The organism is Enterovirga rhinocerotis (genome assembly GCF_004363955.1).
Taxonomy (GTDB): Bacteria; Pseudomonadota; Alphaproteobacteria; order Rhizobiales; family Beijerinckiaceae; genus Enterovirga; species Enterovirga rhinocerotis.
The window spans coordinates 223,862-279,313 of sequence record NZ_SNZR01000015.1 but is presented as its reverse complement, the minus strand read 5'-3'; the positions used below and the strand labels follow the sequence as shown (position 1 = coordinate 279,313).

The following is a 55,452-nucleotide window of genomic DNA, read 5'->3' as shown; positions in this document are numbered from 1 at the left end:
GACCTCGGGCCCCGTCATCGCCAAGGCCGGAGACCTCGCGGCCCAGCTCACCAATCTCGACGAGCGCGACGTCCTCTTCATCGACGAGATCCACCGGCTGAACCCCGCCGTGGAGGAGATCCTCTACCCGGCCATGGAGGATCGCCAGCTCGACCTCGTGATCGGCGAGGGACCGGCGGCGCGCTCGGTCAAGATCGATCTGCCGGCCTTCACCCTCGTCGGCGCGACGACGCGGGCCGGACTTCTCACCACGCCGCTCCGCGACCGTTTCGGCATCCCGATCCGGCTCGAATTCTACGACACGGACGAGCTCGAACTCATCGTCAAGCGCGGGGCGCGCGTGCTCGGCATCGGCATGTCGGACGAAGGTGCAAACGAGATCGCGAAGCGCTCCCGGGGGACGCCGCGCATCGCCGGGCGGCTGCTCCGGCGCGTGCGCGACTTCGCCCTCGTCGACGGGGTCGAGACGGTCTCCCGCGCCCTCGCGGACCGCTCGCTGCGGCTGCTCGACGTCGACCCGATCGGGCTCGACCTGATGGACCGCAAGTACCTCATGGTCATCGCCCAGCATTACGGGGGCGGCCCGGTCGGGATCGAAACCATCGCCGCCGCCCTCTCGGAGCCGCGCGACGCGCTCGAGGAGATCATCGAGCCCTTCCTGATCCAGCGCGGCCTCCTCGCCCGCACGCCGCGCGGTCGCGTCCTCACCTCGCACGCCTTCCGCCATCTCGGCCTCGCCGAGCCGAAGCGCGATCCGTCCGTGCAGTTCGGCCTGTTCAACGCCGACGCGGACGATTGAGGCGCCGCCACCACGGTCGCTCGCGCCGCGGGGTTTACCCGTGGCAAAGATGAAACAGACGCACCGGCCAGAACGGACCCTCCGCGCAAGGTCCTGATCAGTGTGTCCACCCGCACGTTTTTCTTCTCCTCGTCCGATCTAAAGCAAGATCGAACAAGCCGGACGATCCGGCCCAGATGACGATCAGAAGAGCATGTTTTCTGTCTTTTTTCGGACGCGTCCAGACGCACCCTATTCTGCCCCGTCCGGCCGGCGTTCCGCGCTTCGCGTGGCTGCGTCCTTGCTGTTGGCCTTGACCGTGAGCGGCTGCATCCATGCGGGCGTCGATCGCGAGGTTCCGCCGCCGGTGATCCGCAACGCCGCCTTCGCGCCCCTCTACGACGCGCGGCCGGACGAGCGCTTCGCCATCCCCGCGACCGACGTCTCCCATCTGGATCCGGATTATCTCCGCCAGGAGGTCGCCTATCCGCGGGCCGAGGAGCCCGGAACGGTCGTCGTCGATACCGGGAGCCGCCATCTCTATCTCGTGCAGGAGGGAGGGAGGGCCATCCGGTACGGCATCGGCGTCGGCAAGGCCGGGCTCTCCTGGGCGGGCCGGGCGCGGGTGGGGCGGAAGGCCGAATGGCCCCGCTGGACGCCGACGGCCGCCATGATCGCGCGGGAACCGGAGCGGAACGGTCCCTGGCGCGGCGGCATGGCCGCGGGCCTGTCGAACCCGCTCGGCGCCCGTGCGCTCTACCTCTACCAGGGCGACCGCGACACGCTGTATCGGATCCACGGCACGAACGAGCCCGATACGATCGGCCTCGCGGTCTCCTCGGGCTGCATCCGGATGTTCAACCAGGACATCATCCACCTGTATCAGCGCGTGCCGGTGGGGGCGAAGGTCGTCGTCCTGTCGCCCGCCGATTCCATCATGCCCGAGCCCCCGATGGAGGTCGCCGCCGGCGACTTCGTGCCGAACGAGCATCTCTGATTCTGTCGGGGCCAAGCGTTGCCCCGCATCGTTTCACGGAGCGATCCCATGACGGATTCGACGTCGATTGCGACGACCACCCGCCGCCTCTCCCTCCTCGCCGTCACGATGCTCGCGCTCGGCGCCTGCGCCAAGGACCAACTGGCGGATCAGAACAGGGGAGCCGCTTCCCCGGGCAGCGCCCGCGACTTCGCGGTCAATGTGGGCGATCGCGTCTTCTTCGAGACCGATTCCTCGGACTTCACCTCGAGCGCGATCCAGACCCTCGACAGCCAGGCGGCCTGGCTGCAGCGCTATCCGAACCATCTCGTCGCCATCGAGGGCCATGCCGACGAGCGCGGCACGCGCGAATACAACTATTCCCTCGGCGCCCGCCGCGCCCAGGCCGTGAACGACTATCTCGTCTCGCGCGGGGTCTCCTCGCGGCGCCTGCGCACCATCTCCTACGGAAAGGAAAGGCCGGTCGCGACCTGCAACGACATCTCCTGCTGGTCCCAGAACCGCCGTGCCGTCACGGTGCTGGAACAGCCGGGCGCGGGATTCTGAGCGCCTGTCACCCGGGGAGGTGCCGAGACACGTCCATGCGCCGATGCAGGATGCGGACGACCGCGATCCCGTCTCGCACGCTGCGGAAATAGACCGTGTGCGAACCGACGCTGCATGTAAGATAGCCGGGACGAATATTCGCCGGACGCCCGAACGTCTCTCCTGCCGCAAGCGCTTCCAAGGCTGCGATGATCCCGGCGTGATACCGCTCCGCCTGCTGTACCGACCAGGTGCGCTCTGTGTAGCGCCAGATGTCTTCGAGGTCGGCTTCCGCGAGCGGCGAGAGCCTGTAGACGGCAGCCGGCATCTCGGTCAGCCGGCCCGATCGTCCCGCATCCGCTTCAGGAAGGCCGCGTTGTCGAAGGGGCGTGGCTCGCCGGATTCCTCACCCGCGACGAGGGCCGCCCGCAAGGCCTTGACCTTCGCTTCGTGCTCTTCGAGCAGATGCAGGCCCGCGCGAACGACGTCGCTGACGTCGCTGTAGCGCCCCTCGTTCACCTGCGCGTCGACAAAGCCGGCGAAATGCCCGTCGAGCACGATGGACGTGGTCTTGGCCATGACCGCACTCCTTCGTCACCGATCGATGGCAACGTCTTAGCACAATCGAACACCGGCCGAAGGACGTCGAGCGGCGCCGTCGACGCGCGGCGCAACATCTCCCGCAAGGGGAGAAGCGGGCGCCATCTCACTCGAAATCCCGCGAAACCTGCTGAGCTTCTGCACGATACGGCCATTCTCTCTCCATGCCGGCCCGTCATGATCCACCTGCCATGACCGCCAGACGCCCCTCCCCTCGCCTCATCAGCCGCCGAGGCCTTCTGCGGGCCGCCGGCGTCGCGATCGCCTCCGGGGCCGCAGGGGCCGCCTGGGGTTTCGGCATCGAGCCGATGCTGACGACGGTCGCACGGCACGCGATCGAGCCGATCGCGGGGGCGGCCCCATGGCCGGCGGGCCTGCGGCTGCGCATCGCGGCGCTCTCGGACATCCATGTCAGCGAGCCCTATATGAGCGTCGATCGCGTGCGGCGGATCGTCGAGCGGACCAATGCGCTCGCGCCGGATCTCGTCGTGCTGCTCGGCGATTACGTCGCCGGAAGCCGGATCGTCTCGCGTTTCGTGCCGGCAGCCGAATGGGCGCCGGCGCTCGGCGGCCTCAAGGCGCCGCTGGGCGTCCATGCCGTGCTCGGCAACCACGATTGGTGGGAGGACAGGACCGCCCAGCGCACGGGCGCGATGCCGATCGCCGGGCGCGCCATGCAGGCCGCCGGAATCAGCGTCCTTCATAACGAAGCCCTGCCGCTCGAGACGCCGCAGGGGACGATCTGGCTCGCCGGGCTCGGGGACCAGCTCGCCTTCGGGCCGGCCCGGGCGCGCGGCTGGCGGCGCCGCGTCGGGGCGGACGATCTCGCCGCGACCCTCGCGCCGATTCCCGACGGCGCGCCCGCCATCCTCCTCGCCCACGAGCCCGACATCTTCCCGCGCGTGCCGCGCCGGATCGCGCTCACCCTCAGCGGCCATACCCATGGCGGGCAGGTGAGGCTCTTCGGCTATTCGCCGATCGTGCCCTCGCCGCGGCGCTACGCCTGGGGCCATATCCGCGAGCATACCGATCTCGTGGTCTCGGGCGGGCTCGGCTACAGCCTCATCCCCGTCCGCTTCGGCGTGCCGCCGGAGATCACCCTCGTCGAGATCGGCCCGAAGGCCCCGGTTCATCGCGGCGACGCGGCGGTGTAGAAGGCCGGAATGAGCTTCACCCACCGCCTGTCCATCCGTGTCTATTACGAGGACACCGACTTCTCCGGCGTCGTCTACCACGCGAGCTACCTGCGCTTCCTCGAGCGCGGGCGCACCGAGATTCTGCGCGCGGCCGGCGTCGACCAGTCGATGCTCCACGCCGAGGGCCAGGGCCTCTTCTTCGCCGTTCGGCGCCTGACGATCGACTATCTGCGGCCCGCCCGGATGGACGACGTCCTGACCGTCGAGACCCGGACCACGGAGGTCCGCGGCGCGACGCTCGACATCGAGCAGCGCATCCTGCGGGGCGAGGAGGTGCTGATCACCGCGAGCGTGCTCGTCGCGTCCCTGTCGGCCGGACGGCCCGTGCGCATTCCGGACGCGCTGCGGCTGCGCCTCACGGCCGAGGCGCCGGAGACGCTGCCGCCTTACGAAGCGAGCCTCGAAGACACCCGATCGATACCATCGTCCTGACATCTTGAGGCCTGATTCGCCGGGCAGGATTCTGTCGTGATGTCGCAGACCGTCTCACTCGATCCCAACGACCGGCGCCCGCCGAAGCGCGGGCCGGCCAAGCCGTCCCCGACGCAGAAGGCTGCGCCCAAGACGCGCCTTCGGACCGCGTCGGCCGAGCCGGCCTCGTCGTCCCCCGCGACGCGCCAACGCGCCGGCTGGCTTCTGCCCGCATCCTGCGCGGCCGTCGTCCTCTGTCTCGCGGGGACCACGGCCGGCTATCTCACCCTTCTCGCTGGACCGTCGGCGACTGCCGATCAGGCTCCCGCGCGCAAGGCGAGCGCGATCCGCATCGGGCCGATCGCCGACATGCCGGACATCCGCGACGGGGTCCCCGCCCTGATGCCGTCGAAGACCGCGAGCGCGCCGGCGGCTCCCGCTTCGGCCCCGCCATCGTCCTCGACGGCGGCGGGCGGCCTTTTCGCGCCGGGCTTCCTCGGCAGCCCCGCCGCATCTCCGATGGCGCCGGCTGCGGAGGCCCATGCCGCCAACGCGAAGGCCATGGCCTCGACGGTCGCGAGCGCCGCCTTGCTTCCCTCTCCCGTTCCCGCCGCCGAACTCGCACAGCCGGCGCCGGCTAGCCAGCCGACGGCTGTCCTCGACGCACGGAGGCCGGTCGACGCGACCCGCCCCGTCGAATCGCGGCCGGCCGAGGCGCCCCGATCCCTTGCCGCCGCGTCCGAGCCTGCCGAACGCCCCGCCCCGGCCGTCCGGAAGATCGACCTCTCGGGCTCCGGCCAGACCGCTCCCGCGGCGGCGATGCCGGCTGCACCGGGCGCCGATCGCCCGGGCGTCGTGGCATCCGAGCCCGGCACCGCCCCGGCACCGGAGCCGCGGGAGGTCGTCGCCGCCCCGGCCCCGGTTCCGCAAGCGGCCCCGAGCGTCGAAGTCGCTCCCCCTCCGCCGGCTCCTCCTGTCAGGACCGCTTCGGCCGCAGCCGATGTGCCCCTCCCGCCGGCGCGCCCCGTCTTCCGCGACGTCGTGCCCGAACGCGCGGCAGAGGCCTCGCAGGGCGAGCGCCCCGCCGCGCAGCCGAGAGCGCGCGCCGTCGCCGCCGCCAATCCGACCCGGCCGGCCGAGCGGTCGATGGCGGCCACGCGCGCTCCCGCCCCGGTTCCGGCTCCTCCCTCGGAACAGCGCCCCGCTCAGGCCCAGGAGCCGGAGGATCGCTCGATCCTCGGTGTCCCGGTCCCGCGCTTCGTGCCGACGGGACGGGACTTCCGCGACGCGGCGAACTCGATCGCCGACGCGGTCACGAGCCTGCCGAGCCGGTTTTAAACCTCGCCGTCTTCGGGGCGACTATCCGCCCCGACCTTCAAGCCGCCCGATATACTCCCGCAACAGGGCGACCCGTTTCGGCCGGAAGCTGTGGCTGCCCCGTTCGACGCGCTGCAGCCGCTCCAAGCGGAACATCCTGTAATCCGCGCGCAGGCAGCACCAGGCGAGCATGGTCAGGGCGCGATCGGTGTAGACGAGCGCGAGCGGGTGGACGGTGCGCTGGCTCGTCGTCCCGTCCTTGTCGGCATAGACGATGTCCAGCGCGTGTTCGGACCAGCACGCGTCGCGCACGACGTCCAGGAACGGCGACGTCTGCATGCGCCGGTGGGGCCGATAGACATGCGAGATGGCATGCAGCAACTGCTGCTCGCGATCGTCGGGTAGCGTCGCGGCGACCTTCGACAGCACCGCCTCCGCGGCGGCGACCATGGCGGGGTCTCCCATCGCCCTCACCTCGCCGAGGCCGAGCACGATGGCCTCGATCTCGCTCCGCGTGAAGGCCTGGGGCGGAAGCGAGCCGTCCTCGACCAGCCGGTAGCCGTAGCCGCGCTCGCCCTCGATACGCGCCCCGGCCGCCCGCAGGCTGTCGATATCGCGGTAGAGCGAGCGCAGCGACACCTCCGTCGCTTCCGCCAAACGAGCAGCGGTCACGGGCGGCCGCATCTGCCGCATCAATTGGAGCAGCCGAAAAAGACGATCGGATCGCGCCATGTTTCTAACTGCCGGAAACTGTCAGGACAGGGCGTCTATAGCCCGGCCTCGAGATCACCGACAGGAACCCGGGACATGACCATCGCGACCGTCGCCCACATCAATTTCCGAGGCCAGGCGCGCGATGCGCTGTCGTTCTACCGGGACGTGTTCGGCGGAGAGATCGCGATCGTGACCCACGCGCAGGCCTATGGCACGCAGGATCCCGCCGAGGCGGAGCTGGTGAGCTGGGGGCAGGTCAGGTCGGACGCGGGCTTTGCCGTGATGGCATCCGACATCCCGTCGCAGAGGCCGTGGGATGCCGGCGTGATCCCGTATTTCATCTCGGTCCGCAGCGCGGATACGGACGAAATTGCCGGCTATTGGGAGAAGCTCGCCGACGGCGCCACCATCCTCCAGCCGCTCGCCGCTTCGGGATGGGCGAGGTTGTACGGCATGCTCGAAGATCGCTTTGGCATCAGCTGGGTCCTCGACGTTCCGACCCAGCCGGCCGGATAGCGGGCGGTGATCCAACCCATCGCCTTCCGCGACATCCTGGACCTGGAGCGCTGGCTGGAGGCCCATCATTCCGGAGCGGCCGAACTCTGGCTGCGCATCTTCCGCAAGGCGAGCGGGGTCCCCTCGATCGACTGGAACGACTGCGTCCTGGCCTGTCTCGCCTGGGGCTGGATCGACAGCCATAAGCGGGCCTGGGATGACCAATCCTATGTCCAGCGGATCACGCCCCGCCGGCCGAACTCGAACTGGTCGCAGCGCAACATCCGCCTGGCCGAAGAGCTCATCGCCTCGGGGCGCATGCATCCGCCGGGACTGGCCAGGATCGAACACGCCCGCTCGACCGGCCGCTGGCGGAGCTGACGCCCAGATGCGTGGCGTCCGGAGGGTCCGACGCCACGGATCGGTCTTCGCGCGACCGCTCTTGCCGCTCCCGGGCCGCTCTGTAGAGTGACGATCCGCAAGGGAGGCAGAGGGATGACGGACGCGAGCGGCGGAGACGGCAGCGTGAGCGTTCAGGCTCGACGCGTGGCCGCGTTCCGCGCCCTGCACGAGAGCGGCTGCTTCGTCCTGCCCAATCCCTGGGACATCGGAACCGCCCGCTATCTGAGCCATCTCGGCTTTCCGGCCCTCGCGACGACCTCCTCCGGCTTCGCCTTCGGGCGCGGCCTCCCCGATACCGACTGGGCGGTGCCTCGCGACGCGATGCTCGGGCACATCGCCGAGATCGCCGCAGCGACCGACCTGCCGGTGAACGCCGATTTCGAATCCGGCTATGCCCGCGATCCCGAGGGTGTCGCCGAGAGCGTCCGGCTCTGCTGCGGGACGGGAATTGCCGGCCTCTCGATCGAGGATTCGACGGGGGACCCCGCCGCACCGCTCTTCGAGAACGGCCTCGCGACGGATCGCATCCGGGCCGCCCGCGCGGCGATCGACGAGAGCGGCAGCGGCGTCCTTCTCACGGGCCGGGCCGAATGCTTCCTCGTCGGCCATTCCGATCCGCTCACCGAATCGTTGCGTCGCATCCGCGCCTATGCCGAGGCCGGGGCGGAAGTCCTCTACGTCCCTGGGGTCCGCAAGCCCGACGACATCCGGGCGGTCGTCGAGGCCGCCGAAGGCAGGCCCGTGAACCTTCTCGTGAGCGGCGCGGGCGGCCTCTCGGTGGCGGAGGCCGCGGCGCTCGGTATCCGGCGGATCAGCCTCGGCTCGGGCCTTGCGAGGGCCGCCTGGGGCGCCTTCATCCGTGGCGCGACGACCCTCGCGCAGAGCGGCGAATTCGGTGACCTCGCCGGCGCCGTCCCGTTCGACGAGATCAATGGCTTCTTCCGGCGCGACCTCGCCGAACGAAGCGGAGCGAAAGACACTGCATGAATGCGTCCCTCTGGGCGGTCCCGGACCCGATGACGAAGCTTCCCATCGGGCCAGAGGTCGATCCGGCGCCCGCCCGCCGGCCGGAGCCGGGCACCGTGCTCGAAGGCCGCCATGTCGACCTCGTGCCGGTCGATCCCGCCGCCCATGCCGGCCCGCTTTACGCGGCCTCGCACGGGGCGGGGCACGAGGCCCTGTGGCAATATCTCTTCCCGCCGCCCTTCCCCGACGAGGCCTCCTTCCGCGCCTATCTCGATAAGGCCGCCGCGGCCGCCGATCCGTTCATGTTCACGATCCTCGACAAGGCCTCGGGGGACGCTGTCGGCCATGCGACGCTGATGCGGATCGAGCCCGGGCACCGGGTCATCGAAGTCGGCAACATCCTCTACACGCCGCGCCTGCAACGCGGGGTCGGCGCGACCGAGGCGATGTATCTGATGGCGCGCCACGCCTTCGACGAGCTCGGCTACCGCCGCTACGAATGGAAGTGCAACGCGCTGAACGCCCCCTCGCGCCGGGCGGCCCTGCGGCTCGGCTTCACCTATGAGGGCACCTTCCGGCAGCACATGATCGTCAAGGGCCGAAACCGCGACACCGCCTGGTACGCGATGCTCGACCACGATTGGCCGGCGCGGAAGCTCGCCTTCGAGCGCTGGCTCGCTGCGGAGAATTTCGACGAGGAGGGCAAGCAGCGCCTCGCCCTCTCGGCCCTGAACGCGACCTCGATCCCCGGCACGACGCTCCGGCGCGCGAGCCGGGAGGACGTCGCCGCCTTCGACGCCGTGCACCGCGCGGCCTATGTCTGGAACCGGGAGATGCTGGGCATGGAGCCGGTGCCGCTCCTGACGCCGCCCGAGGAGGTCGTCTCGCGCTACGAGACCTGGCTCGCCGAGGACGCCCAGGGCCTCGCCGGCGCCATAGCCCTCGCCCCGCAGCCGGACCACCTCGAGGTCTGGAGCGTCTCGGTCGATCCGGGCCGTCAGAATACCGGCCTCGGCCGCCGCCTCCTCGACGCCGCGGAGGCGCGGGCCCGCATCCTCGGGCTCTCGGAGCTGCGGCTCTTCACCGGCAAGCCGCTGACCAAGAACATCGAATGGTACCACCGGCGCGGCTACGCGACGACGCGGGAGGAAGACCTGCCGGACGGGCGCCGGCTGGTCCACATGACGAAGACGATCTGAGAAACAGACAACACCAGGGAGAGACGCGATGGCAGGACGGCTCGCCGGCAAGACGGCGCTCGTGACGGCGGCGGCCGCCGGGATCGGTCGCGCGATGGCCGAGGCCTTCGTCCGCGAGGGCGCGACGGTCTGGGCGACCGATATCGACCCCGGCAAGCTGGAGGGGATCGGCGCGGCGCAGGCGCGCCGGCTCGACGTGCTGAAGGCGGAGGAGGTCGAGGCGCTGGCACGCGAGACCGGGCCGATCGACATCCTCGCCAACGCCGCCGGCTACGTCCATGCCGGAACGATCTTCGAGACCTCCGACCGCGACTGGGACTTCTCTTTCGACCTGAACGTCAAGTCGATGCACCGGACGATCTCGGCCTGGCTGCCGGGGATGCTGGATCGCGGCGGCGGCTCGATCATCAACATCGCCTCGGGCGCCTCCTCGGTGAAGGCGGCGGCGAACCGCTACGTCTACGGCGCCACCAAGGCCGCGGTGATCGGCCTGACCAAGGCGATGGCGATCGACTTCATCCGCCGCGGCATCCGCTGCAACGCCATCTGCCCCGGAACCGTCGAAAGCCCCTCGCTCGACCAGCGCATCGTCGTCCAGGCGCGCGAGACCGGGAAGAGCGAGGCCGAGACGCGCCAGATGTTCATCGACCGCCAGCCGATGGGCCGCCTCGGCACCCCGCAGGAGATCGCCGCGATGGCCGTCTACCTCGCGGGCGACGAATCCCGCTTCACCACGGGCCAGATCTTCCTCGTCGACGGCGGCTGGGCGATCTGAGCTGAGGCACGAGGTCCCTTCTCCCCTTGCGGGAGAAGGTGGCAGCGCGAAGCGCTGACGGATGAGGGGGGAACACCTCCCGTCGACGGCGAGTCTCCACCCCTCATCCGACCCTCGCTCACGCGAAGGCCACCTTCTCCCGCAAGGGGAGAAGGAAGACGCGACATCCCAAGGAGCACGCGATGAAGATTCTGGTTCTCGGGGCGGCCGGCATGATCGGGCGCAAGCTGGTCGAGCGGATCGTCAAAGATGGCGGCGTCGGCGGCAAGCCCGTCTCCGGGATGCTGCTCTTCGACGTCGTCGCGCCGAAGGCTCCCGCGGATGCCCCCTTCCCCGTCGAGGTGCAGGCGGGCGATCTCGGCGAGCCGGGCCGCTGCGAGGGGCTGGTCGCGGGCCGGCCGGACCTGATCGTCCACCTTGCGGCCATCGTCTCCGGCGAGGCGGAGGCGGATTTCGAGAAAGGCTACCGGGTCAACCTCGATTCCACCCGCAACCTCTTCGAGGCGATCCGGGCCATCGGCGGCGGCTACAAGCCCCGCGTCGTCTTCACCTCCTCGATCGCGGTCTTCGGCCAGCCCTTCCCGAAGGACGGCATCACCGACGAGTTCAACCTGACCCCGCTCACGAGCTACGGCACGCAGAAGGCGATCGGCGAGCTCCTCCTCGCCGATTACTCGCGCCGCGGCTTCCTCGACGGCGTCGGCATCCGCCTGCCGACGATCTGCGTGCGGCCGGGCCTGCCCAACAAGGCCGCATCCGGCTTCTTCTCCGGCATCATCCGCGAGCCGCTGAACGGGAAGGAGGCGATCCTGCCCGTCGCGGAGACGACCCGGCACTGGCACGCCTCGCCCCGCGCGGCGATCGGCTTCCTCCTCCATGCCGCGACCATGGACACCGCCCCGCTCGGCCAGCTCCGCAGCCTGACCATGCCCGGCCTCTCCGTCACGGTCGGCGAGCAGATCGAGGCGCTGCGCCGCGTCGCGGGCGACACGGTCGCCGCCCGCATCCGGCGCGAGCCCGATCCGGTCGTCCAGGGCATCGTCGCGGGCTGGGCCGAGCGCTGCCAGCCGGAGCGCGCGCAAAGCCTCGGCTTCAAGGCCGAGACCTCCTTCGACGAGATCATCCAGGTCTATATCGACGACGAACTCGGCGGCCGCGTACCCGGCTGACGGGGATTGCTGCGAGGGCGCCGTGCACACCCTCCCTCCCCCCTCTGGGGAGGGGGGACTCGGCCATAGGCCGAGCCGGGTGGGGGTGGTGCCGGTTCGCACGGCGGTGCCTTCTGCCGAGGCGCCCCCACCCCGGCTCGAAGCTCCGCTTCGACTCGGCCCTCCCCACAAGGGGGAGGGAAGGTGCGTGCGGTGCCCTCTCGGCAAGGCGAGTACGGTAGCTCCTTTTGCGGGACGGCAGATAACCGGTTCACGCCCGGCTGCTTGACCGCGTCGCCTCGTCGTTGAGGTGGCAGGCGGCGCGCTGGCCTGGGGCCACCTCGCGCAGGGCCGGGCGCTCGATGCGGCAGCGGTCGAAGGCGTGCGGGCAGCGCGGGTGGAAATGGCAACCCGGCGGCGGGGCGAGCGGCGAGGGCAATTCGCCCTTCAGCGCGGAGAAGCGGCGCTTCCGCGCCTCGAGCCGCGGCACCTCGGCGAGGAGCGCCTGGGTATAGGGATGGTTCGGCCGCGCGAAGAGCGCGTCGGTCGTCGCCTCCTCGACGATCCGCCCGAGATACATCACCGCGACCCGGTCCGAGATGTGCTCGACCACGCCGAGATCGTGGCTCACGAAAAGGAGCGTCAGACCGAGGCTCCTTCGGAGTTCGGCGAAGAGGTTCAGGACCTGCGCCTGGATCGAGACGTCGAGCGCGGCCGTCGCCTCGTCGCAGACGAGGATCGTCGGCTTCACCGCGAGCGCCCGCGCGATGCCGATCCGCGCGCGCTGGCCGCCGGAGAATTGATGCGGATAACGGTCGCGCAGGGCCGGATCGAGCCCGACGAGGCGCATCTGCCCGGCGACGTAATCGGCGAGTTCGCCCCGCCCGACGATCCCGTGGACGAGCGGCGCCTCGCCGATGATGTCGCCCGCCCGCATGCGCGGGTTGAGCGAGCCCATCGGGTCCTGGAAGACCATCTGCACGGCGAGATCGGCCCGCCGGCGCGCCTCGCGGCCGAGCCCGGCGCGGTTCGCGCCCTCGATCCGCACGGCGCCTTCGCTCGGCTCCATGATCCCCGAGGCGATGCGGGCGAGGGTCGATTTCCCGCAGCCCGATTCCCCGACGAGGCCCAGCACCTCGCCCGGGGCGACGTCGAGGCTGACGCCGTCGACCGCCCGCACCACCTGCGCCCTGCGGCCGGCGCCGAGGAGGTTCGCGGCCCTCTCGGCGAGGTCGAGCGGCTTCACGAAACGGCGGGAGACGCCGTCGAGCGCGAGGGCGGGCGCGCTCACGCGGCCTCCGGCAGGGCGAGCGGGTGGTGGCAGGCCGCCTCGTGCGCAGGACCATACGATGCGGCCGACGGCATCGTCCGTGCGCAGAGGGCGCTCGCCCGCTCGCAGCGCGGATGGAAGGGGCAGCCCGGCGGCATCTGGGCGAGAGCCGGAGCGTGGCCGCGGATCTGCGCCAGCGGCACGCCGCGGCGGTTGCGGCTCGGCACCGAGCCGATCAGTCCGGCCGTATAGGGATGGACCGGCCGCTCGATCACGGCCGCGACGGGGCCGGTCTCGACGATGCGCCCGCCATACATGACGGCCACCCTGTCGGCGAGGCCGGAGACGACCGAGAGGTCGTGCGTGATCCAGATCAGCGCGGTTCCGGTCTCGGCCTGGAGCGCCTGCATCTCGGCCAGGATCTGAGCCTGGATGGTGACGTCGAGCGCCGTCGTCGGCTCGTCGGCGACGAGGAGGGCGGGCCGGTTCAGGAGGGCCGTCGCGATGGCGACGCGCTGGCGCATCCCGCCGGAGAACTGGTGCGGATAGGCGGCGAGCCGCTCGGCCGCCGAGGGGATGCCGACCCGCTCGAGCGCCGCGAGCGCCCTCCCCCGCGCGACGGCCGGGGCCACGGATTCATGCGCCTCGATGGCCTCGATCATCTGCGTATCGATGCGCAGGACCGGGTGCAGCGTCGACATCGGGTCCTGGAAGATCATCGCGATTCGCGCGCCGCGCAGGCGCCGCATCTCGTGTTCGGAGCGGCCGACGAGGTCTTCGCCCTCGAACAGGATCGAGCCCCCCGCGATCCGGCCCGGCGGGTCGACGAGGCCGAGCAGCGCGAGCCCCGTCACCGACTTGCCGGAGCCGGATTCCCCGACGACGCCGAGCACCTCGCCGCGCCCGACCGACAGCGAGACGCCGTTCACGGCCGCGAGCGGCCCGGCATCGGTGTCGAAGACGACCGTGAGGTCGCGGACCTCGAGGACTGGAGCCATTCCAGATTTGTCCCGCAGGGACGGGGCGCGCGCAAGGGCGAGACGCCGGCGTCTCGCATTTTGGCGGATCGCGACGATCGACCCGATCCGATCGGCGCGACCCTCGCCGCACGAGCGAACGGCTTAGCGAGACGACATCCCTGCGCGTCCCGAGGCTCCGATCGTGGGCTCGGCGGCGAGCCTCGTGCGATGCCGATCGCCAGCCGCCGCCGGGATCGGGAACGATCTCGCGGCCGGCTCGTCCTCCACGTCGATGGGCCTCGCTAGTCCTTCGCTGTCTCCGGCACATAGATCATGCGCCCGTCCGGCAGCCGATACGTGATGCCGGCCCGCACGCCCTTCCCTTCGCCGATCTCGTCGCTGGGCTCGTAGCGGGTCATCTCCTTCCCGTCCTTCACCGTGATGCGCATGTCGGGACGGCCGGGATTCTCGACCAGCACGGCCTTGCTGTCGGAGAAGGGATTGAGCGGGTTCTGCACGATCACGATCATCAACATCGCGATCACGACCAGGAAGATGTCGACGAGGTTCACCACCGACAGCAGCGGATCCTCGCCCTCCTCGTCCAGGAACCTCATGACGCCAGCCCCCGCGTCCGCTCGACCTCGCGCAGATCCTCGAGGAGCCAGCGGCGCCGGATCGTAAGGATGAGGAAGGCGAGCGCGGCCGCGACGAGGGACAGGATCACGGCCGCGAAGGCGACGACGAGGTTGCCGCCGAGCGCCTTCGCATCGTTGTTCGACAGGGCGAGCAGGGCCGGGCCCATCGGGATCATCGTCGCGACGAGGCCGAGCATCGGCGCCGAGCGGGCCACGATGCGCAGCCATTCCAGCCGCCGCATGATGAGGAGTTCGAGGTCGTCGCTCGTCGCGGCGGGATCGCGCGCCCGGGCGAGGAGAGGCGAGCGGTAGGTCCTTCGCGCACGCTGGAGCGCCTCGATCGCGAAGCCGCCCAGAGCCGCGAAGGCATAGGCGAGCGCCACGACGATCAAGACGAGGACGGGCAGCAGGAAGAGCTGCGCGAGGGCGTAGAGCCCGGTTTCGAGAGAGATCATCGGGAAACTCCGAATTCCGATCGCCGGCCGGCGAAGACCTGGCGAAGCGCACCGGACAGGGTGCAGGCGGCCAAAGCGAGCCCCGTCAGGAGACCGGTCCACGGCATCGGGGGCGGCGGGGGCGAGGGCTCGACCTTCTTCATGACGCGGCCGACGACGGTCTCGCCCGCCGGCTCCGCCTGCGCGGCCTCGCCCTGGGGTGCGGCGGGACCGCCCGGACCTGCCGCCGAGCCGGGGCTCGCCAGTCCGAACCCCGCGGCCATCGCCGCCACATGGGCCCGCGTCGCCGGCGCGCCGGCCTCCGCGCCGAGCGCCGCGAGCTGGTTCCAGCGCTCGACGATCTCACGCCGCGTCTCGTCTGACGCGTCCCAATAGCCCTTGCGGATGGCCTCCACCATGCGGTCCAGCATCTGGGCCTGCGCCGTCGGATTGTGCGTCTCGAACCATGCGGCGAGGCCGAGCGCGCGGCTGTCCCGCACGAAGGTGTCGTGCACGGCCTGCCATTGGTCGGCCCGGACCATGGCCGGATCGGCGACCTGCCAGCCGAACAGGTTGTTGACCTGGTTGAGCACCTCCAGCGTGCCGGCATAGCCCTCGCGCTGCATGCCCGCGATCCAGCGCGGATTGAGCGTCCGCGCCCGCATCTCGTCCGCGAGGAAGGAGGCAGCGGGGGCGACGCGCGTCGTCGGCTGTCGCAGATCGGAGACGTAGAGCGCGGGGCTCGCGCCGCCGACACGCCGGACGGCGAGCGAGAGGCCGCCGAGATATTCGAAAGGATGGTCGGTCGACAGGATTCCGTGGAGGCTGGACGAGCGCGACAGGACGGCCCCGTCAGTCCCGCGGAGCTGCTCGGCGAAGAGGTTGGCCGCTCCCGCATCCACGCCCCAATCGCGCGCGCCGTAGCCGAACCGCATGCGGGCGAGGAAGGCGTCGGCGAGCGAGGCGTCCTTCTCCCAGGCCGTCGAATCCAGCACCGCGCCGGGCAGGCCCGTGGCGTAGTCGCCGGGCTCGTTCGAGAAGATCCGGAGGGCCGCGAGGCGCCGCGCCTCGGATTCCGGCCGGCCCGAGGCGACGAGCCGCGTCGTGACGGCGCGCGTATTGGCCGCGACGGGATTGTCCGGCTCGTCGAGCGCGGACAGCCGTTCGATCACCTCGGCGAGCAGCCGCATGAAGCCGTCGAACTGGTCGCGATAGAGGCTCGTCGCCTGGACGACGACGTCGATCCGCGGCCGGCCCAGTTCGGCGGCGGGGACGATGTCGAGCCCGACGAGGCGGCCGCCCGAATTCCAGACCGGCCGCAATCCGAGCGCATGGAGCACCTGTGCCTCGAGGATGCCGAGATGCCGCATCGTCTCGGACGACCACAGGCTGAAGGCGAGCTTCCGCGGCGCCGCCCCCCCATGCGATGCGCGATGCGCCTCGACGAGTTGCGCGAGGGCGACGCCGCCGGCCTCGAAGGCGGCGCGCGTCGGCACCTTGTCGGCTTCGAAGGGGAAGAGGTTGCGCCCGCTCGGGACGGTCGGGTTGCGGATGGGATCGCCGCCGGGGCCGGGCGTGACGAAAGCGCCCGCGAGCCCCTTCAACAGCGCCTCGATCTCCCCCGTCTCGGCGAGATGGCGGTCGAGAGCCGCGGCCCGCTCGACATCCGCCCGCAGGGCCTCATCCGCGATCGCGGAGAGGGGCTTGCCCTCCCGCAGATGCGCCGTGAGGAGATTCAGGGCCGGCGTGTCGCCGAGCCGCTTCGGATCGGCCGCGCGCAGGGCATCCCGGCCTCCGAGCTTGTCGAGGAACGACGGCCCGAGCTGCTGGACGACCGTGAGGAGCCGATCCTCGGGCGAGGCCGGCTCCCCGAACGTGTGCAGGCCATGGGGCATCGCATGGTCCGCGAGACCGTGCAGATGGTCGTGCAGGGCGGCGATGAAGGCGGAGAAATCCGCCTTCATCCGTTCTTCGTCCCATCCCATATCGGCGTGCAGCCGGGCCGCGATCACCGCCTCGCGCAGCCGGGTCGCCGTCGTCTCGCGGGCGGCTCCGTCTTCCATCTGGGCATGGTCGTGGATGAGGGCGTTCAGGTCGCGCAGCTCGTCATAGAGGCCGGCCGGCGCGAAAGGCGGGGTCTGGTGGCTGATCGTGACCGCGCGGCCGCGCCGCTTCGCCTGGACGGCCTCCCCGACATTGTCCTGGATGTAGGGATAGAAGACCGGCAGATCGCCGAGCGTGAGATACGGGAAATCCCGGACCGAGAGCCCGCGATCCTTGCCCGGGAGCCATTCCTGCGTGCCGTGCGTGCCGAAATGGATGAGCGCATCCGCCCCGGAGATCTCGCGGAGATAGAGATACTGCGCGAGATAGAGGTGATCCGGCGGCGCCTTGGCGTCGTGATAATCCTGCCCCGGCCTGCCCGAGCGCGGCATCTGCGGCATGATCTCGAGTTTGCCGAGACGGTGCGTGGGGAGTAGGAAGCCGCGTTCGCCGCCGATCGTCCGGAGCGCGGCATGACTCTCCGGCTCGCCCCAGCGCGCCGTGACGGCGCCGCGGACCTCGTCGGGCAGCGCCCCGAACCAGGCGAGATAGCGCGAGAGAGGCAGCACGGCTGCGCGCCCGCGCGCATGCAGGTCCGCCAGCCCTTCGGGCCTGTACACCGCCGCGAGCAGCGACTGCCCGGCCTCGATGAAGGCCGCTTCGGTGGCGGGGGGCACGTCATATCCCGCGCCGGCGAGGGCCGCGCTCAACCGCGCGAGGCTCCTCGGCAGGTTGAGGTTCGAGGCCGAGAGGTTCTTCTCGCCCGGAGGATAGTTCCAGAAGAGCAGCGCCAACCGCTTCTCGGGCGGCGCCTTGCGGCGGAGGGCGGCGAGCCTCTTCGCCTTGGCGACGAGAGCCGCGATCTGTCCCGGAAGCGGCGCCGGCTCGCCGTTCTCGGTCGCCTCGACGACCATCGGATCGCTCGCGCCCCAGCCTTCCGGCACGGACAGGAACGGCGCGACGAGGGGCTGCGCGATGCCGCTCGTCGCCCGCTCCCAGGCCTCCCGGCCGCCGTCGCGATAGGCGATCGTCTGGAGGATGGGGATGTCGAGGCGTCCGAACTCGGCCGCCCGGGTCGAGCCTCCCTGAAGATGCGTCGCGACGACGAGCAGATCGGCACGGACCCGGCGGACCATCGTCTCAAGCCCGGCAGGATCCTTCGGATCGGGCCAGAAGACGACGGGGACGAGGCCCTCCTCCTCGGCCCGCCCGACGATCGCGTCGATGGTCGCGGTCTCCATCCCCGAGACGATCCCGGGATGGATCACGACGGCGAGGCGCGGCGCGCCCGCCGTCCAGCGCGAGGCGCCCCAGCGCTCGTAGGCCTCGGGATCGGCGAAGGCCGCCGGCGCTTCCGGGTGATGGATGCCGGCCGGCGGCAGCGGCGCGGGGGGCGGGATGGCAGCGGGATCGCCGCGGCCACGGCTCGCCTTGAGGACGGCGAAGAAGGCACGGAGATTGGCGCTCCCCCCGCCGGACCAATAGGCGGCAAGGCGGCGCGCCTCGTCCGGCCGCAGGCCGCCGAATGCCGGGGGACCGCCGCCGACGCGGATCCAGGCAGGCGATCCGGCTCCGGCCAGAGCCGGGCCGATGGCCCGCTCGACGGCGGCGACGTCGACCGGACGCGGCGTGTCGAGAACGAGGAGGTCGGCCGCCTCGACGGCGGCATCCCGGCCGACGGTGCGATGCGTGACCTCGACGCCTTCGGCGGCGCCGATGCGGGCGATCTTGTCGAGTTTCCCGGACAGGACGAAATCCGTCGCGACGACGCGCACCGTCAGGGGCTGCCTGTCGGCCTGCGCCGCGGCGCCTGGGGGCCTGGCGAGAACGGCGAGGGCGAGCAGCAGGGCGACGGCGCCGGGGATGCGTCCCGGCCGCGAGGGATGTGACGGCATCAGAAGCGATGGGTCACGCCGGCATAGACCGCGCGGCCATCGCCCGGCCGCACCTGCGGAGTCGTGCGCGGGACGGCGCGCGGCCCCTGCTGCACGACGGGGATGCCCGGCGTCGCCGAGAACTCGGAGACGTATGGCTCGTCCAGCAGGTTCCGGCCCTCGACGAAGACGGACCACGACTTGTCCGGCGCGGTCCAGCCGGCCTTCGCGCCGAGGAGGGCATAGGCCGGAACGGTGAAGGCCTCCCCGCCCGCGCCATTGAAGGTCGTGCGACGGCTGCTGAGTCCCCGCACGTTCACCGAGACGAAATAGCCAAGCGGATGCCGGTAGCCGATCTCCGCGAAGACCTGATGCCGGGGAATGACCGGAAGACGCCGGTCTCCGAAGAGCGGGTCCTTGTCGAAGGCGAAGTCGTTCACGTTGTAGACCGCGTTCACGAAGACCTTGTCGTCGGGCGTGAAGACGTCGACGAAGGGCACCGCGCCGATCCCGATCTCGATGCCGCGATGGATCGTGCTCTTGGCGTTGAAGGCGACGGTCGTCGCGCAGGACGGATCGATCTCGGTCGCGCAGCGGGTCAGGATCTCCCGGTCGAGATGCATCTCGTAGAAGGTGACGTCGTAGGTGAAGCGCGCCCCGCCGCCCCGCACGCCGACCTCGCCCGTCCAGGCGCTCTGGGCCTGCAGGAGCGGCATCGTCCGGGAGGTTCTCGCCTGCACGCTCATCGCGTCGGACAGATCGGCGCCCGAGGGCACCTCATAGCTTCGGGCGATATTGCCGAAGAGGAAGTGGCCGCTGGTGTGCTCCCAGTTGAAGCCGATCTTCGGGTTCAGCGCCGAGAAGTCCCGATCGTATTCCTGCCGCGCCGCAGACCGTCCGGGCTGCGGACCGCCGGGGGATGTCGGCCCGAGGGCGGGCACGACACCGCCATGATAGTGATCGTCGAGGACACGGGTCGTGTAGACGCCCTGCAGGCCGAGGAATGCCTTCCAGCCCGGCATCACCTCGATCGCCGCCTCGCCGTAGCTCTCGATCAGCCAGGACGAGAAGCCGTTCCTGACGATCTGCCGCCCCTTGTCGCGGCCGTCGTTCCGGTGCTGGTAGCGGTTGAAATCGGCGTCCGTGTAGTTGGCGCGCACCCCTGCCACGATCTCGGTCGGAAGCCCGGCGAGTTCCGTCTTGTGCTCGACGCGGCCCGATACGCCCATGTCCCGCCAGCCGTAATCGATGATGCCGGCGAAGGGCGACGGCAGATGATCGAGGGTGGTGTTGAGAAAGTAGAAGCCGAGCTCGTAGGCGGTGGATCCGTCCCGGATCGTGGTCTTGTTGGCGATGCGCTGGTAGTCGAAGTTGATGCGTTCGTCGAAGAGGTAGGAATTCGCGGGAGCGGTCTTGCGGAGCGAGCGCAGCGAGGCGAGCGGCAGGGGCTCGGCCATGTCCTGGAGCGAGCGGCCGATCCCGAAGAAGGTCCGGTTCTCGACCCCCGGCGCGATCTCGACGCCGACATTCGCCGACAGGCGGTAATTCCGCTCGCGGGTATGCCGCTGGAAGCCGTCGACGCCGAGGCCGTTGGCCTGGACGTACCAGTCGACACCGCCCTTCGCTCCGCCCGTCTCCAGTTGCGATTGCAGCGTGCCGAAGCTGCCGCCCGAGATCGTGACGGCGTTGCCCGGCGCGGTCCGTCCCGTCTTCGAGACGAAATTGAGGGCGCCGCCCGTCGCGATGCTGCCGTAGCGTAGCGAGTTGGCGCCGCGATAGACCTCGATGAAATCGGCCGCGAGCGGGTCGATCAGGGTGTTCGTGAGACCGGCCTCGGTGCGGCCGAGCGGAAAGCCGTCGAGATAACCCCGGATGCCGCGCCCGTTGCGCGAGCCGTCGATCGAGATGTCGCTGCCGCGGATCGAGATGAAGCCGCTCGTGCCCGCGCCCCGCTCGGACATGAAGATGCCGGGCGTTCGCACGAGCGTATCGCCGATATTCGTGCGCCGCCCCGCCTCCGCATTGCGCAGGCCGACCACGGTCTCGGCGCCGGGCCGGCGAAGGAAGCGCGCTGTCTGCTGCGCGAACGGACTTTGGCCCGCGGCTCCCGCCCCCTCTACTGGCGGGGAGCCGGCGCGAGGATCGAGCTGAGCGGAGCCGGATGCTGGCATCGGGACGCGGCGGGCGGACGGCCGGGCCGCAGGGCGCCGGCTCGAGCGTTCGCCTGTAGCCGTCGAGGCAGGATTGGCAGTCCTCGCGGCCCGCGGCGGGGCAACCGAAATGGCTTCGAGCAGCGTACCGACCTCTTGAGAGCGAGCCTCGGTGGCAAATCCCGACACGGTCGCCATCAGCGCTACCGTCACAATTCCCCGAACCACGATCAGACCTCTATGCTATAACATACCATAACCGCTGCACCGGCAGGCTATCGGGCGCGGATTTCGGGCTCGGAAATCCGTGCCCTCCAAAAGCGCCGCCCTGCGGGGATCGGTACTTTATGTTACAACATTACATACCGGATTGTCACCACGAACGGCAAGCCTGCTGCCGGCCATTCATCGAGCCACGTTCGCCGGTGGCTCTTCAGCGACAGCCGTGCGGCCTTGATCAGCGCCGGTTTGACGGTGGTGGGGCAGCGACTCCCATCCGGACGGCGGGGGTCGCGCAACCGCCTCGCAGCGGCGGATGACGATGCCGACATAGAGCGGATCGAGTTCGCCCCGCGGCAGATCCGGCCTGCCTGCTCCGCCGACATCGGCGTCGAGGCAGGGATCGGGACGATCCCGCCGAATGGGTTGATCGCGGAACATCCTCCAGCATCGTCGGCGGCGTGACGTTCGGATGCGAGGGCAGGCCCTCCCGGGGCGTCCGAGCCGATCGAGGACGCGCCCGAAGGTCAGCGCCCGTGCCGGCCGGGCTCAGCCTCCACAGGGTCCAACCGTCAGGCTCTGGGTCCGCGAGCGAAGAACTTCGTTTCGTAGATGCGCCGCGCGTTTGCCATATGCCTGACCGAGAGATCCTCCAGTGCCGCCCTGTCGGCGCGCCGGACGGCCTCGACCATCTCGCCATGCTCGTCGCAGGCGATGCGGAGGGCCTGCTCGTCCGCTACCCCGTAGGCCCGCGCCGGGAAGCTGAGCCAGTCGTGCAGGCGGATCGACTCCGCCAGATACTGGTTCTCGCACAAGCCGTAGAGCAGCCTGTGAAACGTCATGTTGCTGCGATGGATCGCGATCAGGTCCCCCTCCGCGCAGGCGCTCTCATGGCTCGCTCGGGCGGCCTCCAATCCACTGAGCGCCTCCGCTGACGGCGGCAGGGGCATCGCGGCGACGGCCGCCCGGTGCAAGACCGCCCGCATGTCGTAGAGCTGCTTCAGTTCCGCGGCGTCGAAGCGCCTGATCTCGGCTCCGCGATGGCGCGGCTTGATCACGACCCCGAGACGTTCGAGCTCGGTCAGGGCCGCGCGCACCACGTGCCGCTTGGCCCCGTAATCCTCCATCAGGTGATCTTCGATGAGGCGCATCCTGGGCAGGATTCGCCCCCGGATCACATCCGTCTCGATGGCCGCGATGACGACATCGACCGGATGCGGGGCGTCATCCGCTGACATGGCCAAGGAACGCTCCGACATCTCCCTCTCGTCGCTCCCTGCACGGCGAGGCGCGCCGGATTATCGATAGGATCGTCGGAGTTCTTATCGGCATCGACCTGCTGGAGGAAGGGGGCGTTTCTCGCCATACCGCCCCGCTCACGGAGCAGCACATGACCCTCGCGCCGAACACCAGCGCATCGTCCGACGAGATGATCACAAGCATCAATCCTGCCAACGGCTCGGTCGCCGGAACCGTCACGGCGACGAGCCCGGCGGAACTTGACGCTGTCGTCGAGCGCGCCTGGACCGCATTCCGCAATTCGGGCTGGGCGGAATCTCTGCCCCATCGCCGCGCCCTCGTCCTGCAGAAGATCGCCGACGGCCTCCTGGCCGAGAAGGAAACGCTGGCGCGCCTGCAGATGGCCGACAATGGCAAGCCGCTCGGCGAATGCCGCGGCATGGTCGAATCCGCCATCGGCACCTTCCGCTACTACGCCGGCGTCTGCGAGACGCTCGAAACCGACGTGACGCCGAGCCGGGGCGACTACGTCTCCCTCACGGTGCTCGAGCCCTTCGGCGTGGTCGCCTGCATCACGCCGTGGAACTCGCCGATCATGAACGATGCCACCAAGGTGGCGCCCGCGCTCGCGGCCGGCAACGCCGTGATCCTGAAGCCGTCGGAGGATTCGCCCCTTCTGGCCCCCGAACTCGCCCGCATCGCTCTCGCGGCCGGGTTGCCGGAGGGGATGCTGCAGGTCGTGCAGGGCAAGGGGCCGGCCATCGGCTCCGCGCTCGTCGCTCATCCGGGCGTCCGCATGATCTCCTTCACCGGCGGCACCGCAACGGGCCGCGCGATCGGTCGTATCGCGGGCGAGCGGCTCGTGCCTGCCGCCCTCGAGCTCGGCGGCAAGTCTCCGCACGTCGTCTTTGCCGATGCCGACCTCGACCACGCGGTCGCGGCGGTCGTCGCCGGCATCTTCGGCTCGGCCGGTCAATCATGCGTCGCGGGCTCGCGCCTCTTCGTCGAGGCCTCGATCTATGACGAGGTGCTGCAGCGCGTCGTCGACCGGGCCAAGAGCCTCAAGGTCGACGCTCCCGACGCCGCTGGCGTCGAGATGGGGCCGCTCGCCTCGTTCCACCACCGCGAGCGAGTCGCCGCCTTCGTCGACCGCGCCCGCCAGGAAGGCGGACGCATCCTCTGCGGCGGCGAGGCGCCGACGGGCGGCGTGTTCGACGCGGGCGCCTATTACCTGCCGACCGTCATCGACGGGCTCGGCCCCGACGCGGCGAGCTGTCAGGAGGAGGCCTTCGGCCCCGTCCTCGTCGCTCTGCCGTTCCGCGACGAGGCGGACCTGATCTCTCAGGCCAACGGCACCGCCTTCGGCCTCGCCTGCGGCATCTGGTCGGAAAGCTTCAAGCGCTGCTGGCGGATCGGCCGGGCGCTCGAGGCGGGTTCGGTCTGGATCAACACCTACAAGCAATCGGTCACGTCGACGCCCTTCGGCGGATTCAAGAACAGCGGGCTCGGCCGGGAAAAGGGCATCGACGGCCTCCGCCTCTACGCACAGGTGAAGAGCATGTATTTCGGTCTCCACGAGCATCCGCTGGCGGTGGCGAAGTGAGCGCCCCGGTGAAGCGCAGCCCGAAGGCTGCCCAGACGATCGAAGGCGGCCGCTTCATGGTCGTCGGCGGCGCAAGCCTCGTCGGCTCGGCCACCTGCGAGGAATTGCTCGCGAAAGGCGCCGCCGAGGTTCGGCTGTTCGACAACTTCTCCTTCGGATCGGGCGAGGCGATCGCGCATCTGAAGGACGACAAGCGCGTCACGGTCGTCCAGGGCGACATCCTGAAGCTGCACCAGCTGCTCGCGGCGACGGAGGGTCTCGACGGCCTCGTCCATCTCGCCGCCTTCATGACGCTCTCGATGGACCGGGACCCGTGGGCCGGGATCGACGTCAACATGCGCGGGGTCCAGAACGTCCTCGAGGCCTGCCGGGCAAACAAGGTCGCGAAGGTCGTCTTCGCATCCTCCAATGCCGTCTACGGCTACGGCCCGGGCGTGAAGGGCGATCTCGTCGAGGAGACGCCGTTCCATTCGGTCGGCGCCCCGCCGGCGGCGATCCTCTACGGCGCCAGCAAGATCGTCGGCGAGCAGCTCTGCCGCGACGCGCATCGCCGCCACGGCCAGGACTACGTCATCCTGCGCTATTCGACCGTCTACGGTGAGCGTCAGCACTACCGGGCCGCGAACGCCCTCTACATCGTCGAGACCCACGACGCCGTGAAGCGCGGCGAGCGCCCGGTCGTCATCGGGGACGGCTCCGAGACGAAGCACTTCGTCTATGTCGGCGATCTCGCCCGCGCCAACCGCATGGCGCTGGAATCGGACGCGACCGACGTCGCGATCAACACCTCGGGTCCCGAGCCGGTCACGACGCTCGAACTCGTCACGATGGTGGCCGAGATATCGGGCCGGCCCGACCTCACGGCCGAGAAGCGCGAGCCCGATCCGACCAAGGTGCGCCTCACCTCGGGCGGCGCCTTCCGGATCGACCACGCGGCCGCCAAGGACGCCATCGGCTGGCAGCCGGAGGTCGGCATGCGTGAGGGACTCGCGCGCCTCCTCGCCTGGCGCGACCGCGCGGCGGGCTGACGTTCAGACGTCGCCGGCGGGGCCGCCTCGGCCCCGCCGCATCTCGGCTGCGAAGAATCTCCGCGGCCACTCAAGCAATGACAAGTTGGAGTAACTCCCATGTCGATGGGAAGTGAAGCGATCGAACAAGCCACAATGAAGAAGGTGATGCTTCGCATCGTACCGTTCCTCATCGTCTGCTACATCATCTCTTATCTCGACCGCGTGAATGTCGGCTTCGCCGCATTGACCATGAACGCCGACCTCGGCTTCTCCGCAGCGGTCTACGGTTTCGGGGCCGGGGTCTTCTTCCTGACCTATTTCCTGTTCGAAGTGCCGTCGAACCTCATGCTGCACCGCTTCGGTGCCCGGCGCTGGATCGCCCGTATCATGCTCACCTGGGGCATCCTGTCGGGCGCCATGGGCTTCATCCCGCAGATCTCGGCGGCGACCGGCCTGTCCAACGAGAACGTCTTCTACACCATCCGCCTGCTGCTCGGCGCGGCCGAGGCCGGCTTCTTCCCCGGCGTCATCTACTACCTGACGCTCTGGTTCCCCGGCGCCTACCGGGGTCGCGTCGTCGGCTACTTCATGACCGCGCTTCCGCTCGCGAGCGTGATCGGAGCGCCCCTCTCCGGCTGGCTCCTCGGGCTTGACGGCTGGCACGGGCTCCGGGGCTGGCAGTGGATGTTCATCATCGAGGCGATCCCCGCCGTCCTGCTCGCGGCCGTGGTTCTCTTCTACCTCACCGACCGGCCGAACCAGGCCGCCTGGCTGTCGGGGCCCGAACGCCAGTGGCTCGCCGACCGTCTCGCGAGGGAGGAGCGCGATCGCACGGCCGTGGCCCGTCACTCGGTCCTCCAGACGCTGATCAACCCCATCGTTCTCGGCCTCGGCTTCGTCTATTTCGGCGTCGTCGCCATGAACTACACCGTGGGCTTCTTCCTGCCCTCGATCATCCGCGAATTCGGGCTGACGAATCTCCAGACCGGCTTCGTGGCGGCCATTCCGTCCCTCGTCGGCGCGATCAGCATGGTCGTGTGGGGTCGCCGGTCGGATCGGAAGCGCGAGCGGCGCTGGCACCTCGTCTTCCCGGTCGCGGTCGGCGCCGTCAGCTTCGCCGCCGCGGCGGTCATCCAGGATCCGGTGCTCAAGATCCTCTGCTTCTCCATCGCGGCCTTCGGCATCTACGGCTGCCAGCCGGTCTTCTGGGCCCTCCCCGGCAACTTCCTGTCGGGCGCATCGGCCGCCGCCGGCATCGCCATCATCAATTCGCTGGCGAACCTCTCCGGCTTCACCGGTCCCTACGTGATGGGGTGGGTGAAGACGCAGACCGGCAGCTTCACCGGCGGTCTCCTGATCGTCGCGGCGACGGCCGGCCTGGCGACGCTCGTCGCCGCCGTCGTCGGGCGCGGACCGCGTCGGGACGATCGGGACGAGGCGCCCGACGCCGTGCGCGCGCCGGCGGAGTAGCGTCATGCACTGGGAGGTTCTGGCGCTCCGCTACGGCTGGCAGGATCGGAAGGCCGGCAGCAACTTCATCCACGCGCCGGATCCTCACGACGCCCCGATGCCGCTCGACTACTTCGTCTGGCTCGTGCGCTCGGGCGCTCGCCAGATCGTCGTCGACACCGGGTTCAGCCGCGAAACGCTGGACCGCAAGGGACCGGGCGGCGGACGGCACATCTCGCGAACCGTCGACGAGGCGCTCCGGCAAGCCGGCTGCGATCCGGACGCGGTGGACGAGGTGGTCATCACCCACCTGCACTACGACCATGCGGGCAATCTCAATCTCTTCCCCCGAGCCCGCTTCCACCTGCAGGAGCGCGAGATGGCCTTCGCCACCGGCCGCAACATGTGCTTCGGCTGCATGCGCGGGGCCTTCGAAGTGGACGACGTCGTCAGGATGGTCCGCGCGCTCTATGCGGGCCGTGTCGTGTTCCACGACGGCGACCGCGAGATCGCACCGGGCGTCAGCCTCCACCGCGTCGGGGGCCATACGGACGGCCTGCAGATGGTCCGGGTCCAGACCGCGCGCGGCCCGCTCGTCCTCGCGAGCGACGCCAGCCACTTCTACGCCAATCTCGAACGAGAGGAGCCGTTTCCGATCGTCTTCGATCTCGGGGAGATGGCGCGGGGGTGGCGGCGCGCGCGCGAACTCGCCGGGGGTGACGAATCCCTGATCGTCCCCGGACACGATCCGGCGGTCCGACGCCGCTATCCGCCGCTGGCGGGAAGCGACGGCGAGACCGTCATGCTCCACCACACGCCCGTCCACCAGCCTGAAACGTCCCCGAACCCGTTCGGATAGGAGATCGCCATGTCCTCTCGTCACTCACGCCGGGACCTGCTGGCGGCAGGTCTCGCCGGAAGCACTGCTCTCGCGATGCCGGCCTTCGTGCGGGCGCAGGATTCCTGGCCGACACGGCCGATCGAGCTCGTCGTCGGTTTCGCGGCGGGTGGCGGCACCGACACGACCGCTCGGACCGTGGCGCGCTACCTCGAGCGCGAGCTCGGCGGCCAGGTGATCGTGGCCAACCGCCCTGGCGCCTCCGGCGAACTCGCGCTCAACGCCATCTCCAAGGCGGCGCCGGACGGCTACCTGCTCGGTGTCACCAACTATCCGGGGCTCCTCTCGCTCCCGATCGAGCGCAACGTCGGCTACAAGTCGGACAGCTTCCACTATCTCGCCAATCTGGTTTCGGATCCGTCGGCCTTCAGCGTCGCGGCGGACGGCCCGATCAAGTCGATTGCCGACCTCGTCGCCAAGGCCAAGGCAGAACCCGGCAAGGTCACCTTCGGTTCGACCGGCGTCGGCACGGACGAACACCTGGCGCTCTCGCTGTTCGAGCAGCTCGGCAGCCTGAAGCTGAGCCACGTGCCCTACCGGGGCGCGGGGCCGCTCGGCACCGACCTCCTCGGCCGCCACATCGAGGCCGCGGGCCTGAATATCGGCGAGGCGGTCCCGCTCGGCGACAAGATCAAGGTCATCGTCCAGGGGGGTGCCAAACGCTCGCGCTTCGCGCCGGACGCGCCGACCTTCCGGGAGGCCGGCTTCCCGTTCGAGATGCGCTCGGAGCGGGGCATCGTCGCGCCAAAGGGACTGAAGCCCGAGATCGCCAAGCGCCTCAGCGACGCGCTCGCGAAGGTCGCCGCCAATCCGGATTTCGTGCGACAGATCGAAAGCCAGTATACCGAGCTGCTGTACTTGCCGGGCGAGACCTGGGAAGCGCATCTGAAGCGGGAAAACGAAGTGCTCAGCCGACTCTGGAAAGAGCGGCCCTGGTCGGGCAACTGACCGGTCGGGCGAAACAGCCCGACCGAGAGCATGCTGCGGGAAAGTGGGTTCCATCTTCCCGAAAACAGCATGCCGAAAAATGAAGGCAGAGCATGCTGATGTTTCCGTGAAACATCAGCATGCTCTGAAATAAACGCAAAAAAGGGAGGAATATCGGATGCGTCGTCGTACGCTGTTGGGTCTGGCCGGGGGAGCGGCGCTCGCTCCATTGGCCGCACAATTCGCCCGGGCGCAGGCCTACCCGGCCCGAACCGTCAACATCGTGGTGCCGTATCCGGCCGGAGGCGCGACGGACGTCATCGCCAGGCTGATCGCGGATAAGCTTCGCACCACCTGGAACCAGTCGATCGTCGTCGAGAACCGGCCGGGCGCCGGGACGGTGGCGGCGGCGCAGTACGTCGCCCGCGCCGAGCCCGACGGCTACACGCTGTTCGAGACGACGTCGGCCCACACCATCAGCGCGAGCCTCTACAAGAAGCTCACCTACGATCCGATCCGCGACTTCGCGGCCATCACGCTGACGGCCGTCATCCCGCTCGTTCTCGTCACCGCCAAGGACGTGCCGGCGAAGACGGTCGATGAATTCGTCGCCTGGGCGAAGACGCAGACGGGGGTCCTGGTCGCGGCCTCCACAGGCGTCGGCACCGCCCAGCACCTGACGGCCGAACTGTTCAAGGCCCGCACGGGGATTCCGTCCCAGCACGTGCCCTTCAGGGGCGATACGCCGATGATCACCGACCTCCTCGCGGGCCGGGCGCATTTCGCCTTCGCGACCCTGTCGGCCGTGCTTCCCCATATCCAATCGGGCGATCTTCGCGGCATCGCCCTCGCCCATCCGCGGCGTGTCGCGGCCGTCAAGGACATCCCGACCTTCGCGGAGGCCGGCATGCCGGGCTTCGAGGCAGCGACCTGGTTCGGCACCTTCGCCCCCGCGAAACTGCCCGACGAGCTTCGTGCGCGGATCTATCGGGACATTTCGGCCATCGTGGCCGAGCCGGCGATGACGCAGCGTCTCGTCGACATGGGGGCAGACGTCACCAATCTCGCCCCGGCCGATTTCGATGCCTTCATCCAGGCCGAGACGAAACGTTGGGCGGAGGCGGTCCGGATCGCCCGCGTCAGCATCGATTGAGACGAGGGCCGATCATGTCAGATGCAGACACGGCACTCCTCGCCCGCTGCGCCGCCATCGCGGTCAGCTCCTGGTCCGATGCCCTCGACGAGCTCGGCATCGCAGGCGTCGTCAGCGGCATCGCGCAGCGCAGCGGCCAAGGCCGCATGTGCGGCTTCGCGGTGACGGCGCGGCAGGTCGCGGGCGAACTCGGCGCCTTCGACAAGTCGGACTTCGGGGTCGGCAGCCTCGTCGCCGCGACCGGCCCCGGCAACGTCCTCGTGATCGATGTCGGCGGCGAGCCGATCTCGACGCTCGGCGGCCTCGCCTCGCTCGCCTGCACGATGCGGAGCGCGACCGGCGTCGTCATCGACGGCGCGTGCCGGGACGTCGACGAGATCCGCGAGACGGGTCTCTGGCTTGCCAGCCGGCACGTCGCTCCGACGACGGGCAAGCGACGGCTTCGGCTTCAGCCGCTCGGCGGCCAGGTCACGATCGGTGGGATCGACGTGGCCGAAGGCGATCTCGTCGTCGGCGACGACACCGGTATCGTGATCGTCCCCCGGGCGAGCCTCGGCGCGGCTCTCGAGGCCGCCGACCGGATCGTCGCCGTCGATCACGAGGTGGAGCGGCGGATCCGGGCCGGCACCAGCTTCGCGGATGCCGCCGCCGCATCCGGGTACCTACCCGGCCGATGAGTGCCGGATCGTCATCCGCCGGGCGCGTGCTTCAGCTCGCGCCCATCGGCCCACAAGCCGACGCCCCGCTCGCGGCGGAATGCGGCGCCATCCCGCTCTGGACATGCGATCCGGATTGGATCGAGCGGCACGGCCATGAGGTCGAGGTCGTGGCGACCTCCGTGCGGCGCGGCTGCGATGCGGCTCTCGTCGAGCGACTGCCGGCGCTGCGAGCCATCTGCAGTTGGGGGGTCGGGTACGAGACGATCGATGTCGCCGCGGCGGCCGCGCGCGGCATCGCGGTCAGCAATACCCCCGACGTGCTCGATGATTGCGTCGCCGATTTCGCCTGGGGCCTGCTTCTCGCGACGGCGCGCAGGATCGTGGTGGCCGACCGCTATGTCAGGGAGGGACATTGGACCCAGCTCGGCGGGTTCCCGCTCTCGACGCGCGTCTCCGGCAAGCGTTTGGGCATTCTCGGGCTCGGCCGGATCGGGCGCGCCATCGCGCGTCGCGGCAGCGGCTTCGACATGGAGGTGCGCTACCATGGCCGGACGGCCAAGGCCGATGTGCCCTATCTCTACGAACCCACGCTGCGAGACCTCGCCCGGTGGGCCGACATCCTGATCGTGGCGTGTCAGGGCGGGCCGGAGACGAGCCGCCTCGTGGATGCGCCTGTCATGGAGGCGCTCGGCCCAACCGGCATCCTGGTCAACATCGGCCGCGGCTCGGTCGTCGATCAGGACGCGCTGATCCGGGCCCTCGAGGCGGGGCTGCTCGGCGGAGTCGGCCTCGATGTTCTGGAGAACGAACCGGGCGCGCCCGAGGCGCTGCGGCAGAGCGAGCGGGTCGTCCTGACACCCCATGTCGGCAGCGCCACCGCGGATACCCGGGGCGCCATGGAACGGCTCGTCGTCGACAACGTCCGAGCCGCGCTCGCGGGCAAACCTCTGCTGACGCCGGTCCCGGCATAGGCGATCTGCTCGGCTGGCTGGCGGGGATCGTCGGCAGGGCATCGATCATGATGCGCTCAGGTCCCGAGCCTGGCTGGCTCCGCCAGCCTGTGCGGGGAGCGCATCGAGCCAAAGCGGAATGAATGTCCGGAGCGCGAGCACGGGCGGGCTTCGGGAGCGCTCGGGCTTGACGACGATCCCGACCTCTCGCGACGCCTTGGGATCGAGCGCCGCGATGCGGCATCCCGATAATTGCAGGCCGCTGAGAGCCGTCTTGGGCAGGATGGTGACGCCGAACCCGGCAGAGACGAGCGCGACCAGCGCACTGCTCGAAACCAACTCCTGTGTCGGGGACACGGTCAGAGCGGCCTGCGCGAAAAGGCTCTCCAAGCTTTCGCGCAAGTCGACACCGCGGGGATTGAGCAGAAGGGAGCGGCCACGCAGCTCCTCGATCCGCACGCGCTTGCGTGAGGAGGCTCCCTCTCTCGGCAGGACGACGACGAACTCGTCGTCGAACATCCGCTCGAACAGCAATCCATCGAGTTGATCGGGGCGCGACTGGATGCTCATGTCGACGTCGCCCCGTCGCACCATCGCGAGCGCGCTCTTCGAATCCGCGTCGCGCAGGCGGATCTCCACGCCCGGATGCGCCTCCGCGAAGGCCTGCATGATCCCCGGCAGGAGCGTTATGGCCAAAGAGGGCAGGACGGCGACGGTCGCCGAGCCCCGTTGCAGGGCGGCCTCGTCACGCAGGTCCCGGACGACCCGTTGAAGATCGCTGCACACGCGCTGCAGCGACGTCTGGGCGCTGCGTCCCTGCAATGTCAGGTGCACGGACCGCGTCGTGCGGTGCAGCAGGACCACGCCCAGCGCGGCTTCGAGCTGCCTCACGCGTACGCTCAGCGCGGATTGCGAGATGTGCAGCCGCTCGGCCGCAGCGCGAAAGCTGCGCGTCTCGGCGATCGTCAGGAAGGTCACGATCTGCTGAAGGCTGACGCCTCCGAGCTGCTCCGACGTGTCGATTTCGCCCATTGATCGATTTCCAATATCAATTTCGGAAAATGTACTATTGGACGGTGTCGCGGGACAGGCATACCGTCGCGACCAAGGTGCACGTCACGTTGCGCTGGTCCGGGAGGCGAATTCAGGATGACGCGATCACCGACGCGGCGGGACGTGGCCCGCCTCGCCCTCGTGGCCGTCGCCGGAGCCGCCGGGACGGCGCGCGCCCAGGAGGATTATCCCAGCCGGACGATCACCCTCGTCGTCCCCTACGGCGCCGGCTCCAGCACCGACATCCTCGCGCGCGTGATGGCGAAACGGCTGTCGTCGGAATTGGGAGGCAGGGTCGTCGTCGAGAACCGCGCCGGCGCTGGCGGCACGATCGGCAGCCTCGGCGTCGCCCGCTCCGCACCTGACGGACACACGCTCGTGATGGGGACGATATCGTCGCATTCCATCAACGCCTCGATGATGGCGAAGATCCCCTACCGCGTGCTCGAGGATTTCGCGCCGATCTCACTGGTCGCCTATTTTCCGAACGTTCTGGCGGTCAACCGGGACTTGCCGGCCAACACGATCGGGGAACTGGTCGCCCTCGCCAAGGAGCGTGGCGGTCTCAATTTCGCGACGGGCGGCGTCGGTTCGTCCGGACAGTTGGCCGGCGAACTGCTCAAGCTCCGAACGGGAGCCCTGCTGAACCACGTTCCCTACCGGGAGATCGGCCAGGCCATCACGGACACGATCGCCGGTCGCGTGCCGATCGTGATCTACCAGGTGCCGTCGCTGTCCTCGCTCATCGAGAGCGGACAGATGAAGGCGATCGCGGTGCTCGCGCCCGACCGCACGCCCCTCCTACCTACGACTCCGACACCCCGCGAGCAGGGGATCCAGGACTTCGACGCAACGGCATGGATGGGGCTGTTCGGCCCGGCACGGCTTCCGCCACGCATCGTCGACCGCCTCCAGACGATCATTGCCACCGCCGCGACCGATCCGGACCTGACGGGGCCATTGTCGAAACAGGGTTTCACCCTCGTCGGCAGCGACCCGGCCGCGTTTCGACGGTTTCTCGAAGCGGACATCGCTAAATGGGCGGATGTCGTGAAACTCACAGGGGCGACGATTGAGTAAGGACATGACGGACGACATCGTTCTGCTGCGTGAGATCGCCCATTCCCGCTCCGGCGAGAAGGGCAATAGCTCGATGATCTCCGTCATCGCCTATGACGAGGGGGACTATGACCTCCTGCGCCGACAGGTGACGGTCGAGGCCGTCCGCGCCGTCTTCGGACCGATCACCAAAGGGGCCATCACGCGGCACGAAGCGCCCGGTCTCGGCGCCCTCAACTTCGTGCTGGAAGAGGTCCTCGAAGGCGGGCGCTCGCGCACCCTCGCCTTCGAGGAATCCGGCAAGGCGCTCTCGTCCCTGATGCTGACCTTGCCGATCCGGGTCCCGGCAAGCCGCCGGCGCGCGAAGACGGCCGCGGCGCCCCTCGCCCCACCACGACGCCGATCCGGCAAGTCGATCCGGCTCGGCTCGGCGACGGCGTGGTCGCGCGATCGCTTCGAGCCGGCGAGCGATCTCCTGGAGCGGGCCGGCCTCGACTATCTGTGCTTCGAGACCATGTCCGAGGTCACGATGAGCGCCGCCCAGGCCGCGCGCATCGAGGACGCGTCGGCGCCGCTCTACGACCCCTATCTCGTCGCCCGGATGGCACCGATCCTGCGGCAGGCGAAGACCCAAGGCGTCCGGATCATCAGCAACCAGGGCTGGCTCGACCCGGTCGGAGCGGCACGTCGCCTCGTCGAACTGGCCGAGGAGCTTGGCCTGGACGATCTGCGGATCGCGGCCGTCGAGGGCGGCATCCTGACGGACCGGATCACCGAGATCGGGGCCACCTTCACCGAGACGGGCCGATCCGTCGGCGAGAGCCGCGACGCCGTCGTCTCGGCCGAGGCCTATATGGGGGCCGCCGGCATCGTGGAGGCCCTGGCGAACGGCGCCGACGTCGTGCTGACGACGCGCGTCGCCGATGGCTGCCTTTATCTCGGACCGTTGATGCACGAGTTCGGCTGGTCGCCCGACGACCACGAGCGCATGGCGCGAGGCATGATCATCGGGCACCTCATGGAGTGCGGCGCGCAGATTTGCGGCGGCTACTTTGCCGATCCGGGCTTCAAGGAGGTGCCCGGCCTGGCCGATCTCGGCAACCCCATCGCCGAAGTCGCAGAGGACTGGGCGATCCTGTCGAAGCTGCCCGGCAGCGGCGGATCGCTCACGCCCGCCACCTGCAAGGAGCAACTGCTCTACGAGGTCGGCGATCCCGCGGCCTATTACTGCCCCGACTGCGTCGCCGACCTGACGGGCGTGCGCTTCGAGCAGGTCGCACCCGACGAGGTGGAGGTCGCGATCGACCTCTCGGGATCACGGGTCCGACCACCGACCCTCAAGGTGCTGGTTGGGCTGCGGGAGGGCTTCATGACGGAGGAGATGGTCATCTTCGCCGGCCCGGGCGCTCTCCGGCGCGCCCAGGCGACACAGGCGCTGCTGGAAGAGCGCTTCCGCAAGATCGATCTCAAGGCCGACGATCTGCGCTTCGACTACCTCGGGCTCAACGCCGTTCACCGGGAGGCGACCCCGCCCTCGGATACGGAGCCCTACGAGGTGATCCTGCGTGTCGCGCTGCGCACCTCCAGTCGCGCCGAGGCCGACAAGCTTCGGCGCGAGATCGATCCGCTGGCTGTGAACGGCCTCTCCGGGACGGGGAAATGGGCCACGAGCTCTCCGGGCTCGCGCGTGCGACCGGTCGTCGGGCTCAATTCCTGTCTGGTCGATCGATCCATCGTTCCGACACGCGTCACGATGATGCGTTCTTCAGCCAAGGAGCACGCATGAGCGCCGCCGCCCTGTTCCGTATCGCCGTCGCCACGCTCGCCTTCGCAGGCGTATCGACTGCGCATGCAAACGATGCCTGGCCCGGACGCCAGCCGATCATGATGCTCCTCCCCGCCGGCCCGGGCGGGTCTTCCGACGCGCTGGCGCGGCTGCTGGCGGAGCAATTCGGCACTCGTCTCAAGCAGAGCGTCGTCGTCCAGAACCGGCCCGGCGCCGCCGGCAATATCGGGATGGCGCAGGCGGCGCGCGCGCGTCCCGACGGCTACTCGATCGCGCTTTCCTGGACCGGCCCGATGGCGACGAATCTCGCCCTGTACCGGGATGTAGGGTTCGATCCGAAGCGCGACTTCGCTCCGATCGGAATGATCGGGTGCACCCCGAACGTCCTCGCCGTCAGCCAGGCCAGTCCCATCGGCTCGCTGTCGGGTTTCATCGACCATGCCCGGAGCCGCGCGGGCTCGACCTTCTACGGGTCGGCCGGGATCGGAAGCTCCTGGCATCTCGCGGGCGAAATGGTCAATCGCAAGGCGTCGAACGGGCTCGTCCACGTGCCGTTCACGCAGCCGGGCCAAGCGCTCACGGAGATGCTCGGAGGTCGTCTGGACGCCATCTTTCCGGTTCTTCCGATGACGGTGCCTCACGTCCGGGCGGGCACGATCCGTGCACTCGCGGTTTTCTCGAAAGCGCGCTCGACCGTTCTTCCGGAAGTGCCGACCACGGCGGAACTGGGATACCCGGACCTCGTCAGCGACACCTGCTTTGCGCTTCTGGCGCCGGCTGGGACACCCGCCGACATCATCGGCCGTCTGAACTCCACATTGGCGGAGATCGTCGAGATGCCTTCCATGAAGGAGCGCATGAGGGATCTGGGCCTCACGGTGACGACCGGCGCGCCCAGCCTCCTGACCGACTATCTGTCCGAGGAAATCCCGCGGCAGGCGGCTCTCGTGGCGGCGTCGGGCGCGAAGGCGGACTGAATTCGCAGACATCGGGAGCAGGCCCTGTGCCGGGCCGACGTCGAGACCTGGACGAAACGGGTCTTTGCTCCTGAGCGGGACGATGGCCCGGTGCGGGTCCTGGCCAGGCTTTCGGCAGGATGTCCCGCTCCTCGCGCAAGACATCCTGGATGCCCCCCCGGCAACGAAGCCAGTGCCAGGGCCGGCGGACGTGACAGCTGACGAGCGGGCCCTCGCATGGCAGAGGCAACGATAGCTGAACGGGATGGTTGGCCGTGGCGATCGACCTCAAGAAAATCCGCTACTTCGTCGCCGTGTTCGAGGAAGGGAGTTTCACGCGTGCAGCGCGGCGCGAGAACGTGGTCCAGCCTGCGCTGTCCGTGCAGATCACGCAGCTCGAGCGCGAATTGACGGTCAAGCTCCTGGAGCGCTCGGCGCAGGGTGTCCGTCCGACGCTCGCGGGAGAGCGGTATTACCGGTTCTGCACCGAACTCCTTCGCAGCTTCGACGCGGCGACGCAGGAGATGCGCGACCTCAGCGGGCGCGTCACGGGTCTCGTGCGGATCGGGGTCATGCCCTCCATCTGCCATGGCCCTCTCGTCGGCGTCCTCGATCGCTATCTCACGCTCTATCCCGGCGTCGAGCTGCGTCTCCTCGAAGGGTTCAGCGGAACGCTCGCGGATGGCGTCGCGAGCGGCCAGCTTGATCTTGCCATCTGCAATCGGCCCGTTCCCTACACCCAGCTCACCTACAGGCACCTCGTCAGCGACCGTTTGATCCTGATCTCCGGCGCAGCCAAGAAGCTGCCGCGCTGGAAGCCCGTCCGGCTCGATGCCGTCCCGGACCTGAAGCTGGTGCTGCCCTTCCCCATCCACGCGCAGCGGCGCCTGCTCGACGAACACATGGCGACGGGCGCCATCAAGCCGGCCCGCATCCTCGAGATCGACGGCATCTCCGCCAGCCTGAATTTCGTACGCGCCTCGGATTGGTCGATCCTGCTGCCGACGATCGCCATCATGAACGAGGTGCGCTCCCGCAACCTCATCCTCAACCCGCTCGCGCATCCCGTGCTGGGCTCCGAGATCTACGAGATGCACCCGTCCGACACGCCGCTGACCCTGCCCGCCCAGAGGTTCGTCGAGTTGCTGCAGGAGGGCCTGTCCCAGATCCCGGACCGGCTCGGCAAGTTGGACCGCACCTACAGCCCCGGCGAGAACGCTCCGGAGTGATATAGCCAAAAACGATAGAGGGCATCATTCCTTATCATTTGATCTCATACTCGGCCCGCGGCTAGGCTGTGCTTCGGATCGGGACCGCCTGCCCAAAATGGGCGGCCCGGCCGAGGAAACGTTCAGGGAAAGGGGCAGCCTTGGCCGTCCGGACCCATCGCCATTCGCACAAGGCCGTCGTGATCGGCGGCTCCGTGGCCGGCCTGTTCGCCGGCAATTTTCTCGCGCGCCAGGGATGGGACGTGAGGATCTACGAGCGGGCGCGCGAAAGCCTGGCCTCACGCGGTCTCGGGATCGCCTCGCACGGCGAACTGGAAGACCTGATCGTCGCGGCCGGTGCCACGGTTCCCTCGCCGCTCGGGATCGACGTCACGGGCCGCAGCGCCATCGACCGGCACGGCGAGACCATCGCGCGCTTCGACTATCCGCAGCAGCTTGCCGGATGGACCGGCGTCTTCCGCAGCCTCTCGGCGCGCTTTCCCGCCGACCGCTATCACAGCGGCTGGGAGCTCTCGGGCATCGAGCCGAGCGGCGGCAGAGCGCTCGCGCGCTTCTCGAACGGCGAGGCGGTCGAGGCCGACCTGATCGTCGGTGCAGACGGATTCCGCTCGTCGGTGCGGGCCGCGATGGCTCCGCACGTCCAGCCCCGCTATGCGGGCTATGTCGCCTGGCGCGGCGCGGTCGAGGAGGGCGCGCTCTCCGACGCCTTCCGCGCCGAGACCGTCAATCAGTTCTGCTTCTGCTTCCCCAAGGGGAGCGAGTTCATCGGCTATCCGGTGCCGGGCGACGACGGCTCGGCCGAGCTGGGACGGCGGCGCTACAACTTTCTCTGGTATTACCCGGTCGCACCCGGAGCCGGCCTGACCGATCTTCTGACCGATGCCCGGGGCGTCGTTCACGAATACTCGATCCCTCCGAGCCTCGTCCGGACGGAGCATATCGAGCGGCTCCAGGCGGACGCCAGGGACCTCCTGCCGACGAAGTTCCTCGAGCCCTTCTTCGCCGCCAGCCACTATCTCGTCCAGCCGATCTACGACGTCGAGTCGGAGCGGATCGGCTTTGACAACGTCGCCCTGATCGGAGACGCGGCCTTCGTCGCGCGCCCCCATGTCGGCGTGGGCGTGCTGAAGGCCGGGCAGGACGCCCGGGCGCTCGCCCAATGTCTCGCGCGCGACGCCTCGATCGCCGGCGCCCTTGCCGCCTACGACGCCGAGCGCCTGCCGGAGGGCCGCGCATCGGTCGCGGCCGGCCGGCATCTTGGCGCCTTCATCGAGCGCGGCCTCGACGGGCCCTGGACCGATCCCAGCCTCGATCTGCGGGTCGAGGACATCATCCGCGTCAGCGGACGTCCCGTGCAGAAGCGACAGGCGGCGATCGGCAACGCCCCATGAGCGGGGAGCGGCAACAGGAGGATAGGATGCACGGCACCGACAATCAGGCGACCCTCCCGCTCCCGTTCGATTCCGCGCGCCTCGACAGGCTCATGGACGAAGCCGGGATCGACGTCCTGCTCGCGACCTCGAAGCACAACGTGCAGTATCTGCTCGGAGGCCACCGGTCGTTCTTCTTCGACTACATGGACGCGATCGGCACCAGCCGGTACCTGCCCGTCCTCGTCTATCCGAAAGGCCGGCCGGAAGACGCCGCCTATATCGGCTCCGTGATGGAAGGTTTCGAGAAGGCGCTCGGTCGCTTCTGGCCGACCACCGCCCAGACCGCGAGCTGGGGCAGTCGCGACGCCATCACGCTGGCGAGCGAACACGCCGCGCGCATCGCCCCTTCGACGGCGGCGATCGGCATCGAGGCCGGGTTCCTCCCTTACGATGCCGGGCAGGTGCTGCAGGATGCGTTCGGCAACCGCCGCATCGTCGACGCCACGTTCGTTCTGGAGCGTCTGCGCATGATCAAGTCGCCGCAGGAGCTCGACCTGCTGCGCCAGGCGTCCGACGCCGTCATCGCGTCGATGGGCGCCGTTTTCGCCGCGTGCCGGCCGGGCATGACCAAGAACGACCTCGTGGCCAGGCTGCGCAGCGAGGAGGTCAGCCGAGGCCTCAACTTCGAGTATTGCCTCATCACCAACGGCACGGACATGAACCGTGCCCCGTCCGACCGGACGATCGCCGAGGGCGACATCATGTCGGTCGATTCGGGAGGCAATTATCACGGCTATATCGGCGACCTCTGCCGCATGGGCATGGTCGGCGAACCCGATAGCGAGCTCACCGACCTTCTCGGCTTCATCGAGGAGGTGCAGATGGCGGCGCGCAAGCCGATCCGTCCTGGCGTCCGCGGCGGGGAGATCTTCGCGGTCGCCGAACCGATCGTCGAGGCATCGGCACACCAGCGCTACACCGAGTTCCTGGCGCATGGGATGGGCCTCGTCAGCCACGAGGGACCGCGGCTGACCAGCACGGGGGCCGTGCCCTACGAGGGCTACGACGCGGACAGGCCGCTCGAGGCGGGCATGGTCATCTCCATCGAGACGACGATGAAGCATCCGAAGCGCGGCTTCATCAAGCTGGAGGACACCGTCGCCGTGACGGCGGACGGCTGGGAGGGCTTCGGCGACAGCCATCGCGGCTGGAACCGGGCCGGCGGGTAGGCGCCCCCCTGCGCCACAACGACTGACACGACAAAAGAAGATCGAGCAGAGGGAGTGGAGCGATGCTGAGAGCGGGACTAGGAACGCTTGCGCTTGCCGGCGCGACGATCATGTCGCCCATGGCGCAGGCCCAGGGAGCGACGGGCGAGCCGCTGAAGATCGGGGCGATCATCTCGCTCACCGGTCCGGGCGCCGGCCTCGGCAATCCGCAGCGACAGGGCATGTTGCTGGCGGAGAAGACGATCAACGCCGCCGGCGGCGTCAACGGGCGGCCGATCCGCATCCTGATCGAGGATGACGGCTCGAAGCCCGACATCGCCAAGAGCAAGGCCGAACGGCTCATGTACGACGAGAAGGTGTCGGCCATCATCGGGCCGTCCCTGACGGCGAGCACCGGCGCGGTCGCGGCCATCACCAACGCGGAGGGGCTGCCGACGCTCTGCTTCACGGGGCTCGGGCCCCGGATCGAACTGACCTACAAGTCGCTCTTCCACTTGCTTCCGGCGCAGGACCTCAACGCCAAAGCCATGCTCGAATATTCGACCAAGGAGCTGAAGGCGAAGAAAATCGGGATCCTGCACGACACCGGCTACGGGCAGGTCGTCACCAACCAGCTCAACGTGCACCGGCAGGCCTATGGCGTCGAGTTCGTCGCCATCGAAAAGTTCGAGGTCGGCGCCTCCGACGTCAGCGCCCAGGCCGCGAAGGTACGGGCCGCCTCCCCCGATGTCGTGTTCGTGATCGCGACCTCCGCCGTTCCGTTCCGGAACGCGCGGCAGGTGAAGATCGAACAGCCGATCGTCTCGGCGATCGGCTCGTCGACCTACGACTACGTGCGCGGCTTCGGCGAATATGCCGACAACATCATCTATCCGGAATTCGTCGTCGGCGAGCAGCCCAAGGACAACCAGAAGGCCTTCGTCGAAGCGTTCCAGAAGGAATACGGCTCGCTCCCGAAGAACTTCGAAGCCGCCGCCTGGGACAGCGTGCACATCATCGCGAAAGCCGCCGCGAAGGCCGGCCCCAAAGCCGGCTCGAAGGACCTCGCCGCCGCGATGCGCGGATCCTATCCGGGCGTGATGGCCACCTACGACTTCGCCAAGGACGACATGACCGGCATCGAATTGTCGAGCTACGTCTTCTCGAAGCTCGTCAAGGGCAAGTTCGAGCGCCTCTCCTTCACCACCAAGTAGATCGCTCCGGCGGCCGCCGGCCGCCGGCCGTCCTCTCGCGCCAGGGGGAGCGCCCGTGACGCTCACATTGCTGGTCCAGTCCGTGCTCGCCGGACTGACGAACGGCTTCGTCTACGGCCTGATCGGGCTCGGCATCGCCGTCGTCTTCCGTGGCGCGCGGATCATCAACGCGATGCAGGGAGACCTGGCGCTGATCGGCTCGGTCGTGGCCTACCTCATCGCGGTCTCGCTCGGCCTGCCGATGATCCTCGGCTTCCTCCTCGGGGTCGTGGCAGGCGGCGTCACCGGCTTCCTCGTCGATCGGTTGATGATCCGGCCGACGGCGAAGCGGCGGGGCACGGAGGATTCCTTCCTGCTCGTGACGTTGGGCGGCGCCTTCGCCGTCTCGGCGACCGTGCTTCTCTACTTCGGACGCGACTCCTATGTGCTTCCCGGGATCGGCGGCAACGCGATGGTCGACGTGTTCGATGCCGCGATGCGCGTGCACGCGATCTGGCTGATCGTGATCAGCACCGGCGTCGTCCTCGCCTTGCGCTGGTTCTACGCGAAGACCGCGATCGGACAGGCCATGCTGGCGGCCTCCATCGATCCGGAGGGCGCCCTCACGCTCGGCATCAATGTCGGCTGGATGCGGACCATGACCCTCGCCCTCGGCGGGCTTGTGGGCGGCCTGGCCGGCGTCCTCGTCGCGCCGCTCATCAACATCCAATACGAAATGGGCCTGCTGCTGACGCTGAAGGGCTTCGCCGCAGCGATCCTCGGCGGCCTCACGAGCCCCTTCGGCGCCATCTTCGGCGGCGTCATTCTCGGCCTGGTGGAGGCGCTCGCCGTGGTCACCATCTCGTCCGGCTACAAGGACGTCGTCGCGATGACGCTCCTCATCGCGATCATGATCGCGATGCCCCAGGGATTGTTCGGACGGCGCGGGAGGCTCGGAGGATGACGGTTTCTCCCGATACCCAGCGCGCCCGTGCCTGGACCTGGGCGATCACCGCGGCGGGTCTTGTCGTCTGGGCCGCCCTGCCCTGGTTCCTGAGCCGCGGGACGATCGACATCCTCGTCTTCGCGGGGCTCTACACGATCGCGGGGCTCGGCGTTTCATTCCTGCTCGGCCAGTGCGGGATCGTCTCCCTGGCGCAGAGCGGGTTCTACGGGATCGGCGCCTACGCAGCGGCCTACGGCACGACCGCCCTCGGCCTCCCCATCCCCGTCGGCATCATCGCCGGCATGGTGGTCAGCGGGGCGATCGCGGCGGCCGTCGGCATCCCCGTGCTGCGCCTGTCGGGGCATTTCCTCGCCCTCGCGACGCTGGCTCTGGCGATCATCGCGCACGTGCTGTTCCTCGAACTCGAGTGGCTAACCGGTGGAACGCTCGGGATCGGCGGCATTCCGCGCATCGCGCTCTTCGGCTTCACCTTCTCGACCCCGTTCCGCTTCTACTATCTCGTCTGGCCCTGTGCCTTCGCGCTCATCCTCTTCTATACGCTTCTCCTCAATTCCCGGACCGGCATCGCCTTGCGGGCGATGCGGGACGCTCCGGCGGCGGCGGCCGTCGCGGGGATCCCGATCACCTCGCTGAAGGTGCGCATCTTCGTGCTGAGCGCCGCCGTCGGCTCCCTGGCCGGCAGCCTGTTCGCCCATTACGTCTCCTTCATCAGCGTCGACAGCTTCGCCATCGACCGCGCCATCAGCTTCCTCCTCATCGCGGTTCTCGGCGGCGTGCGATCGATCCCGGGCACGATCGCCGGCGCCCTCTTCGTCACTGCGGCACCGAACTATCTGAGCCGCCTCGGCGACATCCACCCGATCCTCTTCGCAGTCGCGCTGATCGTGGCGGTGATCTTCCTGCCCGGCGGCTTCGGCGGTTTCGTCTCCTCGACATGGCGGCGGCTCACGGCTGGGCCGCGACCTTCCGCGACGGGAGGCCCGTGATGGGATCGATCCTCGAGGTCCGCGACGTCTCCCACCGGTTCGGCGGTCTCCAGGTCCTCAAGGGCGTCAGTTTCGATGTCGCGCCCGGATCGATTACCGGCCTCATCGGCCCGAACGGAGCCGGCAAGAGCACGCTGTTCAACATCATCTCGGGTTTTCTGACGCCGAGCGTCGGCGACATCGTCTTCCTCGGACAGACCACGACGGACCGGGGCATCGCCGCCCGGAGCCGCGCGGGATTGCAGCGGACCTTTCAGACGCCGCAGGTCTTCCGCGATCTCACGGTCCGCGAGAACCTGGTGGCAGGCTGCCACATGCGCGGACGCACCGGCGTTCTCGAGGCCTTCTTCGGCTTGCCGAACGTGCGGCGGGAGATGGCGGATGCGAGGCGCCGCGCCGACGAGATCATCGAGCGCTTCGATCTCGGCCCCTGGCGCGAAATCCCCGCGGGCGAACTTCCCGCCGGGCGCCAGCGGATGGTCGAACTCGCCCGCGCCGTCATGTGCGAGCCGAAGCTTCTGTGCCTCGACGAGCCGTCATCCGGTCTCAGCACCACCGAAGTGCAGACGCTGATGGAGACACTCGAGCGCCTGAACGCCGACGGGATGACGGTGCTTCTCGTCTCCCACGACATGAAGCTGATGGAGGTGACGAGCATGGTCCATGCCCTGTGCTTCGGCGAGATCATCGCCAGCGGCAGCCTCCACGCCATGCGGGAAAGCCCGCGTGTGCGCGAAGCCTATCTCGGCACCTGAGAGGCGGCGGACATGCTCGCAACGCATCAGCTGAGGGCCGGCTACGGCTCGGTTGCCGTGCTGTTCGACGTCGATATCGCGGTCGGCGCGGGCGAGAGCATCGCCATCATCGGGGCTAACGGCGCCGGCAAGAGCACCCTCGTGCGCGCCATCTGCGGCCTCATCCCGTCGATGGCCGGAACCATCGAGAAGGAGGGACGACCGATCCAGTCGCTACCGCCTCATGCACGGGCCGAGCACGGGGTCGCGGTCGTTCTGGAAGGGCGCCACCTGTTCGGCGAGTTGAGCCTCGAATCCAATCTCCGCATCGCCGAGACGCAGGGCAGCAAGCGGCGAAACGCACGGTTCGATTTCAGCTTCGAGGATGTCCTGGACCTCTTCCCCTTCATGCGCGGGCGGCTCGGCGCGCCGGTCGGCGTGTTCAGCGGCGGCGAACAGCAAATGGTCGCCATCGGCCGCGCGCTTCTTCTCAAGCCCGACCTTCTGATCCTCGACGAACCCTCGACCGGTCTGGCCCCCAAAGTGGTTCGGGAGATTGTGGCGGTCATCCAAACACTTCGCCAGAAAGGCATGAGCCTGCTGCTCATCGAGCAGCATATCGGCGTCGCCTCAGAATGCTCCGATCGCGCCTACGTCATGTCGCTCGGCAAAATCGTGAAAGAACTCGACAGCACCGATTGGCACGATCAATCCTTGCTCGCCGAGATTACGCAAGCCTATCTCGGATAGCCTCTGCGATCGACGGACGGCGATGCAACGGACGCTCGGCTGCTGCGGCGGCGCTGTCGCCCGTCATCGCAGACTGACGAACTTCACCTTTTGGTAGGGCTCGAGGATCTCGATGCCGCCCTCCGTGCCGTAGCCGCTCTCCTTCCAGCCTCCGAGCGGGACGTCCGGCGGATGGCTGACGACGTCGTTGATGCCGATGGCTCCGAACTGGAGGGCGTCCTTCAGGCGCTTCTGACGGGCCGCATCGCCCGTGAAGACATAGGCGGACAAGCCGAATTCGAGACCGTTCGCAGCCGCCAGCATCGCCTCCTCGTCCGAGAAGGGCAGGATCGGAGCGACGGGGCCGAAGGGCTCCTCGCGCAGGATGGCGGCCTCGTCCGGCACGTCCGTCAGGATCGTCGGCGCATAGAAGAAGCCACGATTGCCGAGGCGCTCTCCGCCCGCCGCGACGATGGCGCCGCGATCGCGCGCATCCTCGACCAGCTTCGAGACGGCCTCGACGCGGCGCTCGCTGGCGAGGGGCCCCATCTGGGTCTGGGGATCGAGCCCGTCGCCGACCCGCCAGGCGCGCGCATGCTCCACCATGCGGGCCGTGAAGCGGGCGCGCACGGATTCCTCGACGAAGAACCGCGTCGGCGAAAGGCAGATCTGGCCGGAATTGGCGAACTTGGCCCGGGCCAGGAAATCGGCCGCCTTCTCCGGATCCACGTCGCCGCACACGATGGTCGGCGCGTGCCCGCCGAGTTCCATCGTCACCGGCTTCATCACCTGCCCGGCGGCGGAGGCCAGCAGCTTGCCGACCGGGATCGAGCCCGTGAAGGTGATCTTGGCGACGGCCCGTGCCGGGATCAGGTAGGACGAGACCTCTGCCGGCTCGCCGAACACGATCGCGATCGCCGCCTGCGGCACGCCCGCCCCGAGCAGCGCCCTGGCCAGAGCGATCGCAGAGCCGGGCGTCTCCTCGGAGGGCTTGCAGATGATGGAACAGCCCGCCCCGAGCGCGCCGGCGAACTTCTTGGCCGCGAGCGCCATGGGGAAATTCCAGGGCGTGAAGGCAGCCACCACCCCGATCGGATGCGTCTCGACCTGGATCGACTGCGCGGCCTCGCGGCCCTGGATCATCCGCCCCGAGATGCGGCGGGCCTCCTCCCCTCCCCATTCGAGGAAATCGGCCGAGCGGAGCACCTCCGCCCGTGCCTCGGCGAGCGGCTTGCCCTGCTCGAGCGTCATCGTGCGGGCCGCGTCCTCCGCGTCGGCCCGCAGCAGGTCGGCCGCCTTCTTCAACAGGGCCCCGCGCTGCCACGGCGACACGGCGCTCCATTCGGCGAGGCCGCGTTCGGCCGCCGCCAGCGCCTCATCGAGATCGGCCCGCTCGGCCAGGGCAACGTCGCCGATGCGATCGCCCGTCGCCGGGTTGATGACGGCGAGGATCCTGTCGCGGGCACCGGCGCGCCAGCGCCCGTCGATCAGAAGGGGAAAGGTCACGCTCATGGCCCGTTTCGCGATCTCGTCATGGCAGGGATCGTGCCCGTCATCGCACAAGGGCGAGCCCGGCTGTCAAATCACGCCCTTCCGCTGCAGGGCATCGGAAGGACGACGGCGTGTATCTTTACTTCCCGGCGGCCATGCAAACCCAGCCGAAGCTTTGGGCCTTCATCGATCTGGCCAAAAGCTCACAAGGCCGGCAGCAGCTTTGCCGCCGCCCTGCGCAAGGTTATTACGAGTGCCAGGAGGCATCATGGCACAAGCAAGGAGCCTGACAGGACGGCGGCCGTTGGCATCGCTCGCTTCAAGCAAGACCAACCGCCCAGCCAGCTTGGCCGGCGCTAGAATGTTGCAAGTTCAGAGATGTTGGCCGAGAAAGCTTCGGATAAACTGAGCGATTTCAGTCGCATGGGTCTCGAGCGCGAAGTGTCCCGCATCGAGCAGATGGACGCGACCATCGGGCAAGTCACGTTTGTAGGCTTCGGCACCCGCAGGAATAAACGCTGGATCGTGTCTCCCCCGGATGCGCCGCCGCCAGCCTCAGTCCGACCGGCGCTCCGTAATCGAAAACGTAGAGCGCGTAACGCTCAAGCTTCAGCGCTTGCGTGAATTCATCGATCACCTTGGCAAGGTTATCGAACGTGTATTCGAAGCTCTCCCTGGATGGAGCCTTGGTGTAGCCAAAGCCCGGAAGGTCGGGAGCGATCACATGATATCGGTCGGAAAGGTGCGGTATGAGGTCTCGAAACATGTGGCTCGATGTCGGGAACCCATGCAGCAACAGCAACGTCGGAGCGTTCTTCGCGCCCGCTTCCCTGTAAAACACCTCCACATCGGCGACGCGCTCGGTTCGGTAGCTCACTGTCATTGCCATTCTCCGGTTTACGCGAATGAGCGCGTTAAGCTGCCACAACGCTCCGTCGCTTCAGCGTTCAAGCCGTGGTGGAATTGCGAGCATTTCAATCGCGTCGCTTATGGCGGTCGTCCCCGCGGTCACTTCGAGGATCAGTCGACTGAGGCTGGGAGCGTGCAAGAGGTGCACGATCGTCGCGGGCGATTTCTTTGTGTGCCTTGGCAAGGCCAAGATCGACCAGACCTATCCCAGGCTCGCCGGTGAGGGCGGGCGGACCTTTTGTGTTTTGGCTTCAATCACTTGAGTGCTTCATCGGTCAACATTCCGGGCCTCCTTGCGGAAGAGTACCGTTACGCGGTTTTTGCAGGCCGATGGCGTCGAAAGTGCTTATATTTCAGGGCACTAAGTTCGAAAAAAGTACCGTCACTGGCCTCGTCTGGCCTGACGGTACTTTCGTTTTTCCGGTTGATCAATGGGGGCGAGGCCCGTCGGCAAGGCGGCCGAACGCCATCCATGCCCACCGATAAATATCGATAGGAACAGAACGTTTTTATATTGTTTTCCGTGGGTTAGATCGTATCTCAGCGCAAATCCTGCGGCGTTCGGATAGGCCTGAATCACTCCCACTCGATCGTGCCGGGCGGCTTGCTCGTGATGTCGTAGGTCACGCGGTTGATGCCGCGGACTTCGTTGATGATGCGGGTGGCGGTGCGGCCGAGGAAGGCCATGTCGAAGGAATAGAAATCGGCCGTCATGCCGTCGACGCTCGTCACCGCGCGGAGCGCGAGGACGCGGTCGTAGGTGCGCCCGTCGCCCATCACGCCGACCGTGCGCACATCCGTCAGCACCGCGAAGGCCTGCCAGATCGTATCGTAGAGCCCAGCCTTGCGGATCTCGTCGAGATAGATCGCATCCGCCTCGCGCAGGATCGCGAGCTTCTCGGGCGTGACCTCGCCCGGGCAGCGGATGGCGAGGCCGGGGCCGGGGAACGGGTGGCGGCCGACGAAGGCGTCGGGCAGGCCGAGTTCGCGGCCGAGCGCGCGCACCTCGTCCTTGAACAATTCGCGCAGGGGCTCGACGAGCTTCATGTTCATGCGCTCGGGGAGGCCGCCGACATTGTGGTGGCTCTTGATGGTCACGGACGGGCCGCCCGAGAAGGAGACGCTCTCGATCACGTCGGGATAGAGGGTGCCCTGGGCGAGGAAGCCGGCGCCGCCGATCTTTTTCGCCTCCTCCTCGAAGACCTCGACGAAGAGCCGGCCGATGATCTTGCGCTTCCTCTCGGGGTCGCTGACGCCCGCGAGCTCGCCGATGAACTTGTCGGAGGCGTCCACATGGACGAGCGGGATGTTGTAGTGGCCGCGGAAGAGGCTCACCACCTGGTCCGCCTCGCCTTTCCGCATCAGGCCGTGATCGACGAAGACGCAGGTCAGCTGATCGCCGATCGCCTCGTGGATCAGCACCGCCGCCACGGCGGAATCGACGCCGCCCGAGAGGCCGCAGATCACCCGGCCGGAGCCGACCTGGGCGCGGATCTTGCCGATCATCTCCTCGCGATAGGCGGCCATCGTCCAGTCGCGGGCGAGACCGACGACGTTGTGGACGAAGTTCTGGAGGAGGCTCGCGCCGTCCGGCGTGTGCACCACCTCTGGATGGAACATGGTCGTGAAATAGCGCCGCGCCTCGTCCGTCGCGATGGCGAAGGGCGCATTCTCGGAGACCGCCTTGACGGTGAAGCCCTCGGGCAGGCGCGTGACGCGATCGCCGTGGCTCATCCAGACCGGATAGCGTCCGCCGACCTTCCAGATGCCCTCGAAGAGGGCCGACGGCTCCCGGATCTCGATATCGGCGCGGCCGAACTCGGCGGCATGGCCGCCCTCGACCGTCCCGCCGAGCTGGTGGGCGAGAACCTGCTGGCCATAGCAGATGCCGAGGATCGGCACGCCCGACTCGAACACCGCCTGCGGCGCGCGAGGGCTGCCCTCGGCCGGGACCGAGGCCGGCCCGCCCGAGAAGATGACCCCCTTGGGCTTCAGCCTCGCGAAGGCCTCGTCGGCCTTCTGAAAGGGGTGGATCTCGCAATAGACGCCGGTCTCGCGCAGGCGCCGCGCGATGAGCTGCGTCACCTGCGAGCCGAAATCGATGATGAGGATGGTGTCGTGGGACGGCGTCGCGATCATGCGGGCAGCTAAGGCATCGGGGCGCCCGACGCAATCACCGAACCGCGCCCGGCGCAATCTCCGAGCGAAGCAAGACGGGGATCAGGAGCCCGGCCGGCACTCGGCCAGGACCCGCGCGAGGGCCTGACGCGCGCCCCGCGCGCTCACGAGCGAGCGCGGCCCGTCGCCGATGGTGAACCAGATCTCTCGCCGCATCGCCGCCAGCAGGGCCGCGAACCGGCGCGCCTCGTCGCCCTCCGCCACGAGGCGTGTCTCCTCGACGGTCCATCGTCCGGAGCGGCTTCGTCCATCGATCTCGTAGGTCACGCGGACCCGACCCGTCGCGCCGGGCGGAGCCGGCGCGGCCAGCGCGCGCAAGCGGCCGCCCCTGCAACTGAGGCCGATCATCGAGCGGGTGGTGATGTCACCCGCGAAGACCATCGCGACACTCGTGCCGTCCTCGAGGGTCCCGCCGCTCACGCGCCAGGCAGAGGCCGACGCCGAAGGGGCGAAGACCGATGCAACGGATGCGCCGAGAGCGAGAACCAGGATGAGACGTCGCATCGCGCGGCTCTGGCCCAACATCGCGGCATCACCATGATGGCGGCGGCGGCCGGGATCGGACGTTCAGGCGTCCGTGTCCGCCCGCACATCCCGCCAGCTCAGCTCGACCTTGAGCCCTCCCAGCGGCGAACGGCCGAGATCGAGCGTCGCGCCCGTCTCCTCGGCGATATCGGCCGCAATCGCGAGGCCGAAGCCGGTCCCCGGAACGCTCTCGTCCCAGCGGCGGCCGCGCCCGATCCGGGCGATGGCGGCCTCGCTCATGCCCGGCCCGTCATCCTCGACGGTGAGGATGGATCGGCCCGCCCGATGCTCCGCGGCGATCCGCACGCGGCGGTGAGCCCATTTACGGGCATTGTCGAGGAGATTGCCGAGCATCTCCGTGACGTCGCCCTCCTCGGCCGGATAGGCGACGGAAGCCGGAATCACGACCTCCCATCGCAGCGAATCGGCCTCCGGCAGCCGGCGCAGAGCGCCGACGAGGCGCTCGGCCACGGGGGCGACGGGACAGGACCGCCGCCCGAGCGCACGCGCCGCGGCGACCCTCGCGCGGGCGAGCGATCGCTCGACCTGGCGTCCCATCAGGAGAACCTGCTCGTCGATGGCGCCCGAGATCTCCGGCCGCTCCCCGACGACCCGCCGCGCAAGCGCAGCGAGGACGGCAAGCGGCGTCTTGAGGCCATGCGCCATGTCGCCGGCCTGCATACGGGCACGGGCGAGCGCCTTGTCCTGGGCCTCGATGAGCTGGTTCAGGCCGTCCACCAGCGGCCGGACCTCGTCCGGCACATTCTCCGGCAGCGTCGCGCGGCGGCCCTCCCGGATGGCGCGAAGGTCGTCCCGCAAGGCGTGGAACGGGCGCAGCGCTCGCTCCACGAAGACCCACATGGCGAGGGCGAGGACGAGCCCCAACGCGCCGAGCGAGGGCACGATCAGACGCACGAATTCGGCCCTGCTGCCGGCGAGCTCGCGCCGGTCCAGCGCAACGGCGACGGCGATCGGGACGTCTCCGCCGGCCCGCTCGAGGGCGAAGAGGCGGATGACGGCGATGAGCCTCTGGCCGTCCGGGCCGGCGAGATCGAGGCGGCGCGACGCGGATCCGGCTTCCGGAACGGGCAGAGAGAGCTTGGCGTCCCACAGAGAGCGCGAGCGAAGCTCCGCCCCGCCCGGGGCGGCGATCTGCCAGTAGAGGCCCCCATATGGAGTCGCGAAACGCGGATCCGCCGGCTCCGCCGGGAGCGACAGGCTCCCCGACGGCGACAGCCTGACCTGTCCGGTGAGGTATCTCGCGGTCCGATCGAGATCGTCGGCCGTCCTGCGATCGAGGATGCGGTCGAAGATGAAGACGAGGCCGAACCCCGCCAGCAGGAGCGCGAGGGCGACGAGGCCGGAGGCCGCGAGGACCAGCCTCAGGCGAAGCGAGTGACGGCTCACGGGTCGTCGGACGGCCCGGCCCCAGAAGCGCCGGGGACGATGTAGCCATGGCCGCGGCGCGTTTCGATGATTCCGGCCCCGATCTTCCGCCGCAGACGCGTGAGCAGCGCCTCGATGGCGTTGACGTCGCGCTCGCTCGCGGCGTCGTAGAGGTGATCGAGCAATTCGCCCTGGCCGACGAGCCGGCCCTGGCGATGCAGCAGATAGGACAGGAGCCGGTATTCGAGCGCGGTCAGGCTCGCCGGCTGGCCCGCGACGCTGACGTCGCGCGTGCGCGTATCGAGTTCGAGCGCTCCGGCCTTCAGGATCGGCGAGGCATGGCCCGCGGTGCGGCGAAGGATGGCGCGAAGGCGGGCGAGCAGTTCCTCCATCCGGAACGGCTTGACCAGGTAATCGTCCGCCCCGGCGTCGATCCCGTCCACGCGCTCGCGCCAGCCGTCCCGCGCGGTGAGGATCAGGACGGGCAGCGCGACGTCGGCCGCCCGCAGGCGTCGCAGGACGGTCAGTCCGTCGAGACGGGGCAGCCCGAGATCGAGCACCATCGCGTCATAGGCCTCGACCTCGGCCTGGAACCACGCGCTCTCGCCGTCGCCGACCACGTCGGCGACATAGCCCGCCCGCTCGAGGCCGCCCTTGACGTCGGCCGCGATGGCGGGCTCGTCCTCGACGATCAGAATGCGCATCGCCCCGGCTCAATCGTCGTCATCGTCGTCGTCGTCATCGTCCTTGTCGAGAATCGCGAGGGTCCTCGCGTCGATCTTGACCTCGCGCCGCTTGCCTGCCGGCGTGAGAATCTTCAACTCGTAGAGCCAGCGCCCCTTCTTCCGCTCGAGTTCGACCGAGACGACGTCGCCCGGCACGGCCGCGCGCGCAGCTGCGAGGACCTGATCGAGGGGCCGGATCTCTCCGCGCTGCATCGCCCTCCGCGCGGCGTCCTGGTCGACGGCGCGCGCCGCGGTCGCCGGCAGCACGAGGCAGGCCAAGAGGATGACGAGGAGGCGGAGGGTGGACATCGGTCGTCGAGGATGGCGGATCGTGGCTGACGGGACGCTGACGGACGGCGTCAGGCTCGCGGGGGCAGAGCCTGTCAGAAGAGCGCCATCGCAACCAGACGAGGCCCATCATGACCATCAGGACCACCCTTCTCGCCGCCGCCCTCCTCGCCGGAAGCACGGGGATCGCGCTCGCCGGCGACGACCGGCCCGGGCCGGACTGGATGCCGATCGACCAAGCCTACCGCACGCTCACCGAAGCCGGCTACCGCGACATCCGCGAGATCGAGGCCGATGACGGCCGCTGGGAGGCCAAGGCGACCAAGGACGGTGTGGCGGTCAAGGTGAAGGTCGATCCCCGCAGCGGCGCCATCGCGGCCAAGCGGAAGGACTGACGCGCAAGCGCGACCGTCGCCGACCGGCGAAGGTCGCCTTCTTCTCGGCCGACAATCCCGCAGCGCGGATCGTCGGCCACCATGCCGGCGACGACAACGGCCCATGATGGCGCCATCATCCTTTTTTGTTTGGCGCCCGCGACTTCGTCGCGCACTCTCGGTCCTCCTCCCGGAGACCGCGAATGCTTCTCGTCGGCATGCTCGACAGCCCCTATGTCCGCCGCACGGCGATCACAGCGACAGCGATGGGGCTCGATATCGAGCACCGATCCGTCTCGGTGTTCAGGCACATGGACGCGTTCGGCGCCATCAACCCGCTGCTCAAGGCGCCGACGCTCGTCTGCGACGACGGGACGGTCATCGGCGAATCCGCCCTCATCATCCAGCATTTCGAGGATGTCGCCGGCACGTCGCTCCGGCCCGCGGACGCAGCGGCTCGGCGGCGGGACCTGTCGCTGACGGCGACCGGGATCGTGGCGGCCGACAAGGCGGTCGCGATCGAATACGAGCGCAAGCGGCCGGACGCATACCGGTATCCGCCCTGGCAGGAGCGCATCGCGGCTCAGTTCGGCACGGCTCTCGGGCTGCTCGACGCCGCCGCGGAGCGAGGCGACCTCCAAGCCGGGCCGCAGCTTCGCACGGCCGACATCATGGCGGCCGTCGCCTGGGGCTTCTACCGCTTCGTCATCCCCGACCATGCGGAGGACGAGCGCTGGCCGGCCCTCGCCGCCCTGGCCCGCGGCTGCGAGCAGCTCGACGTCTTCAAGCGGTGGCCGATCGATCGGTCATGACGGGAGCGGCCGGGGCCGCCCTTTCGGCGCCCCCGCCCTCGCTTCGTCCGGCAGCGGCCCGTCAGGCCGCGCGGGAGGCGACCATCGCGTCGAACATGGCCTTGCCGTCCGTTCCGCCGACGATCTCGTCGACGAAATTCTCGGGATGCGGCATGAGGCCGAGCACGTTCAGCTTCGGCGAATAGATGCCGGCGATGGAATTGATCGAGCCGTTGCGGTTGGCGTCCTCGGTGACGCGGCCTTCGCCGTCGCTGTAGCGGAAGGCGACGAGCCCCTCCCCCTCGAGCCGCGCCAGCGTCTCGCGGTCGGCCGTGTAGTTGCCCTCGCCATGCGCGACGCAGATGTCGATCGCCTGGCCCTTCTCGTAGCCGCGCGTGAAATCGGTATCGGCCCGCTCCACGCGCACGCTCTGGCGGTGGCAGATGAAGCGCAGATTGGCGTTGCGCATCAGGACGCCCGGGAGCAGGCCCGATTCGCACAGGATCTGGAAGCCGTTGCAGATGCCGAGCACGAGGCCGCCGCGCGCCGCATGGGCCCGGACGGCATCCATGATCGGAGCGCGCGCAGCGATGGCGCCGCAGCGCAGATAGTCGCCGTAGGAGAAGCCGCCTGGCAGGACGGCGAGATCGGTGCCCTCCGGCAGCGCGGTGTCGGCATGCCAGGCGGTCGAGACCTCGGCGCCGGAGCGCCGCAGGGCCCGCGCCACGTCGCCGTCGCGATTGGAGCCGGGGAAGAGAAGAACGGCCGCGCGCATCGCGCCTTACCCTTCCTTCGAGCCGGGCGCCGCCTTGCCCGCGCCGTTCCTGATCGCGATCCGGTAATTCTCGATCACGGTGTTGGCGAGGAGCTTCTCGCAGGCCGCCTTCAGGGCGGTCTCGGCGGCGGCCTCGTCGGGCGCGTCCAGTTCCACGTCGAAGACCTTGCCCTGGCGCACGCTCGTGACGCCCTCGACGCCGAGCGACGTCAGCGCGCCCTCGATCGCCTTGCCCTGGGGGTCCAGGACACCGGTCTTCAACGTCACGGTCACTCGGGCCTTCATGCTCGTCTCACTCTCGCGTCGCGGCCTCTCTAGCAGGCTGTCGGGCACAGGTACATGAGTCGCGCCCGCGAGGGCGGGGGGACTGCCAAAGCTGGCATTCCCTCGAGGCGAGCCACGGGTCAGGCCGCCTTGCGGGAGGGGGATGGTACCGCGCGGCCCATTTCATGGGCGCCCGCTTCAAATCGGCTGGCCTCACGGTCGGCCCGCTTCGGGTCCTCGAGCAGAAGCGCGTCGCGGACGCCAAGCTCAAGCGCTGCGACGATTGGCTGATCGGTCTCTGACCACGTCAAGCAGACGATCTTTACTCGGCTGCAAACTACATACCCCCGCGCGAGCCCGCGCTCTGGAGCTGTGAGTAGTCCACTTGGCAAAAGCTTGTCAGCTGGAAATGCGTGTAGGCAACAAAATTTCCAGAATTGGCATCTCGCCAAGTTTGAATTATTGTTCCCCCCTGACCTGGAATTCGCCCGTAGGTACGAGCCATAAGCGCCTTTAGGGAGTTACAGTCCGCGCTTTTTGGTGTGAGGACCACCCGGGTGAGACGGTTCTGGGAGAATTTAAATTCGGCCCGAAAGCCTATGCCAGAAGATTGGTAGCTGCCTACTAACTGGATAATGCCGGTTGAAGTATCTGCTTCTGGGCGTCGCCACGGTTTGATGCCGCCGCCAGCCTCAATCACTTGGGCAGGGCTCATCCCCCACCGCGTGTACTGCCAATCAGCGATTGCCGGCCCCGCCATCACCAAGGCCACCGTCAGCAGAACCCAGCGCATCGCCATCCCCCACCTTTGGACGAGAGGGAGCAATCGGCAGCGCGAGAGTCAACGGCATATCAAGCCCCAAGAGCAGCTGTGATCTTCCGGAGGGTGTCCTCCGAGGGGTTCCGACGACCGGCTTCGACGTCGGAGAGGAACCCCTGCTGAATGCCGGCGGCTTCGGCCACCTGCCTCTGAGTCAGGCCCTTGCCTTTACGGAGGCCGCGCAAGAAGCCGGGCCGCTGGTAGTAGGCGGCCATCTCCTCGCTTGTCAGACGTCGATCCTCTCCGCTGTCGAGCGCGGCCATCGCCTCGTCGAAAGCGGCGACGTCGGCTGCATCCTCAGGGTCGTTGGCGGCAAGGAGCGCTTCATAATCGGCGAGGGCGAGCACGACCATCTTCTCGCCATTCGGGGTCTTGAACATCACGGGCTTGCCCATCTCTGCATCTCCTAACGGTAGGTCGTCGTCTCGCGTTTGCCGACGTAGACCGTGAGGACGGTCACGCCGTCATCCGCGAACAGCACCCGGTAGCGGCCAACGCGAAGCCGGTAACCGTCACGGCCCTGAAGGCGCTTCACGTCCCCCACGCCGGCGATCGCGTACATCGCCAAGGCCTCCTCGATCGTCGCCGAAACCGCCGCCGGAAGCGCATCCATTTGCCTGGCGGCAGCGGCGGTCAGGACGATCGTCTTCATGCG

The 55,452-nt window shown here is 68.8% G+C and carries 56 protein-coding genes and 1 pseudogene (1 of these 57 running past the window's edge); 34 read left to right on the top strand and 23 right to left on the bottom strand.

Features of this window, described 5'->3' with window-relative positions; all coding sequences use genetic code 11:
• The 3 genes from ruvB to pal all read left to right on the top strand — a co-directional run.
• Positions 1-799, top strand: partial view of a Holliday junction branch migration DNA helicase RuvB gene (ruvB, locus tag EV668_RS20275; protein WP_133773531.1) — the 3' portion only. It extends 254 nt beyond the left edge of the window; the window shows 799 of its 1,053 coding nt (coding positions 255-1,053); the start codon falls outside the window, past its left edge; the stop codon is at positions 797-799.
• Between the two features lie 193 nt (positions 800-992).
• On the top strand, positions 993-1,775 hold the full coding sequence (locus EV668_RS20270) for a L,D-transpeptidase (RefSeq protein ID WP_133773530.1): 783 nt from the start codon (positions 993-995) through the stop codon (positions 1,773-1,775).
• 48 nt (positions 1,776-1,823) lie between these two features.
• Positions 1,824-2,321 (top strand): peptidoglycan-associated lipoprotein Pal, encoded by a 498-nt coding sequence (gene pal, locus EV668_RS20265; RefSeq protein ID WP_133773528.1) that lies wholly within the window; start codon positions 1,824-1,826, stop codon positions 2,319-2,321.
• 7 nt (positions 2,322-2,328) lie between these two features.
• On the opposite strand, the gene EV668_RS20260 is transcribed toward pal, so the two are convergent.
• Together EV668_RS20260 and EV668_RS20255 are read right to left on the bottom strand one after the other, a co-directional pair.
• Positions 2,329-2,628: a type II toxin-antitoxin system RelE/ParE family toxin gene (locus EV668_RS20260; protein WP_133773526.1), complete on the bottom strand. Its 300-nt coding sequence runs from the start codon at positions 2,626-2,628 to the stop codon at positions 2,329-2,331.
• Positions 2,629-2,633: 5 nt separating this feature from the next.
• Positions 2,634-2,879, bottom strand: coding sequence for a type II toxin-antitoxin system ParD family antitoxin (locus tag EV668_RS20255; RefSeq protein ID WP_133773524.1), 246 nt, complete (start codon positions 2,877-2,879; stop codon positions 2,634-2,636).
• A 212-nt stretch (positions 2,880-3,091) separates the two neighbouring features.
• Here EV668_RS20255 and EV668_RS20250 point away from each other — a divergent pair, with 212 nt between their 5' ends.
• The 3 genes from EV668_RS20250 to EV668_RS20240 are packed head-to-tail and all read left to right on the top strand — an operon-like array spanning position 3,092 to position 5,845.
• Positions 3,092-4,054 carry a metallophosphoesterase gene (locus EV668_RS20250; RefSeq protein ID WP_133773522.1) on the top strand — a complete coding sequence of 321 codons (963 nt, stop codon included), beginning with the start codon at positions 3,092-3,094 and terminating at the stop codon, positions 4,052-4,054.
• A gap of 9 nt (positions 4,055-4,063) precedes the next feature.
• Positions 4,064-4,528: a tol-pal system-associated acyl-CoA thioesterase gene (gene ybgC / locus EV668_RS20245; protein ID WP_133773520.1), complete on the top strand. Its 465-nt coding sequence runs from the start codon at positions 4,064-4,066 to the stop codon at positions 4,526-4,528.
• A gap of 39 nt (positions 4,529-4,567) precedes the next feature.
• Positions 4,568-5,845, top strand: a complete 1,278-nt coding sequence (locus tag EV668_RS20240; RefSeq protein WP_133773518.1) for a hypothetical protein — start codon at positions 4,568-4,570, stop codon at positions 5,843-5,845.
• A 21-nt stretch (positions 5,846-5,866) separates the two neighbouring features.
• On the opposite strand, the gene EV668_RS20235 is transcribed toward EV668_RS20240, so the two are convergent.
• Positions 5,867-6,556 carry a helix-turn-helix transcriptional regulator gene (locus EV668_RS20235; RefSeq protein ID WP_133773516.1) on the bottom strand — a complete coding sequence of 230 codons (690 nt, stop codon included), beginning with the start codon at positions 6,554-6,556 and terminating at the stop codon, positions 5,867-5,869.
• A gap of 75 nt (positions 6,557-6,631) precedes the next feature.
• Between EV668_RS20235 and EV668_RS20230 the strand changes: the two genes are divergently transcribed.
• The 6 genes from EV668_RS20230 to denD all read left to right on the top strand — a co-directional run bounded on the left by EV668_RS20230 (position 6,632) and on the right by denD (position 11,544).
• A complete protein-coding gene (locus EV668_RS20230) occupies positions 6,632-7,054 on the top strand; it encodes a VOC family protein (protein ID WP_133773514.1) in 423 nt (140 codons plus the stop codon).
• Between the two features lie 6 nt (positions 7,055-7,060).
• Entirely contained in the window at positions 7,061-7,414 is a 354-nt protein-coding gene (locus EV668_RS20225; protein WP_133773512.1) for a YdeI/OmpD-associated family protein, read from the top strand.
• Positions 7,415-7,528: 114 nt separating this feature from the next.
• Complete coding sequence (locus EV668_RS20220; protein WP_133773510.1) at positions 7,529-8,422, top strand: isocitrate lyase/PEP mutase family protein; 894 nt, start codon at positions 7,529-7,531, stop codon at positions 8,420-8,422.
• A 29-nt stretch (positions 8,423-8,451) separates the two neighbouring features.
• Positions 8,452-9,600, top strand: a complete 1,149-nt coding sequence (locus EV668_RS20215) for a GNAT family N-acetyltransferase (RefSeq protein WP_133773508.1) — start codon at positions 8,452-8,454, stop codon at positions 9,598-9,600.
• A 28-nt stretch (positions 9,601-9,628) separates the two neighbouring features.
• Positions 9,629-10,375: an SDR family oxidoreductase gene (locus tag EV668_RS20210; protein WP_133773506.1), complete on the top strand. Its 747-nt coding sequence runs from the start codon at positions 9,629-9,631 to the stop codon at positions 10,373-10,375.
• Positions 10,376-10,557: 182 nt separating this feature from the next.
• Positions 10,558-11,544: a D-erythronate dehydrogenase gene (gene denD, locus EV668_RS20205; RefSeq protein WP_133773504.1), complete on the top strand. Its 987-nt coding sequence runs from the start codon at positions 10,558-10,560 to the stop codon at positions 11,542-11,544.
• Between the two features lie 250 nt (positions 11,545-11,794).
• Here denD and EV668_RS20200 read toward each other — a convergent pair whose 3' ends face one another.
• From EV668_RS20200 to EV668_RS20170, 7 genes are all read right to left on the bottom strand, one after another.
• Positions 11,795-12,814: an ABC transporter ATP-binding protein gene (locus EV668_RS20200; RefSeq protein ID WP_208111593.1), complete on the bottom strand. Its 1,020-nt coding sequence runs from the start codon at positions 12,812-12,814 to the stop codon at positions 11,795-11,797.
• The gene (locus tag EV668_RS20195; RefSeq protein ID WP_133773501.1) at positions 12,811-13,791 is read right to left on the bottom strand and encodes an ABC transporter ATP-binding protein; all 981 of its coding nucleotides are present in this window, start codon (positions 13,789-13,791) and stop codon (positions 12,811-12,813) included. Before EV668_RS20195 ends, EV668_RS20200 begins: the two co-directional genes overlap by 4 nt.
• Positions 13,792-14,054: 263 nt before the next feature.
• Complete coding sequence (locus EV668_RS20190) at positions 14,055-14,369, bottom strand: DUF2149 domain-containing protein (RefSeq protein ID WP_133773499.1); 315 nt, start codon at positions 14,367-14,369, stop codon at positions 14,055-14,057.
• Positions 14,366-14,845, bottom strand: coding sequence for a MotA/TolQ/ExbB proton channel family protein (locus tag EV668_RS20185; RefSeq protein WP_133773497.1), 480 nt, complete (start codon positions 14,843-14,845; stop codon positions 14,366-14,368). Before EV668_RS20185 ends, EV668_RS20190 begins: the two co-directional genes overlap by 4 nt.
• Positions 14,842-18,762, bottom strand: coding sequence for a cobaltochelatase subunit CobN (gene cobN, locus EV668_RS20180; RefSeq protein ID WP_133773495.1), 3,921 nt, complete (start codon positions 18,760-18,762; stop codon positions 14,842-14,844). The genes EV668_RS20185 and cobN overlap by 4 nt, the downstream gene beginning before the upstream one ends.
• Positions 18,762-20,912: a TonB-dependent receptor family protein gene (locus EV668_RS20175; protein WP_342636844.1), complete on the bottom strand. Its 2,151-nt coding sequence runs from the start codon at positions 20,910-20,912 to the stop codon at positions 18,762-18,764. Before EV668_RS20175 ends, cobN begins: the two co-directional genes overlap by 1 nt.
• A 770-nt stretch (positions 20,913-21,682) precedes the next feature.
• A complete protein-coding gene (locus tag EV668_RS20170) occupies positions 21,683-22,348 on the bottom strand; it encodes a GntR family transcriptional regulator (RefSeq protein ID WP_166652568.1) in 666 nt (221 codons plus the stop codon).
• A gap of 152 nt (positions 22,349-22,500) precedes the next feature.
• Here EV668_RS20170 and EV668_RS20165 point away from each other — a divergent pair, with 152 nt between their 5' ends.
• From EV668_RS20165 to EV668_RS20130, 8 genes are all read left to right on the top strand, one after another.
• A complete protein-coding gene (locus EV668_RS20165; RefSeq protein ID WP_133773490.1) occupies positions 22,501-23,952 on the top strand; it encodes an aldehyde dehydrogenase in 1,452 nt (483 codons plus the stop codon).
• Positions 23,949-24,980: an NAD-dependent epimerase/dehydratase family protein gene (locus EV668_RS20160; protein WP_208111592.1), complete on the top strand. Its 1,032-nt coding sequence runs from the start codon at positions 23,949-23,951 to the stop codon at positions 24,978-24,980. Before EV668_RS20165 ends, EV668_RS20160 begins: the two co-directional genes overlap by 4 nt.
• 147 nt (positions 24,981-25,127) lie before the next feature.
• Positions 25,128-26,432: an MFS transporter gene (locus EV668_RS20155; protein ID WP_245513328.1), complete on the top strand. Its 1,305-nt coding sequence runs from the start codon at positions 25,128-25,130 to the stop codon at positions 26,430-26,432.
• 4 nt (positions 26,433-26,436) lie between these two features.
• Positions 26,437-27,270 carry an N-acyl homoserine lactonase family protein gene (locus EV668_RS20150; protein WP_133773486.1) on the top strand — a complete coding sequence of 278 codons (834 nt, stop codon included), beginning with the start codon at positions 26,437-26,439 and terminating at the stop codon, positions 27,268-27,270.
• A 9-nt stretch (positions 27,271-27,279) separates the two neighbouring features.
• Complete coding sequence (locus tag EV668_RS20145; RefSeq protein ID WP_133773484.1) at positions 27,280-28,257, top strand: Bug family tripartite tricarboxylate transporter substrate binding protein; 978 nt, start codon at positions 27,280-27,282, stop codon at positions 28,255-28,257.
• A gap of 157 nt (positions 28,258-28,414) precedes the next feature.
• Complete coding sequence (locus EV668_RS20140; protein ID WP_133773482.1) at positions 28,415-29,389, top strand: tripartite tricarboxylate transporter substrate binding protein; 975 nt, start codon at positions 28,415-28,417, stop codon at positions 29,387-29,389.
• Between the two features lie 14 nt (positions 29,390-29,403).
• Complete coding sequence (locus EV668_RS20135) at positions 29,404-30,066, top strand: RraA family protein (protein WP_133773480.1); 663 nt, start codon at positions 29,404-29,406, stop codon at positions 30,064-30,066.
• Entirely contained in the window at positions 30,063-31,019 is a 957-nt protein-coding gene (locus tag EV668_RS20130; protein WP_133773478.1) for a 2-hydroxyacid dehydrogenase, read from the top strand. Before EV668_RS20135 ends, EV668_RS20130 begins: the two co-directional genes overlap by 4 nt.
• Before the next feature lie 45 nt (positions 31,020-31,064).
• Here EV668_RS20130 and EV668_RS20125 read toward each other — a convergent pair whose 3' ends face one another.
• Complete coding sequence (locus EV668_RS20125) at positions 31,065-32,030, bottom strand: LysR family transcriptional regulator (RefSeq protein WP_133773476.1); 966 nt, start codon at positions 32,028-32,030, stop codon at positions 31,065-31,067.
• A gap of 117 nt (positions 32,031-32,147) precedes the next feature.
• Here EV668_RS20125 and EV668_RS20120 point away from each other — a divergent pair, with 117 nt between their 5' ends.
• The 11 genes from EV668_RS20120 to EV668_RS20070 all read left to right on the top strand — a co-directional run bounded on the left by EV668_RS20120 (position 32,148) and on the right by EV668_RS20070 (position 44,292).
• A complete protein-coding gene (locus EV668_RS20120) occupies positions 32,148-33,131 on the top strand; it encodes a Bug family tripartite tricarboxylate transporter substrate binding protein (protein ID WP_133773474.1) in 984 nt (327 codons plus the stop codon).
• Positions 33,132-33,135: 4 nt separating this feature from the next.
• Entirely contained in the window at positions 33,136-34,896 is a 1,761-nt protein-coding gene (locus EV668_RS20115; RefSeq protein ID WP_342636843.1) for an acyclic terpene utilization AtuA family protein, read from the top strand.
• On the top strand, positions 34,893-35,873 hold the full coding sequence (locus EV668_RS20110; RefSeq protein WP_133773472.1) for a Bug family tripartite tricarboxylate transporter substrate binding protein: 981 nt from the start codon (positions 34,893-34,895) through the stop codon (positions 35,871-35,873). The genes EV668_RS20115 and EV668_RS20110 overlap by 4 nt, the downstream gene beginning before the upstream one ends.
• A gap of 254 nt (positions 35,874-36,127) precedes the next feature.
• Complete coding sequence (locus EV668_RS20105) at positions 36,128-37,081, top strand: LysR family transcriptional regulator (protein ID WP_166652567.1); 954 nt, start codon at positions 36,128-36,130, stop codon at positions 37,079-37,081.
• A 140-nt stretch (positions 37,082-37,221) separates the two neighbouring features.
• A complete protein-coding gene (locus EV668_RS20100; RefSeq protein ID WP_166652566.1) occupies positions 37,222-38,472 on the top strand; it encodes an FAD binding domain-containing protein in 1,251 nt (416 codons plus the stop codon).
• 26 nt (positions 38,473-38,498) lie between these two features.
• On the top strand, positions 38,499-39,683 hold the full coding sequence (locus tag EV668_RS20095; protein WP_133773466.1) for a M24 family metallopeptidase: 1,185 nt from the start codon (positions 38,499-38,501) through the stop codon (positions 39,681-39,683).
• A gap of 62 nt (positions 39,684-39,745) precedes the next feature.
• Positions 39,746-40,876 carry an ABC transporter substrate-binding protein gene (locus EV668_RS20090; RefSeq protein ID WP_133773464.1) on the top strand — a complete coding sequence of 377 codons (1,131 nt, stop codon included), beginning with the start codon at positions 39,746-39,748 and terminating at the stop codon, positions 40,874-40,876.
• 55 nt (positions 40,877-40,931) lie between these two features.
• Positions 40,932-41,819 (top strand): branched-chain amino acid ABC transporter permease, encoded by an 888-nt coding sequence (locus EV668_RS20085; RefSeq protein WP_133773463.1) that lies wholly within the window; start codon positions 40,932-40,934, stop codon positions 41,817-41,819.
• Positions 41,816-42,808: a branched-chain amino acid ABC transporter permease gene (locus tag EV668_RS20080; RefSeq protein ID WP_133773461.1), complete on the top strand. Its 993-nt coding sequence runs from the start codon at positions 41,816-41,818 to the stop codon at positions 42,806-42,808. Before EV668_RS20085 ends, EV668_RS20080 begins: the two co-directional genes overlap by 4 nt.
• Complete coding sequence (locus EV668_RS20075; RefSeq protein WP_208111591.1) at positions 42,808-43,563, top strand: ABC transporter ATP-binding protein; 756 nt, start codon at positions 42,808-42,810, stop codon at positions 43,561-43,563. Before EV668_RS20080 ends, EV668_RS20075 begins: the two co-directional genes overlap by 1 nt.
• A gap of 12 nt (positions 43,564-43,575) precedes the next feature.
• Positions 43,576-44,292 (top strand): ABC transporter ATP-binding protein, encoded by a 717-nt coding sequence (locus EV668_RS20070; RefSeq protein WP_133773457.1) that lies wholly within the window; start codon positions 43,576-43,578, stop codon positions 44,290-44,292.
• A gap of 63 nt (positions 44,293-44,355) precedes the next feature.
• On the opposite strand, the gene EV668_RS20065 is transcribed toward EV668_RS20070, so the two are convergent.
• Complete coding sequence (locus tag EV668_RS20065) at positions 44,356-45,783, bottom strand: NAD-dependent succinate-semialdehyde dehydrogenase (RefSeq protein WP_133773454.1); 1,428 nt, start codon at positions 45,781-45,783, stop codon at positions 44,356-44,358.
• A gap of 110 nt (positions 45,784-45,893) precedes the next feature.
• Here EV668_RS20065 and EV668_RS24920 point away from each other — a divergent pair, with 110 nt between their 5' ends.
• Positions 45,894-46,052, top strand: coding sequence for a hypothetical protein (locus tag EV668_RS24920; RefSeq protein ID WP_166652565.1), 159 nt, complete (start codon positions 45,894-45,896; stop codon positions 46,050-46,052).
• Positions 46,053-46,134: 82 nt separating this feature from the next.
• On the opposite strand, the pseudogene EV668_RS20060 reads toward EV668_RS24920, so the two are convergent.
• The 6 genes and pseudogenes from EV668_RS20060 to EV668_RS20035 form a co-directional block, all read right to left on the bottom strand.
• Positions 46,135-46,645, bottom strand: a pseudogene (locus tag EV668_RS20060) (alpha/beta fold hydrolase).
• Between the two features lie 602 nt (positions 46,646-47,247).
• Positions 47,248-48,810 carry a glutamine-hydrolyzing GMP synthase gene (guaA, locus tag EV668_RS20055; protein ID WP_133773452.1) on the bottom strand — a complete coding sequence of 521 codons (1,563 nt, stop codon included), beginning with the start codon at positions 48,808-48,810 and terminating at the stop codon, positions 47,248-47,250.
• Positions 48,811-48,891: 81 nt separating this feature from the next.
• A complete protein-coding gene (locus EV668_RS20050) occupies positions 48,892-49,353 on the bottom strand; it encodes a hypothetical protein (protein WP_133773450.1) in 462 nt (153 codons plus the stop codon).
• Between the two features lie 63 nt (positions 49,354-49,416).
• Positions 49,417-50,781 carry a sensor histidine kinase gene (locus tag EV668_RS20045; protein ID WP_133773448.1) on the bottom strand — a complete coding sequence of 455 codons (1,365 nt, stop codon included), beginning with the start codon at positions 50,779-50,781 and terminating at the stop codon, positions 49,417-49,419.
• On the bottom strand, positions 50,778-51,464 hold the full coding sequence (locus EV668_RS20040; RefSeq protein WP_133773446.1) for a response regulator transcription factor: 687 nt from the start codon (positions 51,462-51,464) through the stop codon (positions 50,778-50,780). The genes EV668_RS20045 and EV668_RS20040 overlap by 4 nt, the downstream gene beginning before the upstream one ends.
• 9 nt (positions 51,465-51,473) lie before the next feature.
• Positions 51,474-51,794 (bottom strand): PepSY domain-containing protein, encoded by a 321-nt coding sequence (locus EV668_RS20035; protein WP_133773444.1) that lies wholly within the window; start codon positions 51,792-51,794, stop codon positions 51,474-51,476.
• 110 nt (positions 51,795-51,904) lie between these two features.
• Here EV668_RS20035 and EV668_RS20030 point away from each other — a divergent pair, with 110 nt between their 5' ends.
• Complete coding sequence (locus tag EV668_RS20030) at positions 51,905-52,168, top strand: PepSY domain-containing protein (RefSeq protein WP_208111590.1); 264 nt, start codon at positions 51,905-51,907, stop codon at positions 52,166-52,168.
• Positions 52,169-52,350: 182 nt separating this feature from the next.
• Positions 52,351-52,959, top strand: a complete 609-nt coding sequence (locus EV668_RS20025; RefSeq protein ID WP_133773440.1) for a glutathione S-transferase family protein — start codon at positions 52,351-52,353, stop codon at positions 52,957-52,959.
• Positions 52,960-53,020: 61 nt separating this feature from the next.
• Here the strand turns inward: EV668_RS20025 and purQ are convergent, their stop codons facing one another.
• The 5 genes from purQ to EV668_RS20000 form a co-directional block, all read right to left on the bottom strand.
• Positions 53,021-53,713 carry a phosphoribosylformylglycinamidine synthase subunit PurQ gene (gene purQ, locus EV668_RS20020; protein ID WP_133773438.1) on the bottom strand — a complete coding sequence of 231 codons (693 nt, stop codon included), beginning with the start codon at positions 53,711-53,713 and terminating at the stop codon, positions 53,021-53,023.
• A 6-nt stretch (positions 53,714-53,719) separates the two neighbouring features.
• Entirely contained in the window at positions 53,720-53,998 is a 279-nt protein-coding gene (gene purS, locus EV668_RS20015) for a phosphoribosylformylglycinamidine synthase subunit PurS (RefSeq protein ID WP_133773435.1), read from the bottom strand.
• A gap of 316 nt (positions 53,999-54,314) precedes the next feature.
• Positions 54,315-54,770 carry a hypothetical protein gene (locus tag EV668_RS20010; protein WP_133773434.1) on the bottom strand — a complete coding sequence of 152 codons (456 nt, stop codon included), beginning with the start codon at positions 54,768-54,770 and terminating at the stop codon, positions 54,315-54,317.
• A gap of 59 nt (positions 54,771-54,829) precedes the next feature.
• Positions 54,830-55,192: a helix-turn-helix domain-containing protein gene (locus EV668_RS20005; RefSeq protein WP_245513327.1), complete on the bottom strand. Its 363-nt coding sequence runs from the start codon at positions 55,190-55,192 to the stop codon at positions 54,830-54,832.
• Between the two features lie 11 nt (positions 55,193-55,203).
• Positions 55,204-55,449, bottom strand: coding sequence for a type II toxin-antitoxin system RelE family toxin (locus tag EV668_RS20000; protein ID WP_133773432.1), 246 nt, complete (start codon positions 55,447-55,449; stop codon positions 55,204-55,206).
• Between the last annotated feature and the right edge of the window lie 3 nt (positions 55,450-55,452).

Bases quoted from the DNA above. Each gene is read 5' to 3' on its own strand.
- EV668_RS20075 (WP_208111591.1), top strand. From the start codon at position 42,808: ATGGGATCGATCCTCGAGGTCCGCGACGTCTCCCACCGGTTCGGCGGT.
- EV668_RS20220 (WP_133773510.1), top strand. From the start codon at position 7,529: ATGACGGACGCGAGCGGCGGAGACGGCAGCGTGAGCGTTCAGGCTCGA.
- EV668_RS20270 (WP_133773530.1), top strand. From the start codon at position 993: ATGTTTTCTGTCTTTTTTCGGACGCGTCCAGACGCACCCTATTCTGCC.
- denD (WP_133773504.1), top strand. From the start codon at position 10,558: ATGAAGATTCTGGTTCTCGGGGCGGCCGGCATGATCGGGCGCAAGCTG.
- EV668_RS20135 (WP_133773480.1), top strand. From the start codon at position 29,404: ATGTCAGATGCAGACACGGCACTCCTCGCCCGCTGCGCCGCCATCGCG.
- EV668_RS20010 (WP_133773434.1), bottom strand. From the start codon at position 54,770: ATGCGCTGGGTTCTGCTGACGGTGGCCTTGGTGATGGCGGGGCCGGCA.
- EV668_RS20240 (WP_133773518.1), top strand. From the start codon at position 4,568: ATGTCGCAGACCGTCTCACTCGATCCCAACGACCGGCGCCCGCCGAAG.
- EV668_RS20190 (WP_133773499.1), bottom strand. From the start codon at position 14,369: ATGAGGTTCCTGGACGAGGAGGGCGAGGATCCGCTGCTGTCGGTGGTG.
- EV668_RS20125 (WP_133773476.1), bottom strand. From the start codon at position 32,030: ATGGGCGAAATCGACACGTCGGAGCAGCTCGGAGGCGTCAGCCTTCAG.
- EV668_RS20070 (WP_133773457.1), top strand. From the start codon at position 43,576: ATGCTCGCAACGCATCAGCTGAGGGCCGGCTACGGCTCGGTTGCCGTG.
- ybgC (WP_133773520.1), top strand. From the start codon at position 4,064: ATGAGCTTCACCCACCGCCTGTCCATCCGTGTCTATTACGAGGACACC.
- cobN (WP_133773495.1), bottom strand. From the start codon at position 18,762: ATGCCGTCACATCCCTCGCGGCCGGGACGCATCCCCGGCGCCGTCGCC.
- EV668_RS20030 (WP_208111590.1), top strand. From the start codon at position 51,905: ATGACCATCAGGACCACCCTTCTCGCCGCCGCCCTCCTCGCCGGAAGC.
- EV668_RS20095 (WP_133773466.1), top strand. From the start codon at position 38,499: ATGCACGGCACCGACAATCAGGCGACCCTCCCGCTCCCGTTCGATTCC.
- EV668_RS20090 (WP_133773464.1), top strand. From the start codon at position 39,746: ATGCTGAGAGCGGGACTAGGAACGCTTGCGCTTGCCGGCGCGACGATC.
- EV668_RS20110 (WP_133773472.1), top strand. From the start codon at position 34,893: ATGAGCGCCGCCGCCCTGTTCCGTATCGCCGTCGCCACGCTCGCCTTC.
- guaA (WP_133773452.1), bottom strand. From the start codon at position 48,810: ATGATCGCGACGCCGTCCCACGACACCATCCTCATCATCGATTTCGGC.
- EV668_RS20080 (WP_133773461.1), top strand. From the start codon at position 41,816: ATGACGGTTTCTCCCGATACCCAGCGCGCCCGTGCCTGGACCTGGGCG.
- EV668_RS20140 (WP_133773482.1), top strand. From the start codon at position 28,415: ATGCGTCGTCGTACGCTGTTGGGTCTGGCCGGGGGAGCGGCGCTCGCT.
- EV668_RS20040 (WP_133773446.1), bottom strand. From the start codon at position 51,464: ATGCGCATTCTGATCGTCGAGGACGAGCCCGCCATCGCGGCCGACGTC.
- EV668_RS20155 (WP_245513328.1), top strand. From the start codon at position 25,128: ATGCTTCGCATCGTACCGTTCCTCATCGTCTGCTACATCATCTCTTAT.
- EV668_RS20065 (WP_133773454.1), bottom strand. From the start codon at position 45,783: ATGAGCGTGACCTTTCCCCTTCTGATCGACGGGCGCTGGCGCGCCGGT.
- EV668_RS20165 (WP_133773490.1), top strand. From the start codon at position 22,501: ATGACCCTCGCGCCGAACACCAGCGCATCGTCCGACGAGATGATCACA.
- EV668_RS20050 (WP_133773450.1), bottom strand. From the start codon at position 49,353: ATGCGACGTCTCATCCTGGTTCTCGCTCTCGGCGCATCCGTTGCATCG.
- EV668_RS20120 (WP_133773474.1), top strand. From the start codon at position 32,148: ATGACGCGATCACCGACGCGGCGGGACGTGGCCCGCCTCGCCCTCGTG.
- EV668_RS20195 (WP_133773501.1), bottom strand. From the start codon at position 13,791: ATGGCTCCAGTCCTCGAGGTCCGCGACCTCACGGTCGTCTTCGACACC.
- EV668_RS20130 (WP_133773478.1), top strand. From the start codon at position 30,063: ATGAGTGCCGGATCGTCATCCGCCGGGCGCGTGCTTCAGCTCGCGCCC.
- EV668_RS20150 (WP_133773486.1), top strand. From the start codon at position 26,437: ATGCACTGGGAGGTTCTGGCGCTCCGCTACGGCTGGCAGGATCGGAAG.
- EV668_RS20260 (WP_133773526.1), bottom strand. From the start codon at position 2,628: ATGCCGGCTGCCGTCTACAGGCTCTCGCCGCTCGCGGAAGCCGACCTC.
- EV668_RS20005 (WP_245513327.1), bottom strand. From the start codon at position 55,192: ATGGGCAAGCCCGTGATGTTCAAGACCCCGAATGGCGAGAAGATGGTC.
- EV668_RS20230 (WP_133773514.1), top strand. From the start codon at position 6,632: ATGACCATCGCGACCGTCGCCCACATCAATTTCCGAGGCCAGGCGCGC.
- EV668_RS20035 (WP_133773444.1), bottom strand. From the start codon at position 51,794: ATGTCCACCCTCCGCCTCCTCGTCATCCTCTTGGCCTGCCTCGTGCTG.
- EV668_RS20250 (WP_133773522.1), top strand. From the start codon at position 3,092: ATGACCGCCAGACGCCCCTCCCCTCGCCTCATCAGCCGCCGAGGCCTT.
- EV668_RS20235 (WP_133773516.1), bottom strand. From the start codon at position 6,556: ATGGCGCGATCCGATCGTCTTTTTCGGCTGCTCCAATTGATGCGGCAG.
- EV668_RS20170 (WP_166652568.1), bottom strand. From the start codon at position 22,348: ATGTCAGCGGATGACGCCCCGCATCCGGTCGATGTCGTCATCGCGGCC.
- EV668_RS20145 (WP_133773484.1), top strand. From the start codon at position 27,280: ATGTCCTCTCGTCACTCACGCCGGGACCTGCTGGCGGCAGGTCTCGCC.
- EV668_RS20215 (WP_133773508.1), top strand. From the start codon at position 8,452: ATGACGAAGCTTCCCATCGGGCCAGAGGTCGATCCGGCGCCCGCCCGC.
- EV668_RS20000 (WP_133773432.1), bottom strand. From the start codon at position 55,449: ATGAAGACGATCGTCCTGACCGCCGCTGCCGCCAGGCAAATGGATGCG.
- EV668_RS20175 (WP_342636844.1), bottom strand. From the start codon at position 20,912: ATGCCAGCATCCGGCTCCGCTCAGCTCGATCCTCGCGCCGGCTCCCCG.
- EV668_RS20210 (WP_133773506.1), top strand. From the start codon at position 9,629: ATGGCAGGACGGCTCGCCGGCAAGACGGCGCTCGTGACGGCGGCGGCC.
- purQ (WP_133773438.1), bottom strand. From the start codon at position 53,713: ATGCGCGCGGCCGTTCTTCTCTTCCCCGGCTCCAATCGCGACGGCGAC.
- EV668_RS20025 (WP_133773440.1), top strand. From the start codon at position 52,351: ATGCTTCTCGTCGGCATGCTCGACAGCCCCTATGTCCGCCGCACGGCG.
- EV668_RS20255 (WP_133773524.1), bottom strand. From the start codon at position 2,879: ATGGCCAAGACCACGTCCATCGTGCTCGACGGGCATTTCGCCGGCTTT.
- pal (WP_133773528.1), top strand. From the start codon at position 1,824: ATGACGGATTCGACGTCGATTGCGACGACCACCCGCCGCCTCTCCCTC.
- EV668_RS20185 (WP_133773497.1), bottom strand. From the start codon at position 14,845: ATGATCTCTCTCGAAACCGGGCTCTACGCCCTCGCGCAGCTCTTCCTG.
- purS (WP_133773435.1), bottom strand. From the start codon at position 53,998: ATGAAGGCCCGAGTGACCGTGACGTTGAAGACCGGTGTCCTGGACCCC.
- EV668_RS20115 (WP_342636843.1), top strand. From the start codon at position 33,136: ATGACGGACGACATCGTTCTGCTGCGTGAGATCGCCCATTCCCGCTCC.